The 57,671-nt window shown below is 53.5% G+C and carries 49 protein-coding genes and 1 tRNA gene (1 of these 50 cut by a window edge); 19 read left to right on the top strand and 31 right to left on the bottom strand.

From position 1 onward, the window contains the following. From bcsQ to dppA, 7 genes are all read right to left on the bottom strand, one after another. Positions 1-655 carry the 5' portion of a cellulose biosynthesis protein BcsQ gene (gene bcsQ / locus BLU64_RS13525; RefSeq protein ID WP_074729026.1) on the bottom strand. 146 nt of this gene lie to the left of the window's left edge, so 655 of the gene's 801 nt are visible here — the first part of the coding sequence; the start codon lies at positions 653-655; its stop codon lies beyond the left edge, outside the window. Next, entirely contained in the window at positions 646-1,194 is a 549-nt protein-coding gene (gene bcsO / locus BLU64_RS13520) for a cellulose biosynthesis protein BcsO (protein WP_026743650.1), read from the bottom strand. The genes bcsQ and bcsO overlap by 10 nt, the downstream gene beginning before the upstream one ends. A 499-nt stretch (positions 1,195-1,693) precedes the next feature. Next, complete coding sequence (dppF, locus tag BLU64_RS13515; RefSeq protein ID WP_026743651.1) at positions 1,694-2,710, bottom strand: dipeptide ABC transporter ATP-binding subunit DppF; 1,017 nt, start codon at positions 2,708-2,710, stop codon at positions 1,694-1,696. After that, positions 2,710-3,684, bottom strand: a complete 975-nt coding sequence (dppD, locus tag BLU64_RS13510; RefSeq protein WP_074729024.1) for a dipeptide ABC transporter ATP-binding protein — start codon at positions 3,682-3,684, stop codon at positions 2,710-2,712. The genes dppF and dppD overlap by 1 nt, the downstream gene beginning before the upstream one ends. Before the next feature lie 10 nt (positions 3,685-3,694). Continuing rightward, positions 3,695-4,600, bottom strand: a complete 906-nt coding sequence (gene dppC, locus BLU64_RS13505) for a dipeptide ABC transporter permease DppC (protein WP_026743653.1) — start codon at positions 4,598-4,600, stop codon at positions 3,695-3,697. A 9-nt stretch (positions 4,601-4,609) separates the two neighbouring features. Further along, a complete protein-coding gene (gene dppB / locus BLU64_RS13500) occupies positions 4,610-5,629 on the bottom strand; it encodes a dipeptide ABC transporter permease DppB (protein WP_026743654.1) in 1,020 nt (339 codons plus the stop codon). A gap of 91 nt (positions 5,630-5,720) precedes the next feature. Beyond that, a complete protein-coding gene (gene dppA / locus BLU64_RS13495; RefSeq protein ID WP_074729022.1) occupies positions 5,721-7,328 on the bottom strand; it encodes a dipeptide ABC transporter periplasmic-binding protein DppA in 1,608 nt (535 codons plus the stop codon). Positions 7,329-8,491: 1,163 nt separating this feature from the next. On the opposite strand from dppA, the gene BLU64_RS13490 reads away from it, so the two are divergent. After that, the gene (locus BLU64_RS13490) at positions 8,492-9,835 is read left to right on the top strand and encodes a 2-hydroxycarboxylate transporter family protein (protein ID WP_026743656.1); all 1,344 of its coding nucleotides are present in this window, start codon (positions 8,492-8,494) and stop codon (positions 9,833-9,835) included. Positions 9,836-10,011: 176 nt separating this feature from the next. On the opposite strand, the gene dcuR is transcribed toward BLU64_RS13490, so the two are convergent. From dcuR to ibpA, 5 genes are all read right to left on the bottom strand, one after another. After that, entirely contained in the window at positions 10,012-10,734 is a 723-nt protein-coding gene (dcuR, locus tag BLU64_RS13485; RefSeq protein ID WP_026740825.1) for a two-component system response regulator DcuR, read from the bottom strand. Next, positions 10,727-12,340 (bottom strand): sensor histidine kinase, encoded by a 1,614-nt coding sequence (locus BLU64_RS13480; protein ID WP_074729020.1) that lies wholly within the window; start codon positions 12,338-12,340, stop codon positions 10,727-10,729. The genes dcuR and BLU64_RS13480 overlap by 8 nt, the downstream gene beginning before the upstream one ends. Before the next feature lie 131 nt (positions 12,341-12,471). Further along, positions 12,472-13,884: an anion permease gene (locus BLU64_RS13475; protein ID WP_026743658.1), complete on the bottom strand. Its 1,413-nt coding sequence runs from the start codon at positions 13,882-13,884 to the stop codon at positions 12,472-12,474. A gap of 645 nt (positions 13,885-14,529) precedes the next feature. Next, positions 14,530-14,985 (bottom strand): small heat shock chaperone IbpB, encoded by a 456-nt coding sequence (ibpB, locus tag BLU64_RS13470; protein WP_026743659.1) that lies wholly within the window; start codon positions 14,983-14,985, stop codon positions 14,530-14,532. Positions 14,986-15,124: 139 nt separating this feature from the next. Further along, on the bottom strand, positions 15,125-15,544 hold the full coding sequence (gene ibpA, locus BLU64_RS13465) for a small heat shock chaperone IbpA (protein WP_026743660.1): 420 nt from the start codon (positions 15,542-15,544) through the stop codon (positions 15,125-15,127). A 348-nt stretch (positions 15,545-15,892) separates the two neighbouring features. Here ibpA and BLU64_RS13460 point away from each other — a divergent pair, with 348 nt between their 5' ends. Then, on the top strand, positions 15,893-16,243 hold the full coding sequence (locus tag BLU64_RS13460; RefSeq protein ID WP_026743661.1) for a YceK/YidQ family lipoprotein: 351 nt from the start codon (positions 15,893-15,895) through the stop codon (positions 16,241-16,243). Between the two features lie 59 nt (positions 16,244-16,302). On the opposite strand, the gene BLU64_RS13455 is transcribed toward BLU64_RS13460, so the two are convergent. Further along, complete coding sequence (locus tag BLU64_RS13455) at positions 16,303-17,598, bottom strand: YidR family protein (RefSeq protein ID WP_074729019.1); 1,296 nt, start codon at positions 17,596-17,598, stop codon at positions 16,303-16,305. A 233-nt stretch (positions 17,599-17,831) separates the two neighbouring features. Between BLU64_RS13455 and bhsA the strand changes: the two genes are divergently transcribed. Continuing rightward, positions 17,832-18,089: a multiple stress resistance protein BhsA gene (gene bhsA, locus BLU64_RS13450; RefSeq protein WP_026743663.1), complete on the top strand. Its 258-nt coding sequence runs from the start codon at positions 17,832-17,834 to the stop codon at positions 18,087-18,089. Positions 18,090-18,168: 79 nt separating this feature from the next. Here the strand turns inward: bhsA and yidA are convergent, their stop codons facing one another. Further along, positions 18,169-18,984, bottom strand: coding sequence for a sugar-phosphatase (gene yidA, locus BLU64_RS13445; RefSeq protein ID WP_026743664.1), 816 nt, complete (start codon positions 18,982-18,984; stop codon positions 18,169-18,171). Between the two features lie 655 nt (positions 18,985-19,639). After that, on the bottom strand, positions 19,640-20,077 hold the full coding sequence (uspA, locus tag BLU64_RS13440; RefSeq protein ID WP_026740816.1) for a universal stress protein UspA: 438 nt from the start codon (positions 20,075-20,077) through the stop codon (positions 19,640-19,642). 591 nt (positions 20,078-20,668) lie between these two features. On the opposite strand from uspA, the gene uspB reads away from it, so the two are divergent. Continuing rightward, positions 20,669-21,007, top strand: coding sequence for a universal stress protein UspB (gene uspB, locus BLU64_RS13435; RefSeq protein WP_026743665.1), 339 nt, complete (start codon positions 20,669-20,671; stop codon positions 21,005-21,007). Between the two features lie 111 nt (positions 21,008-21,118). Here the strand turns inward: uspB and pitA are convergent, their stop codons facing one another. Continuing rightward, positions 21,119-22,624, bottom strand: a complete 1,506-nt coding sequence (gene pitA, locus BLU64_RS13430; RefSeq protein WP_026743666.1) for an inorganic phosphate transporter PitA — start codon at positions 22,622-22,624, stop codon at positions 21,119-21,121. 275 nt (positions 22,625-22,899) lie between these two features. Here pitA and BLU64_RS13425 point away from each other — a divergent pair, with 275 nt between their 5' ends. Beyond that, complete coding sequence (locus BLU64_RS13425; RefSeq protein WP_026743667.1) at positions 22,900-24,087, top strand: BaiN/RdsA family NAD(P)/FAD-dependent oxidoreductase; 1,188 nt, start codon at positions 22,900-22,902, stop codon at positions 24,085-24,087. A 4-nt stretch (positions 24,088-24,091) separates the two neighbouring features. Here BLU64_RS13425 and BLU64_RS13420 read toward each other — a convergent pair whose 3' ends face one another. The 4 genes from BLU64_RS13420 to ligB all read right to left on the bottom strand — a co-directional run bounded on the left by BLU64_RS13420 (position 24,092) and on the right by ligB (position 29,245). Then, positions 24,092-25,051 carry an arsenic resistance protein gene (locus BLU64_RS13420; protein WP_074729017.1) on the bottom strand — a complete coding sequence of 320 codons (960 nt, stop codon included), beginning with the start codon at positions 25,049-25,051 and terminating at the stop codon, positions 24,092-24,094. Positions 25,052-25,275: 224 nt separating this feature from the next. Continuing rightward, positions 25,276-25,352 (bottom strand) — tRNA-Pro (locus BLU64_RS13415). A gap of 131 nt (positions 25,353-25,483) precedes the next feature. Continuing rightward, positions 25,484-27,163, bottom strand: a complete 1,680-nt coding sequence (gene eptB, locus BLU64_RS13410) for a kdo(2)-lipid A phosphoethanolamine 7''-transferase (protein WP_074729015.1) — start codon at positions 27,161-27,163, stop codon at positions 25,484-25,486. 378 nt (positions 27,164-27,541) lie between these two features. Further along, complete coding sequence (gene ligB / locus BLU64_RS13405) at positions 27,542-29,245, bottom strand: NAD-dependent DNA ligase LigB (RefSeq protein WP_074729014.1); 1,704 nt, start codon at positions 29,243-29,245, stop codon at positions 27,542-27,544. A gap of 323 nt (positions 29,246-29,568) precedes the next feature. Between ligB and gmk the strand changes: the two genes are divergently transcribed. From gmk to BLU64_RS13370, 7 genes are all read left to right on the top strand, one after another. Next, entirely contained in the window at positions 29,569-30,192 is a 624-nt protein-coding gene (gene gmk, locus BLU64_RS13400) for a guanylate kinase (protein ID WP_026743671.1), read from the top strand. Positions 30,193-30,248: 56 nt separating this feature from the next. Next, complete coding sequence (rpoZ, locus tag BLU64_RS13395) at positions 30,249-30,524, top strand: DNA-directed RNA polymerase subunit omega (RefSeq protein WP_026740808.1); 276 nt, start codon at positions 30,249-30,251, stop codon at positions 30,522-30,524. An 18-nt stretch (positions 30,525-30,542) separates the two neighbouring features. Next, positions 30,543-32,642 (top strand): bifunctional GTP diphosphokinase/guanosine-3',5'-bis pyrophosphate 3'-pyrophosphohydrolase, encoded by a 2,100-nt coding sequence (gene spoT, locus BLU64_RS13390; protein WP_074729012.1) that lies wholly within the window; start codon positions 30,543-30,545, stop codon positions 32,640-32,642. 6 nt (positions 32,643-32,648) lie between these two features. Next, positions 32,649-33,341 (top strand): tRNA (guanosine(18)-2'-O)-methyltransferase TrmH, encoded by a 693-nt coding sequence (trmH, locus tag BLU64_RS13385; RefSeq protein ID WP_026743673.1) that lies wholly within the window; start codon positions 32,649-32,651, stop codon positions 33,339-33,341. Further along, the gene (gene recG / locus BLU64_RS13380; RefSeq protein WP_074729010.1) at positions 33,341-35,422 is read left to right on the top strand and encodes an ATP-dependent DNA helicase RecG; all 2,082 of its coding nucleotides are present in this window, start codon (positions 33,341-33,343) and stop codon (positions 35,420-35,422) included. Before trmH ends, recG begins: the two co-directional genes overlap by 1 nt. Before the next feature lie 129 nt (positions 35,423-35,551). Then, positions 35,552-36,955, top strand: coding sequence for a nucleobase:cation symporter-2 family protein (locus BLU64_RS13375; RefSeq protein ID WP_026743675.1), 1,404 nt, complete (start codon positions 35,552-35,554; stop codon positions 36,953-36,955). Positions 36,956-37,115: 160 nt separating this feature from the next. Next, entirely contained in the window at positions 37,116-38,816 is a 1,701-nt protein-coding gene (locus BLU64_RS13370; protein WP_074729009.1) for an AsmA family protein, read from the top strand. Between the two features lie 100 nt (positions 38,817-38,916). Here BLU64_RS13370 and fabY read toward each other — a convergent pair whose 3' ends face one another. The 4 genes from fabY to typA all read right to left on the bottom strand — a co-directional run bounded on the left by fabY (position 38,917) and on the right by typA (position 43,019). Beyond that, positions 38,917-39,858 carry a fatty acid biosynthesis protein FabY gene (gene fabY, locus BLU64_RS13365; protein ID WP_026743677.1) on the bottom strand — a complete coding sequence of 314 codons (942 nt, stop codon included), beginning with the start codon at positions 39,856-39,858 and terminating at the stop codon, positions 38,917-38,919. Between the two features lie 35 nt (positions 39,859-39,893). Beyond that, a complete protein-coding gene (gene dtd, locus BLU64_RS13360; RefSeq protein ID WP_026743678.1) occupies positions 39,894-40,331 on the bottom strand; it encodes a D-aminoacyl-tRNA deacylase in 438 nt (145 codons plus the stop codon). A 47-nt stretch (positions 40,332-40,378) separates the two neighbouring features. Further along, positions 40,379-40,990 carry a glucose-1-phosphatase gene (gene yihX / locus BLU64_RS13355; RefSeq protein ID WP_074729007.1) on the bottom strand — a complete coding sequence of 204 codons (612 nt, stop codon included), beginning with the start codon at positions 40,988-40,990 and terminating at the stop codon, positions 40,379-40,381. Between the two features lie 205 nt (positions 40,991-41,195). Then, a complete protein-coding gene (gene typA, locus BLU64_RS13350) occupies positions 41,196-43,019 on the bottom strand; it encodes a ribosome-dependent GTPase TypA (RefSeq protein ID WP_074729005.1) in 1,824 nt (607 codons plus the stop codon). Between the two features lie 370 nt (positions 43,020-43,389). Here typA and glnA point away from each other — a divergent pair, with 370 nt between their 5' ends. The 4 genes from glnA to BLU64_RS17270 all read left to right on the top strand — a co-directional run bounded on the left by glnA (position 43,390) and on the right by BLU64_RS17270 (position 47,743). Beyond that, positions 43,390-44,799, top strand: a complete 1,410-nt coding sequence (glnA, locus tag BLU64_RS13345) for a glutamate--ammonia ligase (protein WP_074729003.1) — start codon at positions 43,390-43,392, stop codon at positions 44,797-44,799. Positions 44,800-45,002: 203 nt separating this feature from the next. Beyond that, positions 45,003-46,052: a nitrogen regulation protein NR(II) gene (gene glnL / locus BLU64_RS13340; protein WP_026743682.1), complete on the top strand. Its 1,050-nt coding sequence runs from the start codon at positions 45,003-45,005 to the stop codon at positions 46,050-46,052. Positions 46,053-46,060: 8 nt separating this feature from the next. After that, the gene (gene glnG / locus BLU64_RS13335; RefSeq protein ID WP_026743683.1) at positions 46,061-47,473 is read left to right on the top strand and encodes a nitrogen regulation protein NR(I); all 1,413 of its coding nucleotides are present in this window, start codon (positions 46,061-46,063) and stop codon (positions 47,471-47,473) included. Positions 47,474-47,620: 147 nt separating this feature from the next. Further along, positions 47,621-47,743: a YshB family small membrane protein gene (locus BLU64_RS17270; protein WP_139171511.1), complete on the top strand. Its 123-nt coding sequence runs from the start codon at positions 47,621-47,623 to the stop codon at positions 47,741-47,743. 88 nt (positions 47,744-47,831) lie between these two features. Here the strand turns inward: BLU64_RS17270 and hemN are convergent, their stop codons facing one another. Both hemN and yihI read right to left on the bottom strand, forming a co-directional pair. Continuing rightward, positions 47,832-49,205, bottom strand: a complete 1,374-nt coding sequence (hemN, locus tag BLU64_RS13330; protein ID WP_074729001.1) for an oxygen-independent coproporphyrinogen III oxidase — start codon at positions 49,203-49,205, stop codon at positions 47,832-47,834. 187 nt (positions 49,206-49,392) lie between these two features. Then, entirely contained in the window at positions 49,393-49,929 is a 537-nt protein-coding gene (yihI, locus tag BLU64_RS13325) for a Der GTPase-activating protein YihI (RefSeq protein ID WP_026743685.1), read from the bottom strand. A gap of 214 nt (positions 49,930-50,143) precedes the next feature. On the opposite strand from yihI, the gene yihA reads away from it, so the two are divergent. Next, complete coding sequence (gene yihA / locus BLU64_RS13320; protein ID WP_074728999.1) at positions 50,144-50,782, top strand: ribosome biogenesis GTP-binding protein YihA/YsxC; 639 nt, start codon at positions 50,144-50,146, stop codon at positions 50,780-50,782. 113 nt (positions 50,783-50,895) lie between these two features. Here yihA and spfP read toward each other — a convergent pair whose 3' ends face one another. The 5 genes from spfP to BLU64_RS13300 form a co-directional block, all read right to left on the bottom strand. After that, positions 50,896-50,943, bottom strand: a complete 48-nt coding sequence (gene spfP, locus BLU64_RS17950) for a small protein SpfP (protein WP_071892919.1) — start codon at positions 50,941-50,943, stop codon at positions 50,896-50,898. Between the two features lie 297 nt (positions 50,944-51,240). Beyond that, a complete protein-coding gene (gene polA / locus BLU64_RS13315; protein WP_074729094.1) occupies positions 51,241-54,027 on the bottom strand; it encodes a DNA polymerase I in 2,787 nt (928 codons plus the stop codon). A gap of 366 nt (positions 54,028-54,393) precedes the next feature. Then, positions 54,394-55,017 carry a thiol:disulfide interchange protein DsbA gene (gene dsbA / locus BLU64_RS13310; protein ID WP_074728997.1) on the bottom strand — a complete coding sequence of 208 codons (624 nt, stop codon included), beginning with the start codon at positions 55,015-55,017 and terminating at the stop codon, positions 54,394-54,396. A 22-nt stretch (positions 55,018-55,039) separates the two neighbouring features. Next, complete coding sequence (locus BLU64_RS13305; RefSeq protein ID WP_074728995.1) at positions 55,040-56,026, bottom strand: serine/threonine protein kinase; 987 nt, start codon at positions 56,024-56,026, stop codon at positions 55,040-55,042. Between the two features lie 63 nt (positions 56,027-56,089). After that, entirely contained in the window at positions 56,090-56,359 is a 270-nt protein-coding gene (locus BLU64_RS13300) for a YihD family protein (protein ID WP_026743690.1), read from the bottom strand. 114 nt (positions 56,360-56,473) lie between these two features. Here BLU64_RS13300 and mobA point away from each other — a divergent pair, with 114 nt between their 5' ends. Both mobA and mobB read left to right on the top strand, forming a co-directional pair. Further along, the gene (mobA, locus tag BLU64_RS13295) at positions 56,474-57,052 is read left to right on the top strand and encodes a molybdenum cofactor guanylyltransferase MobA (RefSeq protein ID WP_026743691.1); all 579 of its coding nucleotides are present in this window, start codon (positions 56,474-56,476) and stop codon (positions 57,050-57,052) included. Beyond that, a complete protein-coding gene (gene mobB, locus BLU64_RS13290; protein WP_026743692.1) occupies positions 57,045-57,569 on the top strand; it encodes a molybdopterin-guanine dinucleotide biosynthesis protein MobB in 525 nt (174 codons plus the stop codon). The genes mobA and mobB overlap by 8 nt, the downstream gene beginning before the upstream one ends. Positions 57,570-57,671 lie beyond the last annotated feature (102 nt).

Genomic DNA, 57,671 nt, shown 5'->3' with positions numbered 1-57,671 from the left:
CGTTAGCTTCGACGACGCTTTCATCGCGATGTACGCAGCCAATTAATCTGTCGCCTTTGTTTTCCTGCATGTACGCCGCCACATCCCGGCTGATCGCACGTCGCGTATCCGTCTGATTCAGCAGCCAGTAATACCCCTGTTTATAGTTCAACGGCCCGCCAGTGAATCGCTTTTCTTCGACCGACGAAAGGAGAGACAGCGAGGCGGTATCGGCTTGCATGACGACCAGATGCAGGTCGGCCAGCTCGGTCATTGCTTTCAAGGCGGGGCTGGGGCCGGGAGGAAAGTCTGCCAGGATAACAAGGCCGGGGTAGTTCAGCATGGCGCTGAGTCCACGCGCCAAAAATGCGGGGTCCGCCAGGCGCCGATCGAAGTCCTCACGCTGCGTTTCCGTCACGCCGCCGTAGGGCAACACGAAAATATTGCCGCCTGCCGTCAGGATGGACTGGCTCCAGTCAGGGGAATCGACTGCGGCCGACACGAAGCCTCGCTCATCGGATAGCGGAATGCCGAAATGCAGGCGCAGCGCATTCTGGACATCAAAATCTATCGCCAGCACTTTGCTGCCGCCGCGCGCCAAGGCATAGGCCAGATTGGCCACCATCGTGGTTTTTCCAACTCCGCCTTTCGGAGAACAGAGACAGACTAACGGCATGAGGCAATTTTCTCCAATAGCGGTTTCAACAGTGTGTCTTTATTCGGCGCTTGTGCGGTTTGCCGACCACGCGTGCTGAACATTTGCTTATAACGCTCGGACCCGAGCGGCGCCGTGCTGACCGCAGCGGTCGATTCCGGGCGGGACGCAAGGGCAGATGAACCAATCTCCGGCGACGGCGATGACCTCGTAGGATCGGCCGCCTGCAAAGGCATGGACGCGGCGGTCACCGCATTCAGGAGCGATCGCTGGCCTGAGGCGGCGCCGTTGCGCGGGCGGGTATGGAAATCGTCCAACCTGGCAGGCTTGACGGCGGAAGCCGGCCCCGCAAATACATGTTTCGCGACAGGCTTCAGAGAGGGCGGCATGCCATCGTCTAATGAAGATTCGGCACCGCCTTTATCTTCATTAATCACTTGCTTCACAATGGCCCAGCGAGAACCTTCATCATGCAAAGAACGCCCCAACATTTCCTTGAAATTAATGTCTTCCGACTGGGTCTTTTCTTTGAAATGCTTCAGATCGTCATAGCTTTTCATAAGCCTCCCAAATCTCTACATGAATGGCGGCTAATATACCATTAATGAGAGAACACTTAATCAAAATATCCTCACCTATTATTACAAAATAGATTGGCGCCAGTTGTGAAAATATAATGATTAAAATGATGCGTCTCTTTTATCTGTTCTTTTCTCCACCAAAACCCGCGCAGTGAAAAATAGTTCGCACTCTTGCCAAGTGTTTATAATTGGGCGTTTTATAATAAAAAACGTAATATTTAATTACCAGGTAACGGGCGTTGTCGTCGCGGAAAATAAGACTTTCCAATACGATAAAGTATTCATAACCTTTTCTTTTTCCAACCGGAAAACCAGCACGTTATGTCGTTGGTTCTTCTTTCCCTTTGACAATAAAGCGGATAAGTCTGTTTGCAGGGATGAGCGGGCGCGCCTGTCCGTGTCGGCGGCATTGAAGCGCAGTAGCAGTAAACCCGCCAGACGCCTGACTTATCGTCTGACGGACTTGTAGAACCGGTTCTTATGGCGATACGGGCTGGGGCTGCGCTTCTTCTTCATCCACTGCAAAGCAGGCCACCTTCCGTTCGCCGTAGGCGATAAGCTGAGGCTGCCGTGCCACACAGACATCAAACCGTCGTCGGCATCGGGTGTTGAACGCGCATCCCGGCGGCGGATTGAGCGGGCTGGGCAGTTCTCCGCTCAGCTTGATGCGCTCGCGGCGCAAATCGGGACTCAGGCGGGGCGTCGCGGAGAGCAGCGCCTGAGTGTATGGATGGCGTGGACGGTCGAAAATCGCCGCTTTGCTGCCCTGTTCGACGCAGCGGCCCAGATACATCACCATCACTTCATCGGCGATATGCTCGACCACCGAGAGATCGTGGGAGATGAACACGTAAGACAGGCCCAGCTCCTGCTGCAAGTCCATCATCAAATTCAGGACCTGCGCCCTGACGGACACATCCAGAGCCGAAACAGGTTCGTCCGCGATCAGCACGTCCGGGTCCAGCATCAATCCGCGGGCAATGGCGATGCGCTGACGTTGCCCGCCGGAAAACATGTGCGGATAACGGTCGTAGTATTCCGCTCTCAAGCCAACCTTCGCCATCATCGCCAGCGCCTTTTCCCGCCGTTCGGTTCGACTCAACGCCGTGTTGATCACCAGTGGTTCTTCCAGAATCTGGCCAATTTTCTTGCGGGGATTCAGCGACGCGTACGGATTTTGAAACACGATCTGAATTTTCTGCCGCCGTAACTTTTCAGCCGCGGGGTCCGCCTTCAGCAGATCCTGTCCCTGATAATACAGTTCGCCGTGGGATGGAGTTTCAATCAGCGTCAGCAGGCGCCCCAGCGTCGATTTACCACAGCCGGATTCGCCGACCACAGCCAGCGTTTTACCCCTTTCCAGCGTAAACGAGACACCATCCAGCGCTTTCACCACGCGCTGAGGCTGAAATATCCCAGACTTCACCGGGTAGTATTTTTTCAACGCACGCGCTTCCAACAGCACGTCCCGACGCACGTCTTTATCGTGACTCATCAACTGGGCCTCCCCGAATCATCCAGCGGCGTATGGCATTTCACCCGGCGATCGCCCCAGGGTTGCAGCCTCGGCTCCTGCTGGCGGCAGTGGTCGGTGACATACGGGCAGCGCGGATTCAGTAGGCAACCCAAGGGTCGGTCGTACTTGCCGGGGACGACGCCCGGCAGCGAGGCCAGCCGCGATTTATCCGTTGCAAACTCCGGCAAAGCCCGCAGCAGCGCCTGTGTGTAAGGATGACGCGGCGCGTTGAAAATCTCGCCGGCAAGCCCCGACTCCACGACCTGCCCGGCATACATGACGATGATCTGATGCGCGGCTTCGGCGACCAGCGCCAGATCGTGGGTGATCAGTATCAGCGCCATATTTTCCTGCTGCTGAAGCGTCAACAGCAGCTCAATAATTTGCGCCTGAATCGTGACATCCAGGGCGGTGGTCGGCTCATCGGCGATCAGCAGCTGCGGACGACAAGCTATCGCCATTGCAATCATCACCCGCTGGCTCATGCCCCCCGACAGCTGATGAGGATAAACCTCCAGCCGCGAGGCCGGATCCGGTATGCCGACCATCGTCAGCAGGTCGATGGCTCGCTGGCGTCGGGTCCGACGGTTGCCGCCCTGATGCACCTTGATGGCTTCCATAATCTGAAATCCTACGGTGTAGCAGGGGTTGAGGCTGGTCATCGGGTCCTGAAAGATCATCGCGATCTCCGCGCCGACTAGCTGACGGCGCGCTTTCTCCGGCATGGCGATCAAATCACGACCGTCGAACGCCAGACTGTCGGCCGCGACCTGACCGGCATCAATCAATCCCATAATTGCCAGCGAACTGACCGATTTGCCGGAGCCGGATTCTCCGACAATCCCCACGACCTGACCGCGTTCTACCTGATAACTGACACGGTCGACAGCCTTGAACGGCTGCTCGCCCTCGCCGAAACTGACGGACAGATGTTCTACGTTTAGTAAGGCCATCGCTCTTCCTCTACGACTGCTTGAGTTTGGGGTCGAGAGCATCGCGCAAGCCGTCCCCCACCAAATTGAATGCCAGCACCGTCAACAGAATCAGCAGCCCCGGAAAAGTCACGACCCACCACGCGCTTTGCGCATATTGCAGCACGTCCGACAGCATGGTCCCCCATTCGGGTGTGGGCGGCTGCGCGCCCATTCCCAGGAACCCCAGCGCCGCCATATCCAGAATTGCATTGGAGAACCCCATGGATGCCTGAACAATCAGCGGAGCCAGACAGTTGGGAAAGATGTTGATGAACATCTGCCGCATGGCGCCTGCGCCCGCGACGCGGGAAGCGGTGACGTAGTCGCGGTTGGCCTCCAGCAGCACCGCGGCGCGCGTCAGGCGTACGTAGTGCGGCAGCGAGACGAATACCAGCGCAATAGCCGCATTCACGATCGACGGGCCGAAAATCGCGACCAGCACCAGCGCCAACAGCAGGCTCGGCAACGCCAGCATGATGTCCACCAGCCGCATGATGGCGGCATCCACCAGACCGCCGAAGTAGCCGGAGATCAACCCCAATACGGTTCCGAGCAGTAAGGAGATCGTCACAACCAGGCACCCGACCAGCAGCGACAGGCGCGCGCCGTACATCAGGCGGGACAACATATCGCGCCCCACATCGTCCGTGCCGAGAAGAAATTTCCAGCTGCCGCCATCCTGCCACACCGGCGGCGCCAGCAACGCGTCACGAAACTGTTCGGACGGCGAATGCGGGGCCAAAATGCCCGCCCCGATCGCGATCGACAGCATGATCATGATGTAGACCAGCCCCACGACGGCACCTTTATTGCGACGGAAGTCGTGCCAGAACGCCTGCAGCGGCGTCAACGGCAGCGGCGCCGAATTCGTCACGTGTTGAGTCAGTTGCGTCATTGCGGCCTCCTATTTGCCATGCCGGATGCGCGGATTCACCACGCCGTACAGCAGGTCCACCAGTACATTGACCAGAATGATCAGCGACGCCACCAACAGGACGCCGCCCTGCACGACCGGATAATCACGGCGTTGCAAGGCATCCATCAGCCAGCGTCCCAACCCCGGCCAGGAGAAAATGGTCTCCGTCAGAATAGCGCCTGCCAGCAAAGTGCCAACCTGGAGCCCAATCACCGTGACCACCGGCAGCATGGCATTACGCAGCGCATGCACCACAACGACGCGCTGGCGGCTTAACCCTTTGGCGCGCGCCGTGCGGATATAATCTTCGCCCAGCACTTCCAGCATGGAAGAACGGGTCATACGCACGATGACCGCCAGAGGAATGGTGCCAAGCACGATGGCGGGCAAAATGATATGCATCACCGCATCGACGAAGTCGCCCTGTTCCCCCCAGATAAAGGTATCGATGAGCATGAAGCCAGTCAGCGGCAGCGACTCATCCAGAAACAGGGTATCCCCCACCCGGCCGGACACCGGCGTCAGATTGAGATGAACGGAAACCAGCATGATCAGCATCATTCCCCACCAAAAGATCGGCATGGAATACCCCGTCAAGGCTACGCTCACCGCCGCATGATCGAAGAAGGAGTCGCGCTTGACTGCCGCCAACACGCCCACCGGAATCCCCACCGCGATGGCGAAAATCATGGCGCATACGCCAAGTTCCAATGTGGCTTTGAAGCGCGGAACGAACTCTTCCCATACCGAAGTACGGCTTTTGAGCGAGGTGCCTAAATCACCGTGCAGAACGCCGTTGATGTAGTGGATATACTGTTGCCACATCGGCTTATCCAGCCCCATTTCCATCATCAGCTGAGCGTGACGTTCGGGGGTGATCCCCCGCTCGCCAGCCATGATCATGACAGGATCGCCGGGGATCAGGTGCACAAAAGCAAAGGTCAGTAGGGTAATACCGATAAACGTTGGGATAACCAGCCCTAAACGCCGGAGTATGAACTGAAACATATCCGCACTCTCAATAGATGACCGACCCATCGGCGGATCGGTTCGGGCCGCGCGCGCAAGCGCGCGGCGACATCCGCGTCGTGGTCAGTGATTAATCCAGGGATACATGATTGAAGTTATGCACGCCGCGCGGCTCGATGACGTAGCCCTTCACGTTGCTGCGAATGGGTTCGTACACCGTCGAGTGAGCGATGATGAGAGCCGGAGCCTGATCGTGCATGATGACCTGCGCCTGCTTGTACAGCTCGATGCGCTTAGCCTGATCGGAGATGGCCCGAGCCGGCTGAATGACATCCTCGTATGGCTGGTAGCACCACCGGGAATAGTTGGAGCCCTTGCGAGCGGCATCGCAGCTAAACAGCGTCGCGAAGAAGTTATCCGGGTCCCCATTATCGCCGGTCCATCCAAACAGGACGGTCTGATGCTCCCCGTCTTTGGAACGTTTTAAATACTCGCCCCATTCGTAGGTCACAATCTTGGCGTTCACGCCGATTTTGGCCCAGTCTGCCTGAATCATCTCCGCCATACGGCGCGCATTCGGATTATACGGTCGCTGAACCGGCATGGCCCACAGGTCGATAGTAAAACCTTCCCCTAACCCGGCTTCCTGTAAGAGCGCCTTCGCCTTTTGCGGATCATAGGCGTAATCCTGCACCGCATCGTTGTAACTCCACATGGTAGGCGGGATCAGGTTTTTGGCCACCTGCCCGGCGCCCTGATAGACGGCGTCGATAATGGCCTGTTTGTTGACGGCATAGTTCAGCGCCTGCCGCACTTTAAGGTTATCCAGCGGCTTTTTCTCCACGTTATACGAGAGATAGCCGACGTTCATTCCAGGTTTTTCCAGCAGAATCAGGTTGTTATCCTTCCTCATGCTGGCCAAATCCGCAGGGTTGGGATAAGGCATGATCTGGCATTCGTTTTTCTGTAGCTTAGCGTAACGCACAGAGGCGTCCGGCGTGATAGAGAAGACCAGGCGATCGATGCCCGGTTTCTGACCCCAGAAGCCGTCGAACGCCTTATACAAAATGCGGGAATCTTTCTGATATTGCAGCAGCTGGAACGGACCGGTGCCCAGCGGATTCAGATCGACTTTTTCAGGCGTTCCGGCCTTCATCATCGCATCGGCATATTCAGCGGATAAAATGGAGGCGAAATCCATCGCCAGATCGGCGGCAAAGGGCGCCTCGGCGCGGGTCAGATGGAAACGCACCGTGTGGTCGTCAACTTTTTCCACCTTCACGATCAGATCTCGCATCCCCATGCCTTCAAAGTACTCATAGCTGCCGCCTGAGACTTTGTGATACGGGTGATTCACATCCAGCTGACGCTGGAATGAGAACAGCACGTCGTCGGCATTAAAGCCGCGCGTCGGCTTGAAATCTTTACTGTTTTGCCACTTCACGTCGGTGCGCAGATGAAAGGTGTACGTTTTGCCGTCATCGCTGATGTCCCACTTTTCCGCCAGACCAGGTTCGATCTCCGTTGTCCCACTTTTAAATTCGATCAGGCGGTTATAGATAGGGGACGAACTGGCATCAAACGTCGTGCCCGACGTATACAACTGCGGATTGAAACCTTCCGGAGAGCCTTCCAAGCAATACACTAACGTTTTCGCCTGCACGCCTGCTGCAACCGAGAACGCCAGCAGTCCAAGGCCAAGCCTTAGCATCCTTGATGCCCTCATGGATTTAGCCATTTACGTATGCCTCATAGTGTGGATGTTGTGTGTTAGCAGGCGGACCGGAATATTTATTTCATGGCCCGCATACCGCAGCGTTAGCGCGACAGGCATCAGTAACCAGGATAATAAACCGTGTGATGTTTCCTGCTGCCCAATAAATAAAGGGATATACCCACACATGGACGAAGCTTTTTCCTGTCGTGTCATCAATTTGTCAACTGTTCACATTCAGGTCAATACACTCAATATGGATTTACAAAGCCACCAAGAGCGGCTGAACGAACTAAAAAAAGAAAAAACATCCTCAATTCAGACTAAAAATCCGATATACATAAAAAATTAAGACTAAAATTACACAAAAGTCCAAACGAAGTAATTTAAAAGCAAAAAATAACCATATGAATTTCATCTTACCCTTCTAATTTTAGGCATCACTTTTCCGGCATCTTCCTGTGTGAATGATATTTAGGTCACAAAATCGGAAGCGTTGTGATTAGCAGGTTTTCATTTCATAAGGCCTAATATGACTATATGCGTAAGGAGAAAAAAGTGGTGACAAGAACTATCGCCTCAACAGAGACAGCGTTCCCGCTTCACCCGGCGCGGCCGCCTAAAGGCAGCGTTCATCCACGAAAATAAACGGTGCGGCATGACTAACGTCACAAAATTAAAGGAAATAAAAACGAAGAAGTTGGCTGAAATGAGGGTAATTATGTGATCCCGTAGACAAACCACTGAAAATATAAAAAACTGAGATATTAATAATTACTAGTGTGATCTCATATTTTCCCCGAGAGAGTTACATTAGTTTTAAAATTTTAATATGCAGGCACCGCTGGTTATTTTTATCATGCGATTATATCAAGATAGAAAACAAATTCCCCGCTTCAATAACGCTATCCCCTACCCCTAAGTTAATTTTAATTACAAAACTAAGAATTAAATTATTTAAAATGGAAGTGCCGTTCAGTTCACAATTACATCACGCACTCAATTAATGGCTATTATTTTTAACAATAAGCCATGATAAATTGCCTGATATTCAATGGCCGTACCCGAAATACCATACCCATTCACATTACGCGTGTGAGCAAAAATAAAATAACGATTCATTATTTAAAATCTTACATGTTCCCATTGCTCTTTGTATGCCCTACCACCACAACAAGGTGAATATAATGAAAAAAATTGATGCTGATATCCTCCATGAGGATACCCTCGTGAATACTCCGCCTCCTGGCTTTATGAGTAGTTTGAATAAAACCACGATTGGCTCCGTTCCTTTAGTTCTCTTTATCGTCATTTCCGCCATTGTTTTTGTCGCCGCCTATACCGGTGTTTTGCCCAGAAATATGATCGGCGGTTTCGCCGTTATCATGTCGATGGGATTTTTATTGGCGCACATTGGCCGCAATATTCCGGTGTTGAAAGAGATTGGTGGGCCAGCAATTCTGTGCCTGATCGTGCCGTCGGTATTGGTCTATTACGAGTTCTTTAATGACACCACGCTGGATACCGTGACCCTGCTGATGAAAGAGGCCAACTTCCTCTATTTCGTCATCGCCAGTTTGGTGGTGGGCAGTATTCTCGGCATGAACCGTATCATTCTGATTCAGGGCATGGTGCGTATGTTCGTTCCGCTGGTGATCGGTACTGTCACTGCCGTGTCTACCGGCCTGCTGGTGGGTAAATTGTGCGGTTATAGCTTCTACCACACCTTCTTCTTCATCATCGTTCCCATCATCGGCGGCGGTATCGGCGAAGGCATTCTGCCGCTTTCCCTGGCCTACTCCGCCATTTTGGGCCAGTCTCCCGACGTCTATGTGGCCCAGTTGGCGCCTGCTGCCGTCGTAGGCAACATTTTCGCTATCATCTGCGCCGGTATGCTGGCGCGACTGGGTATGGCCCGCAAAGATCTCAACGGCCAAGGCCGACTGATCCGCAGCGATAAAGATAATGAGATCTTCAATGTGAAGGAAGCGCCAAAACCGGTGGACTTCACGCTGATGGGCGGCGGACTGCTGCTTATCTGCGCCTTCTTCATCGTTGGCGGTCTGGCGGAGAAAATCGTACACATCCCCGGCCCTGTTCTGATGATCCTGATCGCCGTCATCTGTAAATACGCTCGCGTCATCCCTTCCAGCATGGAAACCGGAGCCAGCAGCTTTTACAAATTCGTTTCCAGCTCTCTGGTATGGCCGCTGATGATTGGGCTAGGCATGCTGTATGTCCCGTTGGAAAGCGTTGTCGCGGTCTTCTCTGTCGGTTACGTACTGGTATGTGGTTCTGTGGTGATCTCGATGGCGCTGGTCAGCTTCTTCATCGCGCCGTATCTCAATATGTATCCTATTGAGTCATCTATCGTCACGACCTGTCACAGCGGTCTCGGCGGCACCGGCGACGTCGCCATCCTTTCCGCCTCTAACCGCATGTCGCTGATGCCGTTCGCGCAAATCGCAACGCGTATTGGCGGTGCGTCTACGGTTATCGGCGCCACGCTGTTGCTGAGATTGTTCGTTTAGTCAAAATCAGCTCCAGGAAAAACTTTCTCGAAGAAGTCGGGAAAGAAGAACGATAAAAAACCCGCCGCCTCTTAGAGGTGGCGGGTTTTCATTATGTCGATGAGGCCGTTCTAGGTCAGACCAAATGGCTCACCATGATTCGCCCTGCGAGCATGCTCTGCTTACCCTCATCACGATTATTCGCAATATTGGCGCAATGCATCCTGCTTTTCAGGCAACAGACGGTAGAGATACACCGGACGCCCCGTCGAACCGTACAGGATATTGGTGGCAAGAATGCCAGTATCCGCCAGGTAGATAAGGTACTTACGACAGGAAACGCGCGAGATGCCAATTGCATTGGCCAGCATTTCGGTAGAGAACTCCGCGCCTTGATTACCTTCAATCCACTCACATACGGTACGCAGCGTCAGGCTCGTCAGCCCTTTTGGCAGCTTCTTACGCTCGGCGACAGGGTTCCCGCTGGTGCGTCTAATCAAGTTATCGATATCCGTTTGCGCCACGAATTCGCGGTGTTTAAGCAAGTTTGCCTCTTCGCGGTAAGCGGTCAGCGCCTGTTCAAAACGAGCAAACTGGAAAGGTTTAATCAGATAGTCCACCACACCGTAGTGCAGGGCTTTTTTAATGGTGTAGACGTCGCTGGCTGACGAGATGATGATCACGTCAGTATGCTCGCTGAATTCGCGGATAGCCGGCAACAAGTCCAGGCCGTTATCCTGCTGCATGTAAATATCCAGCAGCACCAGATCGATTTCGCAATCTGGCTGCATCAGCAGATTTCTGGCCTGCTGCAACGTGGAGACAGTAGCGTAACAGTTGAATCCGGAAACCTGATTCAGGTAACACTTATTCAACTCAGCCACCATGGCATCGTCGTCAACGATCAGTACATTAATCATGGTCAATCTGCCTTGCTTTATAAGGAATATTCACGAAAAACTGGGTATACACCTCGGGTTCAGAGTCAAGATCGATGGTGCCGCCAATTTTTTCCAGACTTTGTTTAGTCAAATACAAGCCAATGCCGCGTCCACTGCCTTTGGTCGAGAATCCTTCCTGGTAAATCTTTTGCTGGATATCCAGCGGTATACCCGGGCCATCGTCGCTGACCATACAGTGCAGATGTCCTTTTTTATGATGAAACGTGACGCGGATCTCGCGGTTTTCGAGGCCGTTCATCGCGTCTAGCGCATTCTCGATCAGGTTCCCCAGAACCGTGATCAATTCGTTCGTCGCTTCCACATCATCCGTATCCGGCAGCAGACTGTCTTCGCTAATCGACAGGTTGATACCTAAATCCCGCGCCCGGTTAATCTTCCCAAGCAAAAATCCGGCTATCACGGGAGATTTAATCTTACGAATAATGGCGCCGATTTCCGCCTGATAATGATTCGCCGTTTTGAGAATGTACTCTTCCAGCTGCGGGTAATATTTCAAATGCAGCATACCCAGAATGACGTGCAGTTTGTTCATGAATTCATGAGACTGCGCGCGCAACGCGTCGGCGTAATACGACATCCCGGTCAACCGCTGTACCAGCTGGCTAATCTCGGTTTTATCCCGCAGCGTGGCGATGGCGCCTATCGTTTCTCCATTCACCACGACCGGCACCGTGTTGGTCAGCAGCTGGTTGCCGTTGAAATTGATCTCTTCGTCTCGCTGTGGTTTTCCGGATTTCACGACTTTTTCCAGACTCATCAGGGCGGGCCAACGACTGATCGTACTGCCGATAGTGAGCTCATTGCTGGCGGAGTGCTGACTGAACAAGCGCTGAGCTTCATCATTGACTATCGTCACGCGTAATTCAGTATCGACCGCAATAACGCCTTCCTTAATCTGCTTGAGCATGGCGTTACGCTGCTCGAACAGATTTGAAATCTCGAAAGGTTCGAAGCCAAGCATGATCCGTTTCAGGGCTTTAACCAGAAAATACGTGCCCAACAATCCGACCAGCGCTCCAAAAAGGATAGTCCAAGGAATAATCCAGCGGTTTTCATTGATCAGCGACTGCACGCTGGTTAACGAGATCCCCACAGCGACCACGCCCAACTGTTTGCCGCTCTGGTCGAAGACCGGAACAAATACCCGCAGGGCAGGTTCCAGCACCCCACGGTTCACCGCCGAATTCTCAAGGCCCATGAGAGCCGGGTAGAGGTCGTTGCCGATGAAATGGCGGCCAATCTGGTCGGACTCGGGATGCGAATGGCGGATCCCTTTCATATCGGTCACGATGACGAACAGTAAGTGATTGCGCCATTTCACTTCTTCCGAAAAGCGCTGCACCTCTTCCGGGTTGCCGACATTGCTCAATTCATGGATCACTACGGGGGCATAAGCGACGGTGCGAGCGATGGCAAAGGCCTTCTCTCTAAGGTGGTTTTCCGTCAGCTCGCTGATACGGAAAAACAGTAGGGCATACACCACCAGTAGTACGGAACCAATCACCGCCGACACCATAAGGATGATGGACGTACTCAGCTTCAGCGGAGTCTTCTTCTTACTCATGGATCGCTCCGAAAGAATATCGTAACCCACTATCTTATACCGTTTAAGCCGATCTCGCGCAGTTCATATAGCAAACCGCCGCCATAAAGCGGCGGCGGCGGTTTATTTTACTTGTGGGGGCTTGCTGCCTGTTACCACAGGCCCAGAACTTTCCACCAGAAGCTACCTACAATCAGCCAGATGGGGATGACGACCAGTCCGGTCAGGAAACCGATCTTCCACCAAGTAGATAGCGACATGTAGCCACAGCCGAACAGGATGGGCGCAGGACCGCCGGAATAGTGCGTGGTAGACATGAACAGGTTACTGAAGGCGGCGAAGGCCAGAACCGTCAGCATAGGAGGAGCACCCGCAGCAATAGCGATGGAGACGAAAATCGCATACATGGCGCTGATGTGCGCCACGGCGCTCGCCATCAGGTAATGACTGTAGTAGTAGACCAGTAGCAGCAGTCCCAGCATTGGCAACCAGTGCATCCCTTTGACGGAATCCCCTGCCATGTTGCCCAGCCAGCCGATCAGACCCAATTTATTCAACTGCGTCGCCAACATGATCAGCACCGCGAACCATACTACGGTGTGCCAGGCTTCTTTCTCGCTCACCACATCGTCCCATGTTAAGGCGCGAGTCAATAACAGCACGCTCAAACCCGCCAGCGCGGTCAGCGTTGCGTCGATATGCAGCGTCGAACCCAGAACCCAGAAGGTGACCAGCCCCAGGAACACGCCCAGCACGACCCACTCATCGCGGCTCATCGAACCCATTTCACGCAGTTTTTCGACGGCCATCGCGCGCATTTCGCTCGTTTTCTTCAGCTCTGGAGGATAAAAGCGATACATCACCAGCGGAATGACAATCAGAGAAACAATCCCCGGCAGCAATGTCGCCATCGCCCACTGCGTCCAACTGATGTGCACGCCGAACTGCCCGGCCAACTTGCTGATCATCGGGTTACCGGCCATGGACGTCATAAACATCGCGGACGTGACGGAGTTGCACTGGAAGATGGTTTGCACCAGGAAGGCGCCGATACGTTTCTGCGTTCCCTGGGCCGGCGTCGAACCGTAGGCTTCAGCGATAGAACGAAACAGCGGAGTGATAATACCGCCGCAGCGCGCTGAGGTAGAAGGCATCGCCGGAGCAAACAGCAGATCGGTGAAGACCAGGCCGTAGGCCAGACCCAGACTACTGTTGCCCAACTTGCTGATAAACAACAAACCGATACGGCGCCCAAAGCCGGTTTTGATAAAACCGCGCGAGATGAAGAAAGCGCAGGCGATCATCCAGATGGTCGGGTCGCTGAAACCTGCCAACACGTCTTTGACGCTCAGCAGCCCCATGGCGGCAACCGCCGTGATGCTGAATATCGCGATAGCGCCCAACGGATAAGGAGAAAGAATCAAACCCACGACGGTCGCAATGAAGATGGCCATCAAATGCCAGGCTGAGGGGCTAACGCCCTCGGGGACAGGAACAAACCATAATCCGACGGCAATGCCGAGGATGAACAGAAGTTTAACTAACCTGCTATTATTCGCAGACATACATACACCACTCATATTAAAACGAAATCTGACGTTTTTACCGGGTGTACCCTGTCTTGAGTGGGGGGGTCGTTATTCTCTTTTATTTCCCCATTAATAAATAAAACGGGTACAACGACAGTAAAAAAGGCAAGAAAATAATAGCGTTTCAGCGATCCTCTTGCCCCATAAATTCGATGAATGTTCAACGCTCCAAATAGTATTATAAATGGCGCTACCGAACCCTTTACTTTAGTTACTAAATGTATTTAATAATTTAATTATAATTTAATAATTTGGGTATTAACAAATAAAAACAGTCAGTTCACGACGAGCAAAGATCTCACAACAATAAAACATAAAATTAACTCGATGACTGATAATTATCTATTTATCAATTAAACACTTCATATCCTGTAATATTGACTATACGTAAATTTAATATTTCTGCTGCGATATGCAGCAATGATATTCAATGACAGGGAATGTGGCAGAGACAATATTAAGGACGGCACATAAAACATGCGGTACATTGGCGAAAAAAATGGCATTCCCGACAATCATTGCCGCATTTCCTCCTCACGGGTCAACCAACAAACCCTGAAGCAAAAAAAACCACCCACGGCGAAAGCCATGGGTGGTCATCAACGATTTTAGACGCGATGGTTAAGCGTCAATCACCTCTTCAGAGGGTTTATTCAGCTGCTCGGTGCGCGACGTGCCGATGGCGATACGCTGCGGCTGCAGCTCTTTGGGGACTTCGCGGACGAGGTCGATGTGCAGCAACCCGTGTTCGAATTTCGCTTCCGTCACGCGGATATGTTCAGCCAGGGTGAAGCTCAGGGTAAACGGTTTAAACACCAGCCCCTGATGGACGTACTTCACAGTCTTGTCCGCCGGAACGGGCGAACCTTTAATCGTCAGACGCGGCCCTTCGATTTCAATAGCCAGATCCTCCTGACGGAATCCAGCCAGCGCCAGCGTGATACGATAGCGATCGTCGTCCTGTTTTTCGATGTTGTAAGGAGGAAACTCCCCCGTTTCCTGGCTGCCCATAGAGCTAGCCAACTTATCGAAGCCGATCCACTGACGCAGCAGCGGGGATAAATCATAGTTACGCATAGTCATGACTCCTTCTTTGAAGCGAGAAATTCAGCCGGAGTGTCAAAGCATTCCGGCGCGCCCCCATTCGGCAGGCGCTACATGTCACGGCGAGACGATAATTATCTCTCGCCGGTGCTAACTCCGGTTAACCCGTTTATTACTTGATTTCGATACGACGCGGTTTCAAGGTCTCAGGGATCACGCGTTCCAGATCGATATACAACAGCCCATTTTCCAGGTGTGCGCCTTTAATCTGAATGTGCTCGGCCAGCTGGAATTTGCGCTCGAAGTTACGTTCGGCGATCCCCTGATAGAGGTAATTGCGAGGAGCTGGGGCTGCCTCGCCGCCGTGTGCGCCTTTCACGATCAGCATATTATCGTGCGCGGTGATATCCAGTTCGTCTTCAGCAAAGCCGGCAACGGCAATCGCGATGCGGTACTGATTCTCGTCGACAAGCTCGACGTTGTAGGGGGGATAACCGCCGTTACCCTGGCTCTGGCCAGCTTCCAGCAAATTTAACAGACGATCAAATCCGATCGCGGAACGGTACAGCGGAGAAAAATCGGGGTTACGCATTATAGCCTCCTAAGCTTCAGCGAGGTGCTTACGATGGCCTTCCATTAGGACAGGCCCCTTGCCGGAAAGAAATACCCTGTCGGCATACGTCTCTCTACGGCTCTGTCATTCATATGGCGGCCTCGTGTTTTTTTTCAAGAGGGCCGATAAATATTTTTCCGGGAATAGTGGAAATCAACCCAATGAGATCTCACGTATAAAACGGTTATCGCCTACACTGTACGAGGCATATTTTTCCAAAATGAGTACCATCATCTGTACGCTTCGATAACAGTACAAACGCGACAACAATTTGTGGGTATGCAAGCTCAAGAAAATTGGCGGAGCGGTTTCCCTGTGGATAACGTTATGACCATATTGAAAAGTGTCTTATCTGCTTTCGTTCTGGCCGTTGGCATCGTCATTGCTTTAAGCGGGTGTTCCAGCGTGATGACACGCACGGGAGGCGATCCGGGTTATTACTCGGGTACCCGAGCGGGCATCGACATGTTAGAAGACGACCACACCAGCTGGGCGATGATGCCCCTGGTCGCGATTGATATTCCCTTCTCTGCCGCGCTGGACACGCTGCTGCTGCCCTACGACTATTATCATTCCGATGATAAATCCCTGCACGACAGAGTCAGCGACAGTGAAGGCGACGCCCCTTTCAGCACGGCTCCTGCTACGCCCACGATTGCCAGTCAGACGCGACACTGAGTCGCTAGTTCGGCGGCAACGCTCAGGTCGGTTGCTGCTTTCGGGGCTGAACTCTCCGTTCAGCCCGCATCTTCAAGCTGTACTCTGACCTTGAAAATCTGATTCACGCCATCCACCTCTCGCAAATACGCAATCTCTTCGCCGCTGGGAGAAAAGACGACGGCGTCTCCAGACGGCGGCACCGCACTTCGCGGCGTCTGCCGGAATAATCGTCCCGTCGAAAGGCCACATACCATAATGCTGTTATCACTGACAAAAGTCAGATATTGCCCGCTGGGATGCCAGGTAAAGGCCGATTGTATGGAATCAGGCCCATACGTCACCTGACGAGGGGCTCCGCCATTCGGCGACACCGTCCATAGCTGGACAATACCGTCATCATCCCGCATCAAAAACGCAATTTGGCTACCATCCGGCGAGGATCTCAACCAATGACGCGGCTGATTCACCACGCCGGGGTATCGTCTGTCGCCGCTAAATGTCAAACGGCGTTGAGTGACGCCGGCCGGAGGTGAAGGCAGCGTGTCGGCGGTCCCGGCAAGCGGTTCGGATCCTGGCTGCGCATAGGCTTCGAGCGCTTCCGGCAGATCGACGATGAATACTTCCGGTACCCGCTCCCCTGTCGTCGATACCGTATCGCCGATAAATGCCAACGCCCATCGCTGGCGACAGCCTTCCGGCCGGAGATACCCCTTTTCACCGATCCAGCCTTCCTCGTAGGCTCGGTTAATTTCATCACTGCCCGGGCGCGGATGTGGCGTGGTGAGACTGACCAGAACACAGTAATGGCTGCCGTCATATTCTCTAGGGTGATGTTTCGACACGATGACCGGGCGCAGCGGCACGCCCACTCCAACGTTGCGCAGGTCGAGAGACGGATCCCGTTCGTGCAGGACGTGATCGTTGTAGGTGAAGCTCAAACGCGTTCCATCAGGGCTGAAGACGTGGACATGTGTCCCGCCGCGCAGCGCGCCAGCGACATAGGGAGGCGTGATCGACAGCGCATCCAGCGTAACGGCCTGATCACGTTTGTCGTCGGCGACGATAACGCCGCGACGATGGTGGAAATCATAGTGCCAATCGTCATCCGGTCGTTCCGGACCGTGGATAAAGACATAGCGTTGAGGTAACGCGGGGCTACCGGTGATTACACCAACACACGCATTTTCTCTCGCCTCATAGACGACCTCCGTCTGTCGGGTATGAATGTTCACGCGCTCAACCCGACGGCCGGTAAATGAAGACCCCGTTGGTCTGACGTCATACAGCACCCATTGACCATCGCATGTCCAAATATTGACGTTGGTCAGCTGATGGGAAATGGGGCCAGACGTTAATTGAGATTCTTCATTCATCATAAAAATCCGCAAGGTGTATCGATTATTAACCTATAATAAAAATCTATACGCAAAATAAAAAATTAATAGATAAAACAATTCGTTATTTACAGTATCTGACTTTCCTCACGTGAAAACAGGAGGAATATAGTCGCAACTGATTAGGGTTTATCGTCGTACCAACAAGGCGGGCGTTTGCTACAGAAAAACGCGCCATTTCTTTTCGTTATCGATATAGAAGGTATAAGACTATGAAAAACGTTAAAATTATCGTTGCAGCTGCTGTACTTTCCACCCTCTCTTTTGGCTCGTATGCGGCCCAATATATCAGCGTGCTACAGGCGCAAAATATGGAAAAGATTGGCGAAACCTCTGATACCGGCAAAGACTTAACGACCCTTCAGCACAAATTCTCAGCCAAAGCTGATAAGGCCGGTGCGAAGGCTTACACCATCACCAAAACCACCGGCAACCAAGTGTTGCACGGAACAGCAAACTTTTATAAATAATCCCGCAGCTGAGATTCATGCCCGGTTTGTCCGTTTCAGCCGGATAAACCGGGGCGTAGCGAAACTAAGCCGTCTCGCATTATCCCTTCAAGACAAACTTATCGATGGCATAAGCCACACCGTCTTCCTGATTGGTTTTGGTGACAAACTGACTGGCTGCCTTCACCTTTTCAATCGCGTTACCCATTGCCACGCCCAGCCCCGCATAATCCAGCATCGCTAAATCATTTTCCTGGTCGCCCAGCGCCATAATTTCATCGCGCTCAAGGTTCAGGTGTTCCGCCAGCATCTTGACGCCAGTGCCCTTATTCACGCGTTTATCCAAAATTTCCAAATAAAAATCAGCACTTTTCATTATGGTGTAGCGTTCAAAAACCTCCGCCGGCAATTTTTGTATGGCCTCATCCAACAACGCGGGGTCATCGATCATCATGAGCTTGGGGAAAAGCAGGCTACGGTCCATCTCTTCAACGGCCCTGTACCGCAGAGGCATACCGGTGAGAAAAGCTTCATGCACCGTATAACGGCCGATGTCCTTGTTAGCGGTATAGACATAATTAAAATCCAACGCGTGGAAATGAACGTTCAGATCGCGCGCCAGCTTTTCGCAATAGAGATAATCATCAAAATTCAGTGTAGTTTCTGCAACGCATTCGGCGCTGGCAGCTTTCTGGACCAGCGCGCCGTTGTTGGTGATACAGAAATGATCGTCCTGATATAAACCCAACGCTTCCAGATAACGCTTCACACCAATATAAGGCCTCCCGGTCGCGAGAACGACGTGCACGCCTTTATCCCGTGCGGCGGCGATCGCCGCTTTTACCGCCGGAGAGACGACGTTTTGTGGGTTAAGCAGCGTGCCGTCCATATCGATCGCAATAAGTTTGATGGTCATAATTCGTACCGGTGTCGAAATAATAATTTGTATGCTAACGCGCCTTTATGCAGCGATGCCAGTGAATATAGAACAAGGACGTACTTTCCCGAATCAGTCGCGAAATTGCTGTAGGTAGCTTTTTAAAAATGTGACATCGATCATGTTATGCCATCACAATAAAGAAAATAAGCTGGCTCAACCAACGCCACGGCAGATGAAATAACGGACGCGCTCTCCGCTTTTTTAATTTTTCTCCCATCCGAATTAACACACGTTTATTTCGAAGAGGAGCCATAGGATAAGTCCCGGCAGTCACCGTCTCTCCCAAACGAAATTCCTGTGCATCACTTAATTTCGATCAACGCTATTTCACGCTGACGTAAATAAGTCTGGAGTTTCATTGACTGCCTGAAGATCGCACCGGAAATGGTATCCCCTGCTGCGCGAGCGCGTCGCCGTGTTTTAGCCGTCGATACGTGATGGGGTAATCATTAATGAAGCGGTTCCGTCAACGCGGGGGGATCACATGACAGCGTTAAGCCGAATATCGACAAGAAGGGGGAAAAATTCAGCGCCAGAGTGAAAACAGGGTTAGGCAGAACTTTAGGCGGCACGTCGCAGTCATGAAACTACGCACCCGCCACCCTGATACTGAAGCGGCGGGTGACCCACGTTATACTTCTTCGTCATCCTGCAACGGAACAATCAGCATATCGACGTGGATGGTATTGATCAGCTGACGCGCCGAGGACATCAACTTGCTCCAGAAGTCTTGATGGTGTCCGCACATGACCAAATCGACATCGTACTTATGAATGGCATCCAACAGCACCTGGCCCAGATCACCGCTCCCGCTCAGCGTTTCCGCAATAGGGTATCCCGCGTTCTGCGACAGGTCTTTCAAAGCATTTTGCGTCTCTTCAGAGATACGCTGCTGCATATCACCGAGGTTGACATCAATCAGTCCGGTATAGAGATCGGAGTAGTTAACGTCGACATGAATCAAGGAAACCTTGGCATTATACGGCTTGGCCATTGAGACAGCCTTGTCGACCAGCATTTTGCTTTCCGGCGATAGGTCGACGGCAATAAGAATGTGTTTATAAGCCATAATAAGCTCCTTCCATAAAGACTAATGAATGGGTCAGCAGAGTTTTCTCCTGCCAAACTGATACTTACTGGCGATCTGCATCATAACACTCGCTATCGAGAGGGAGATGTTCAGCAGATCACAACGCCGTAGAGTGGCGGTTAGCTGTAGTCACGGAACCCATCACCACGCCTCCCTATTTTGAAGTTAACGCCAGTGTACGCCGATAAGCCGCATCGCCGACGAAAAATCGCGTGAACGCATAAGTATAGCTAAAGATCGCACGCAAAAAGGCTCACAGAGCGGGCTGGGATAACCGGGGGATCTTGCCAATTTTTCATCACATTAGCATGTCTAAGAGACATTAACGGCGTTATAGTAAAAAAATGAAACGGTCTTCTACAATGAAAATAATCCCGCGTCGTTGACTCCGCGCGGAGAAGAAGAATACCGCCAGTAGTCGGCATTATCCGCAGACCGCGCCTTGATACGCCACGATCGAGCCGCACGGAAACATCGCATACATGATATTTGGGATGACTATCCACAGGTGTAAACGACGGAGATTCGTGACGTATAAACATCTGCCGGATAGCTAAGCGGGAGGGGAGCATGGTTATTAGCACGTTTGCGCTTTTCTGGGCCTTATGCATCATTTGCGTCATCAATATGGCGCGTTACTACTCTTCTTTGCGAGTGCTGCTGCTGGTATTGCGAGACTGCGATCCGCTGCTGTACCAGTACGTGGACGGACGCGGTTTCTTCACCGCTCACGGACAACCCAGCAAGCAACTAAGACTCGTTCGCTACATTTACAGCCAGCGCTATCTGGATCATCACGACCCCGAGTTCATCCGTCGCTGTGAACGCGTCCGCGGACAGTTCCTGCTGACATCCGCGCTGTGCGGACTGGTCGTGGTCAGCCTTATCGCCCTGCTCGTCTGGCACTAAAGACGCGACCGATTCAAGGTCACGGCGAACGAGATTTTCTCGAACGTCGCCCATAAAAAAGGCGACCTCAAGTCGCCTTTTTATCGTACGTATTGCTGTTGTCGCGCGGCCTTAAATCAGCTTCAGCGTCAACCAGTACAGCACGCCGGACAGTATCAGCGATACCGGCAGCGTAAAGATCCAGGCCAGCAGGATGCTTTTCACCGTTTTGCTCTGCACGCCGCCGCCATCTACGATCATCGTCCCCGCTACCGCGGAGGAGAGGACATGCGTAGTGGATACCGGCATGCCGGTATAGCTGGCGACCCCGATCGAGAGCGCGGCCGTCACCTGAGCCGAGACGCCCTGAGCATAGGTCATCCCTTTCTTACCGATCTTCTCACCGATAGTAACGGCAACACGTTTCCATCCCACCATGGTTCCGAGAGACAGAGCCAACGCCACGGCGACGATAATCCACAGCGGCGCATACTCTACGGTATGCAGTAAATCGGTACGCAAATTGGTCAGCAGACGTTTGTCTTCGCTGTTCGTTTCAGGCAGCTTGATGATGCGGTCCATGGTGTCGGAAATACACATCAACAGACGGCGAACCTGACCACGGTCATCGCTGGACAACTCGCTGTAGTCTTTCAGGTTATTCAGCAGGCCTAAAGAGTGGTCGATGGCCAGCATGACGCGAGAGCTATCACAATGGAAGTCCGATTTACCCTCGACAGGAATCGTTTTATCCGGTGCGGGCAGCATCGGCGGAGACAGATCAACCACATGCTCCAGCGCTTCGCCGTGAGAATGATAGTAGCCCTGCAGATTCACTATCGCATCGCGAGTTCGGCTAATGTCATAACCCGATGCATTCATGTTCAGCACAAAACCTGCGGGCGCGACGCCGATCAGTACCAGCATAATCAAGCCAATGCCTTTCTGACCATCGTTGGCGCCATGAGAGAAACTGACGCCGACGGCGGAAAGGATCAAAGCGGTACGCGTCCAGAACGGCGGTTTGCGCTTGCCATCCTGTTTCTCACGCTCTGCTGGCGTGAGGTGAACCCGTTTTCTTTTCTTGGTGTTGCTCCAGTAGCGACGCAGCAAGAACACCATGACCCCGGCGATGATCATGCCCACAATCGGAGACAGAATCAGCGACAGAAAAATGCTGACCATCTTTGGAATATTGAGCGCATCGACGACTGACGTATTCGTCAGCAACGCATTGGTCAAACCGATACCGATAATAGAGCCGATCAGAGTATGGGAGCTGGACGCCGGCAGCCCGAAGTACCAGGTACCCAAGTTCCAGATGATCGCAGCCAACAGCATGGAAAAGACCATAGCCAGGCCATGAGCAGAGCTGACGTTCAGCAACAGATCGGTAGGCAATAGGTGGACGATGGCGTAAGCCACGCTTAATCCGCCCAGCAGTACCCCAAGGAAGTTAAATATTCCCGCCATCACCACAGCGAGCTGAGCGCGCATGGCACGAGTATAAATAACGGTAGCAACAGCATTGGCAGTATCGTGAAAGCCGTTAATAGCTTCGTAAAACAATACAAACAGCAAAGCCAAAATCAACATCAGACCGGTGTGGAAATCAATTCCGGCAAATAAATGTAGCATAAGCGTTAGGCCATATAGTGGTCATCAACGCGGCGCATTATCGGCGACAAGCGGGGCTTGGGAAAAGGAAAATCTGACATTATTTTGACTTATTTTAATCCAATCATCCATTGGATAATAATTTATTCGATAAAAATCAGTAAATTGGACCTTATTACGAAATTCTGCAATTTGTAACACTGGTCAGATCACAGGACGAGCACTACAATCTGCCGCCCTGAACGCCAATTCGGCCGCAGGCCGAAACCTGACGAATTGCAGGGGGAGCAAAACAAGTGGAACAGTATGATGTGGTCGTGATTGGCGCAGGCGCGGCAGGGCTATTCTGCGCGGCGCAGGCAGGACAGAAGGGCCTACGGGTGCTGCTGGTGGACAATGGTAAAAAACCGGGCCGCAAGATTTTGATGTCCGGCGGCGGTCGCTGCAATTTCACCAACCTTTACGCAGAGCCTGGCGCTTACCTGTCGCAAAACCCGCACTTCTGCAAGTCCGCCCTGGCGCGCTATACCCAGTGGGACTTTATCGAACTGGTTAACCGCCACGGCATCGCCTATCACGAAAAGACCCTCGGGCAATTGTTCTGCGACGACTCCGCCCAGCAAATCACGGATATGCTGCTGAAGGAGTGTGAACAGGGCCAGGTCACGCTCCGTTTGCGCAGCGAAGTGCTGGACGTGGAAAAGAGCGATGTGTTTACCCTCCGGCTGAACACCGGTGCGATTCAAAGCCCGGAGCTGGTTATCGCCACCGGCGGCCTGTCGATGCCCGGACTCGGCGCCACGCCCTTTGGTTATCAGCTTGCCCAGCAGTTTTCCATCAACGTACTGCCCACCCGCGCGGCGCTGGTGCCCTTCACCCTGCACAAACCACTGCTGGAACAGTTGCAGACGCTGTCCGGCGTCTCTGTGCCGTCTCTGATCGAAGCGGAAAACGGCGTGACCTTTCGCGAGAATATCCTATTCACCCACCGCGGCCTTTCCGGCCCGGCGGTACTTCAGCTTTCCAGCTACTGGCAGCCTGGCGAATTCGTCACCATCAATCTACTGCCCGACCGGGATCTGGCCGCACAGCTTGATGCAGAACGCCTCGCCCATCCCAATCAGAGTCTGAAAAATACGCTGGCGCAGTGGTTGCCCAAGCGTCTGGTGGAGTGTCTTCAGACGTTGGGACAGTTGCCGGATGTCACGCTTAAACAGCTGCAAAAACCACAGCAAACTCAGGTAGAGAACACATTACAGCAATGGCGGGTGCAGCCCAACGGCACAGAAGGCTACCGCACGGCAGAAGTGACGTTGGGCGGAGTCGATACCCACGAACTATCGTCAAAGACGCTGGAAGCCAGCAAGGTGCCTGGACTGTACTTTATCGGCGAAGTCGTGGACGTCACCGGCTGGCTCGGCGGTTACAATTTCCAGTGGGCCTGGAGCTCGGCCTGGGCTTGCGCTCAGGCGCTGGGCAAATAACGACTCACTTGCCTGCGTGAAAGCGCAGACGCGGGGCACAACGAACGTAAATCAGTTCGGCAATCAGCTCGACCAGCGTCTGCGTCACCACCACGACAGGCATCAGCGGTAACGCCCCAGGAACCGACAGCGCCAGCGGCAAAATCACCAGCGAATTTCGTGTCGCAGCGCTAAACATGACGCCCCTTCCCGCCGCCGCATTAAGCTTCAAAAGCCGCGCAACGCCCCAGCCCGCCAGAGGCGCGAGCGCCGAAAACAAAAGGTAAATGGGCAACACCGTCAGCGCGGTGCTTCGCGACTGAGCTAGCTGCGGTACGACAAACGCCGTAATCACCGCCAGCACCAGCGCCGTCGCCGGCACGGGAAGAAATCCAAGCCAGTTCGTCATAACCCGCCCTGCAGAGGTCCTCTTGCTCCAGCGTTGAAAGATCAGAGCCAACAGCAACGGGATTGCAATCATGGTGATAAAAGCATGTAGGAAAGGCTCGATGTTGATGACCTGGGCCGCATCGAATAACAGGCTCAAATAAAGCGGCAACAGCAACATTTGCAACAGCAGCAACAGCGGCGTCGCCGCAAGCAGCAAACGGGAATCCGCCTGCCCCTGCTGACAAAAAGTCACGACGTAGTCGATGCAGGGGCACAACAGTACCATCGCGACTCCATACGCCACCACCGACGGCAGCGGCAATAGCGTCAGCAACAACGCCACCAGCGCAGGTATCGCGACAAAATTGGCGATAAACAAGGCAAGCAGGAAACGCACATGGCGAAAAGCGTTAAACATCTCCCCCAGCGGCAACGATAAAAACGTGACGAACAACATGAATGCCAGGGCCGGGTTGAGCGCCACCACTAGGCCCGACGCCTTCGGCCAGCAAGCAGCAATGACCGCCGCCGCGACCATGGTCGAAAAATAAATTCCCGTTTGCCGTTTTTCCAACACGTCTTTCATCTGGCTCATAAAAAGGCGGACATACTCAATTAAAGAAAACGGCTAGCATCTTGGCAGAAATAGTCGGTGTTGCCTATTGGCGCTCTGAATCCGTGCCAATGTTGCACTGAAATGAGGAGGGACGGCGAAATGAGATAGGTGGCGAAATCTGCGCTAAGGGGAGATAAAAACAAAAAACCCGCGTAGTAAGCGGGTTTTTGGTGAAGACAATCGGGTATCGTCTTCTTTGAATTTGGTCGGTGAGAGAGGATTCGAACCTCCGACCCCTTCGTCCCGAACGAAGTGCGCTACCAAGCTGCGCCACTCACCGAATGCGGGGCGCATATTACTGCGCCCCTGATAACGCGTCAATCCCTTTTTAACAAACGGCCTTGGAGTTGTCGACAAAGCATACAGCGTCATTTTCGTGAACAGGTGTATCCCGCATCTTATTGATTTTAATCAATGAACTGGCTTCGCACACCAGTTGTTGCTCTGATTAATGCCGCCATTAGGAGAGGTATACCCCAGACATCCCAACACCGAGTCGAAGATCTCTTCATGACGCAGAATCTCACCAGCATCCTTTCTGGCCTTCAAATTGGCGAAAGCCCGCTGATGTTCTGGCTCAGCCAGAAACTTGTCGGATGCCCACATCATCACCGGCGACCGAAACTGCTCCGGCGGCGCGACATTACGCGGGGTACCGTGCAGGTGCGAGTTCTCATCGATTGATTCGCCATGATCGGACGAATAGAACACCAACGCTTTTTTATCCCTCATTTGACTAATAACCTGCTCGATAACAGCATCCGTGTAGAGAACGCTGTTATCGAAAGAGTTGATGAGCTGTTCCCGGGTACAGGAGGCATCCACGCTCATACACTCCGGCTGATAGCGGGCGAAGCTACGCGGGTAACGCATCGAATACTGGTAGTGCGACCCTTTAGTATGCAGAACAATCAGGTGTTTACCTTTGGTATAACGTGCCAACGAGGACTTCATCTCATCCACTAACAGCATGTCATCAACCGATTTTCCATCGTTGCGCTTTTCAGAGGCAATCATCTCACGGATGGAGTAGTTATCAGCCCGGATGTTATTGTAGAACCAGACTTCGCTTTGCATAGCGAACAGCTCCGACGAGAATCCCAATCCTTTCATCACGGAAAAAATATTGTGCTCTTTTAGCGTCCGCTGAGGGTTATCTTCCGTCCCGCCTTCTCGTACGAACATACAGCGCATGGACAGTTTGGTCGCGGTATCGCAAGAGCGGCCGCGAAACGCCAGCAAGTTTTTCTCTTTCTCCAACTGCGGTGTCGTGTCCCGCGAGTAGCCTAACAGTCCCAGATGATCCCACCTCGTCGTCTCGCCGATGATAAATACGACGTAGGTATCATCGATATCGTTGGGAGCCTGATAGGTAAAATGTGTGCTGGGGTCAAACAGGGAAGACGCGTCCTGATTTTCATCGTAATGGGCGTAAGCGAACAATCCCAAGGCGGACAGCCAGTTAGAAGGCAGATACGAGTGGGCCACCACGCCGCCATAGCTAGGTAAATCCTGATTAGAGGCTTTCTCCGCGTCAGCATTAACCTTGCCCATGTAATCCATCGGCAGCCAGACCAGCGCAACGATGACCGCCAAACCCAGCGCGGCTCGCAGACGTTTCCCTGACGTTTTCAATTGATCCAGTAACGTATGTTGCAGACGGCTTGTCCAGATGATCGCCAGCGGCGGCAGGCTGACCAGTATCATCCACAGCACGAAATTGACGCCGATCACCTCACGCGAGAGATCGATATCTGTCGTCATCACGGAAGCGATGATGCCGTAGCCGATAACGACATTAAAAAAGGTCATGTAATAACTGGCGGCCACTGAAATTAATGTCAGTAACGATGCCAGAATACGAAAGCATTTTTTTCCGCCCAGAGAAATAAGTCGCATCAGAAAAAAAGTAAACAGAATGCAAGCCAGCAGTTCAGCCACGGCAGAAAGAAAGTGCGTGGCATGCTTGAGGTCGAAAATAGCTACAGAGTCAAAACGGCGGTAATAAACGGATAAATTCAGGAATAAGCCTATATAAAAAGCCAGTATCCAGGAAACTTTGGGTTGGGAAAATGACATCGACACTTTCATTCTTATAATCTGCTCCAGAGGCTCACGTCTGTAAACAGACACCGGAGCCCCCCTCGGAGTTCATTATCTTTGAGGTATAAAACGTAATAAATTCGATGTAGTACAAGCGCTCGACCTGCCGATAGCCGTATCTGACCGCCGAACTATCTGTCTGGCTCACGAAAAGATTAAATTAATTTATCTATTCTGTGGAATAGTCATCTAATTCATTAGTTTTCATGTGTGAATAAACCTTGTGGTCTTATTTTATATATAACGAGAAATAATTCTTTGCGCTTTTGTCAGCAGTATTCACTTTCAATAAAATCATTTATTTGTTATCACGCTAGCTTTTTTATTACTGCCATCGAAATATATCTGACAGGTTGAAATCTCCCGCTATTTAATACCGTACGACTCGATTTGCCGCATCATCGATTGCACCTCTGGATGATGTAAAAACCGACTTATTTTGTGCGCCCGCCGATGACCTACACCGGAAAACTGCTGCCACTCAGCGATGCTGCGTTGCTGAAGCTGAGAAAAAGAGTATCCCGACAGCGCGCCATGAGCCGACTGCGGCAACGGCATCCCCAAGGCCAGAAGCCAACGTGATAGCGGCAGCTGCCGCGTCGACTGGAACTGTTGATGCAGTAGCCCCGCGCGCGTTTCACCGACAGACGCCGCGGTGCTGATCTGGTTTCGTTCCAGAGCCAGCCAGCTAATCAAATCCTTCATCAGATGCGCCTGTATCAATCGTTTCCACATGCCTTCGCGTAATCCTTGTATTGCCAACCCCGCATCGCTGCTTAACCAGACCAAGCGAGCCAGAAATTGCGGCTGACACGCTCTGCTCCATCGGAAACAGGAAAACTCGTCGAACTGCGATGTGTCAGGCGCATCCACCGTCAAACGCTCCATGCTTCGCCACACGACGCCATCGAGCCGGGGTATGCCTTGTCCCGCGAGACTCACGGTCACGCGGTCTCCTGGCAGAACATCCCACCGCCGCCAGCGCGTTACAGAGCCGACATTAACGCTGCGGACCTGCTTATCATCCAGTGTCACCGTTTCCAGCGCCAAAACGGCCCCTATTTTTCCAGTTCGACCCACCGGAAATTCAACGCCCTTGACCTCTGTGACGCGGTGAATCGGCGGATATTTCCAGGCTATCGCCCATTCAGACTCTCCTGGCTGCCAGTAGCGTCCTGCAGGCTCGTCTTCCTGGCGGATCACCACACCATCGGTGACAAACGGCAATGGGGATTGATACCAATGCTCACGCCAGCGTCGAGCCTGTTTCAGCGAGGTGATAGGTTCGGAATAGCGCTCCGTCAACGCAAACCCCATTTCACGCAACGCCGCCAGCCGCTGCGTCATGCTGCGGGGTCCGTCGGGCCACGCCCAGATAAAAACCCCGATATTCGCCAACCGTGGAGAAGGTTGTTTACGCCGCATTTCTCCTGCGACCAACGCCCGGGCATTGAGGCCGCCGAGCTTATTCTGACGATGATTTTCCACCGGAAGAAACAGCTCGCCCTGCAGAACGACACGCTCTGGTATTCCAGTGTTATTGCCCCGCATGAGCCGAATTTGCTGAGGGATGGTTGCGATCTGACGAACCTTCTCCGTCCAATCTTCCCCTTGCCGCCCGTTGCCTCTGCTGACGGCAGAGATCAGGCGGCCTTGCTCGTAAACCAGCGTTACAGCTACACCGTCCACCTTGGGTTGAACCCAAAGATGACGCCGGGCGGCAATCCAATGCCGCAGTTCGCCATCGTCGGAGAGTTTTCTAAGGCCGGTCTGCGCCACCGGGTGAAGCTTTTTTCCCTGATTGGGCAAACGCACCTTGAACACCGCCCCCTGCGTTGGAAAACAGCGCTGCCAGCCAGCCAACATCGTGCGCATCTGGTCATACGCATCATCGGGAACCGGACTTTTGCCCTCGTCGTGATACGCCTTATCCCATTGCGCCAGCTGCTGCCCCAGTCGCTGAATTTCCTGACTGGCCCGCTGGTGAGCCCATTCCGGACAAGCATCGGCAGCCGAAGCCAGTGCCGTCAACAACATCGCCGCTACGCCCAGCCAATATCCATATCGCATAAGTCCCCCCTCGCCTACGTTCAACGCAGCGGCAGTAAAGCATGGAGTCCGACTGCAAACCCAGCGCCGGGGAATACGGTTGCGAGCCGTTTCGCAGACAATTAGCGTCGTTACAGGAAGGCGATAAGAAATTGCGGCGCACTACACAAGGAATAAGCAAAGAAGAGGAAAGGGTTTGAGCGAGGCATAAAGATAAGCCAATTTGTCAAACAAGGCGGGTTCAATACTTACGCTGCGCGACTGACGGCGGCGCGGCATGTATAATGCGGGGAACTGCACGTTCCGCTGCATCAATTCTAACTACTGAATCAGATACATTCATTATGGCTCAAGGCACGTTATATATTGTTTCCGCACCGAGCGGTGCCGGAAAATCCAGTTTGATTACTGCGCTGTTGAAAACGCAGCCGCTGTATGACACACAGGTTTCCATTTCTCATACCACTCGCGATAAACGGCCGGGAGAAAATCACGGCGAGCACTATTATTTCGTGCCGGTTGACGAGTTCAAGCGCATGATTGGGAACAATGAGTTTCTGGAGTATGCCGAGGTTTTCGGTAATTATTACGGAACATCTCGTACCGCCATTGAGCAAGTGCTGTCTACCGGCGTGGATGTATTTCTGGACATAGACTGGCAGGGCGCCAAGCAAATTCGCGAGCGGATGCCCTCCGCACGCAGCATTTTCATCCTGCCGCCCTCTAAAGAAGAGCTTGAACGTCGCCTGCGCGGCCGTGGTCAGGACAGCGAGGAAGTGATTGATCGACGTATGGCGCAGGCGATTGCCGAAATGAGCCACTATGCTGAATACGATTATCTTCTCGTTAACGACGACTTTGATTTGGCGCTGCAGGATTTGAAAACCATCATTCGCGCCGAGCGTCTGCGTTTATCCCGCCAGAAAGTGCGGCATGACGGTTTAATCACCAAACTATTGGCAGACTGACGGCACATTCAGTATCATGCCCAGTCTTTTTTTATTTCCCTGTGGAGTACCTCATTATGGCACGCGTAACTGTTCAAGACGCTGTAGAAAAAATTGGTAACCGTTTTGACCTGGTGTTGGTCGCTGCCCGTCGCGCCCGCCAGATCCAGGTTGGGGGCAAAGATGCTCTGGTTCCTGAAGAAAACGACAAGTACACGGTTATCGCACTGCGTGAGATCGAAGAAGGACTGATCACTTCGCAAATTCTCGACGCCCGTGAACGTCAGGAGCAGCAAGAGCAGGAAGCCGCAGAAATTCAGGCGGTCACCGCAATCGCTGAAGGTCGCCGCTAATAACACCACGAGTCGCCCTTGTATCTGTTTGAAAGCCTTAATCTGCTGATTCAGAGTTACCTGCCCGAAGACCAGATAAAACGTCTCCGGCAGGCTTACCTTGTCGCACGTGATGCTCACGAGGGGCAGACTCGCTCCAGCGGCGAGCCTTACATCACCCATCCAGTCGCCGTAGCCTGCATTTTGGCCGAGATGCGTCTCGACTATGAAACGCTAATGGCGGCGCTACTGCATGATGTGATCGAAGACACGCCCGCCACCTACCAGGATATGGAACAGCTGTTCGGCAAAAGCGTTGCCGAGCTGGTGGAAGGCGTCTCCAAGCTGGATAAGCTGAAGTTTCGCGACAAGAAAGAGGCGCAGGCGGAAAATTTTCGCAAAATGATCATGGCGATGGTGCAAGACATCCGCGTCATCCTGATCAAACTAGCCGACCGCACCCACAACATGCGGACGCTGGGAGCGCTAAGGCCGGATAAGCGCCGACGTATCGCCCGGGAAACATTGGAAATCTACAGCCCTCTGGCCCATCGGCTTGGTATTCATCATCTTAAAACCGAACTGGAAGAGCTGGGGTTTGAAGCGCTCTATCCGAACCGTTACCGCGTCATCAAAGAAGTGGTGAAAGCCGCGCGCGGCAACCGTAAGGAGATGATTCAGAAGATCCTATCTGAAATCGAGGGCCGTTTGCTGGAAGCCGGTATCCCCTGTCGCGTTAGTGGCCGGGAAAAACACCTCTACTCCATCTACTGCAAGATGCACCTGAAAGAACAGCGTTTTCACTCCATTATGGATATATACGCCTTTCGGGTAATCGTCAGCGATTTGGATACCTGCTATCGCGTGCTGGGCCAGGTACACGGCCTGTACAAACCGCGCCCCGGTCGCGTTAAAGACTATATCGCCATCCCGAAAGCCAACGGCTATCAATCTTTGCATACCTCGTTGATCGGCCCGCACGGCGTCCCGGTCGAAGTGCAGATCCGTACGGAAGATATGGATCAAATGGCCGAGATGGGCGTAGCCGCACACTGGGCTTATAAAGAAGGTGAAAGCAGCACGACCGCGCAGGTCCGCGCGCGCCGCTGGATGCAGAGCCTGATGGAGCTGCAGCAAAGCGCAGGCAGTTCATTTGAATTTATCGAAAGCGTGAAGTCGGATTTGTTTCCGGACGAAATGTACGTCTTCACGCCCGAAGGCCGCATTGTGGAACTCCCTTCCGGCGCTACGCCGGTGGACTTCGCCTACGCGGTGCATACCGACATCGGTCACGCCTGCGTGGGCGCACGTGTTGACCGTCAGCCGTATCCGTTGTCTCAAGCGCTGAAAAGTGGTCAGACGGTTGAGATCATCACGGCGCCCGGCGCACGGCCAAACGCCGCCTGGCTGAACTTTGTCGTCAGTTCCAAAGCCCGAGCCAGAATCCGTCAGATGCTGAAGAATCTGAAGCGTGACGATTCCGTCAGCTTGGGGCGTCGTCTGCTGAACCACGCGCTAGGCCACGGACGCAAGCTATCTGAAGTTCCGTCCCCCAATATTCAGCGCGAGCTGGACCGAATGAAGCTCTCTTCGCTGGACGATCTGCTGGCGGAAATCGGCCTTGGCAATGCCATGAGCATCGTGGTGGCCAAAAATCTGCTGGAGGAAGATACCGGATTGAACAGCTCCGGCATCCGTAAGTTACCGATCAAAGGCGCCGACGGCGTGTTGGTGACATTCGCCAAATGCTGCCGCCCCATTCCGGGCGATCCGATCATTGCGCACGTCAGCCCAGGTAAAGGGCTGGTGATCCACCATGAATCCTGCCGCAATATCCGGGGTTACCAGAAAGAACCCGAAAAATTCATGGCGGTGGAATGGGACAAGGTCACTGAGCAGGAGTTCCTGACGGAAATCAAGGTAGACATGCTCAACCATCAGGGCGTTCTGGCCAACCTGACCGCAGCCATCAACACCGCCAATGCCAATATCCAGAGCATCAACACGGAAGAAAAAGACGGCAGAGTGTACAGTGCCTTCATACGCCTGACCACGCGCGACCGTGTCCATCTCGCGAATATTATGCGCAAGATCCGCGTGATGCCGGATGTGATTAAAGTTAACCGTAACCGAAACTAACCTGTTATGACGCCAGAACGCTATACGCGCATCAGAGAGATGCTGAATCACCGCCAGCCCGACTTGACGGTGTGTATGGAGCAGGTCCATAAGCCTCACAATGTTTCCGCCGTTATTCGGACGGCGGACGCCGTAGGCGTTCATCAGGTACACGCCATATGGCCGACCGGTAGCATGAGAACGCTGGTTTCCACTGCCGCTGGCAGCAATAGCTGGGTAAAAGTCAAAACGCATGCCACAATCAAGGACGCCGTCGGACACCTGAAGGCGCAAGGCATGCAGGTTCTTGCCACCCACCTTTCCGACAAAGCTGTTGATTTTCGCGACATCGACTATACGCGGCCCACCTGCATTCTTCTTGGACAGGAAAAAAGCGGCATCTCCGCCGAAGCGCTGGCTTTGGCGGACCAGGACATCATTATTCCGATGACCGGGATGGTCCAATCCCTCAATGTCTCCGTCGCCTCCGCATTAATTCTTTACGAGGCGCAGCGCCAGCGTCAAATGGCCGGGATGTATCAACGTGACGCCAGCCCACTGGACGAAGAAGAGCAACAGCGGCTGTTGTTCGAGGGCGGTTACCCCGTTCTCGCCCGCGTAGCGAAGCGTAAAGGACTTCCACGACCACGCATAGACCAGCAAGGTCAGGTGGTCGCCGACACCCCGTGGTGGGCCGCCATGCAGTCCACGGTGCAATAATGCGCGGGCGCCTGCTGAATACCCAACCGCTGAACACGCTTGTCGGCGTCGGGCCCAGTCAGGCAAATAAATTGGCCCGCATCGGTCTGGAAACGGTGGAAGACCTGCTGTTTCATCTACCGCTGCGCTACGAAGACCGCACTCAGCTTTATCCCATCAACGACCTTCTTCCGGGCATCTACGCGACCGTAGAGGGTGAAATTTTGCGCTGTGACGTCACCTTTGGCCGCCGTCGTATGCTGACCTGCCAGATCAGCGATGGCAGCGGCATGCTCACGCTGCGCTTTTTCAATTTCAACGCCGCCATGAAGAACAGCCTGTCGCCGGGCCAGCGGGTCATCGCTTATGGCGAAATCCGCCGAGGCAAGCTGGGGGCTGAAATTATCCACCCGGAGTATCGGGTTCAGGGCGAAGAAAGCGACGTAGCACTACAGGAAACGCTGACGCCGGTCTATCCCACCACCGACGGCATCCGCCAGGCCACGCTGCGTAAGCTGACCGACCAGGCGCTGAAACTGCTGGACCGCCATCCGATTGATGAACTGCTGCCGCAGGAGCTCAATCACACGATGATTAGCCTGACGGAAGCGCTGCATACGCTTCATCGGCCACCGCCCGACATGCAATTGAGCGAACTGGAGCAGGGTAAACATCCGGCTCAGCAACGCTTGATCATGGAAGAGCTGTTGGCCCACAACCTGAGCATGCTGGCTGCACGTGCCGGCGCCCAGCGCCACCACGCGCTGGCGTTGCCACCCCGCGATACGTTGAAACAACAGTTGCTGTCCGCCCTCCCGTTTTCGCCGACTCGGGCGCAGGAGCGCGTCGTGGCCGAAATCGAACAGGATTTGAATCACCCTTATCCCATGATGCGGCTGGTTCAGGGCGACGTCGGCTCCGGCAAAACGCTGGTGGCGGCTTTGGCCGCATTACGCGCCATTGCTCACGGCAAGCAGGTGGCTCTCATGGCGCCGACCGAACTGTTGGCGGAACAACATGCGCACAACTTCCGTCAATGGTTTGCGCCACTCGGCATCAACGTCGGATGGCTGGCCGGAAAGCAAAAAGGCAAAGCGCGTCAGGCCCAGCAGGAAGCGATCGCCAACGGCGATGTCGGCATGGTGGTCGGTACTCACGCCATTTTCCAGCAGCAGGTCCAATTTAACGGTCTGGCGCTGGTCATTATCGATGAACAGCACCGGTTCGGCGTACATCAGCGGCTTGCCCTGTGGGAAAAAGGCGAGCAGCAAGGATTTCACCCCCACCAGCTGATCATGACCGCGACGCCGATCCCGCGTACGCTGGCAATGACCGCGTACGCCGACCTGGAAACGTCCATCATCGACGAACTACCGCCGGGCAGAACGCCCGTCACTACCGTCGCCATCCCCGACACCCGCCGTAGCGATATCATCCAGCGTGTCGACAATGCCTGTCAGCAGGAAGGGCGTCAGGCCTACTGGGTGTGTACCCTGATTGAAGAGTCGGACCTTCTGGAGGCGCAGGCGGCGGAAGCTACCTGTCAGGAACTGCGCGAAGCGCTGCCGGCGCTCACTATCGGACTGGTGCACGGACGAATGAAGGCGCAGGAAAAACAACAGGTGATGGAGGCGTTCAAGGCAGGCCAAATTCAGCTGCTCGTCGCTACCACCGTGATTGAAGTCGGGGTCGACGTCCCCAACGCCAGCCTGATGATTATCGAAAACCCGGAACGGCTCGGTTTGGCGCAGCTGCACCAGCTGCGCGGACGCGTCGGCCGCGGTTCGGTCGCATCCCACTGCGTACTGTTGTACAAATCACCGCTCAGCAAAACCGCCCAGAAGCGGCTGCAGGTTTTACGGGATAGCAACGATGGCTTTGTGATCGCGCAACGCGATCTCGAGATCCGCGGACCGGGTGAGTTGCTTGGCACCCGTCAAACCGGCAGCGCCGAATTCAAAGTCGCCGACCTTCTGCGAGACCAGGCGCTGATCCCACAGGTCCAGCGTCTTGCCCGCCATATCCATGAGCGCTATCCCGAACACGCGCAAGCGCTGATAGAACGCTGGCTGCCGGAAAGCGCGCGCTACACCAACGCCTAAACGCCGGCAGCGATCACGTCCCCCAGATTCCCCACCACGGGCGTACAAGAAGATGAAGTGCGCAACCGTTTGCTTTTGTTAGGCAGATCATTAAAATGCGGTTTTTGTCGTTCTGGAGTGCCAACCGCCATGCGTATTCCCTCTGCCGAACCTTTGCGCCCGCAAGAACCCGCCGCTGCCCATCCACGCAGCGAACTCATCTACCGTCTTGAAGACCGCCCGCCGCTGCCGCAAACGCTGTTTGCCGCCGGTCAGCACCTGTTAGCCATGTTCGTCGCCGTTATCACGCCGGCGTTGCTGATCTGTCAGGCACTCGGACTCCCCGCGCAGGATACGCAACACATCATCAGCATGTCGCTGTTTGCGTCCGGTCTGGCCTCCATACTGCAAATCAAAACCTGGGGGCCAGTTGGCTCCGGGCTGCTGTCGATTCAGGGCACCAGCTTTAACTTCGTGACGCCGCTGATTATGGGCGGGTTGGCGTTGAAAAACGGCGGCGCAGATGTGCCTACCATGATGGCCGCGCTGTTCGGCACACTGATGGTCGCCTCTTGCACCGAGATCCTGCTCTCCCGCGTTCTTCATCTGGCCCGCAGGATTATTACTCCGCTGGTATCCGGCGTGGTGGTCATGATTATTGGTCTGTCGCTAATTCAGGTTGGGCTGACTTCGATCGGCGGCGGGTTTGCGGCTCTGAACGATCATTCGTTCGGTGCGCCCAAAAATCTGCTGCTGGCAGGCGTGGTCCTGTTGGTAATCATCCTGCTTAATCGCCAGCGTAATCCCTATCTGCGCGTCGCCTCGCTGGTGATCGCCATGGCCGTCGGGTATCTGGCGGCGTGGCTGATGGGAATGCTGCCAAAGGAGATGTCCAGCACAGCACAGTCGGCCATCATGGTGCCGACGCCGTTGTATTACGGTCTGGGCTTCGACTGGAGCCTACTCGTACCACTGATGCTGGTGTTTATGGTGACGTCGCTGGAAACAATCGGCGATATCACGGCGACCTCCGATGTCTCTGAACAGCCGGTACGCGGACCACTGTACATGAAACGCCTGAAAGGCGGCGTACTGGCCAACGGCCTAAACTCCATGCTTTCAGCGGTATTCAACACCTTTCCCAACTCCTGCTTCGGTCAGAACAACGGCGTGATCCAATTGACCGGCGTCGCCAGCCGCCATGTCGGTTTCGTCGTCGCGCTGATGCTGATTGTCCTGGGGCTTTTTCCGGCGGTCAGCGGCTTCGTTCAGCATATTCCTGAACCGGTGCTGGGCGGCGCGACCATCGTGATGTTCGGTACAATCGCCGCCTCAGGCGTACGCATCGTGTCTCGCGAACCGCTAAACCGCCGGGCGATCATGATTATCGCCCTCTCGCTGGCCGTGGGTCTGGGCGTAGCTCAGCAGCCGCTGATCTTGCAGTTCGCGCCTGACTGGCTGAAAACCCTTCTGTCTTCCGGCATCGCCGCAGGCGGGATCACCGCCATCGTCTTAAATCTCGTGTTCCCGCAAGAGAAGGCAGAAATAGAATAGGGAGCCTGCTTCCAGATATTTCGTATTTACCGTGCTAATCATGGCTCCATGATGCAACATCGTGCCCTGATTCTTGTCAGGCGTATGATTACCGACTTGAGCCGCTGCCCACATTGCGGCATAACTCTTCTATCCTCGACGACAGGCACGGACTGATACGATGAAATTGATCGGGAAGCTACTCATCTCACTGCTGTTACTGACCCTTCTGGCTCTGGTAGCGCTTTATATCGCGCTGCAGACCCAATGGGGAGCCAACGAGGTCAGCCGTTGGGTTAGTCAACATACCGAATACCGACTCGCGCTGAAAAAAGTGTCTCATAGCTGGACGTCGCCCAGCATCTTCCAGCTCAATGAGGTCTCTTTCGGCCATCAAAATCAGCCGCCAACGTTGGTCGCCAAACAGGTCTCCGTTGGACTTAGCCTGCGCCAAATCACTATGCCTTCTCATTTGGCGAGCCTGTGGCTGGAGGGGGGTACGCTCAACCTAAATCAAACCGGTTACGCCCTGCCTCTTCAGGCTGACGTGTTGCAGTTAAAAGATATGGCGCTACAGGCGCAGGATGGCGACTGGCGGCTAAACGGGCAGCAGGTCAACGGCGGTATCACGCCGTGGGAGCCGCAGCCCGGTAATTTGCTGGGGAATCATGCGCGCTTCCAGCTCAGCGCCCGCTCGCTGACGCTGAACGATATTCCCGCCAGTCAGGTGTTGGTGGAAGGCGCCTTAGAGAATCGGCGCCTGACGCTGAGCAACTTTGGCGCCAATGTCGCCCGGGGAGAACTGACCGGCAGCGCGCAGCGTGCGGACGATGGCGGTTGGCAGATTAATCGGCTCAGACTGAGTAACGTAAGGCTGCAAACCTCACGTTCCCTCTCTGATTTCTGGCGGCCCGTCGCAGCGCTGCCCGCCGTCAGCGTCGACCGTTTTGACCTGATAGACGCACGCATTGAGGGACCCGGTTGGGCCGCCAGCGATCTTGACGCCACACTACAGCATGTCACCTTCCGACAGGATAACTGGCAAAGTGAGGACGGCTCGCTCTCGTTCAACGCGACCGACCTCATTAACGGCGACATGCATCTGATCGACCCGATCATCAATCTGGACCTGTCCTCGCAAGGGATTGCCATTCGCCAGTTCTCGACCCGTTGGGAGAGAGGGCTGCTGCGAGCCAGCGGCAACTGGCTGCGCAGCGACCACCGGCTGACGCTGGATGAACTGGTTATCGCGGGAATGGAATACACCCTGCCGGGGGACTGGCGTCAACGCTGGCAACAAGCGTTGCCTTCGTGGCTGGAAGAGATATCCGTCAAAAAATTTACCGCCAACCGCAACCTGCTGATCGATATCAATCCGGACTTCCCGTTCCAGGTGACCGCACTTGACGGCTATGGCAGCGACCTGCTGCTAGCGCGTCAGCATCAGTGGGGAATTTGGCAAGGCTCGCTGAACCTGAACGCCAGCGATGCCACGTTCAATAAAGTGGATATTCGGCGTCCGTCTCTGGCGTTGACGGCCAACAACGATCGGATCACGTTTACCGACCTCAGCGCCTTCACGCAGGGGGGACTGTTGGAAGCAAAAGCGAGTATTAATCAAACCCCCGCACGTGAATTCACGCTGGATATGAATGGTAAATCGACGTCATTCGACACGTTGTTGCACTGGGGCTGGCCAACGCCGACACGCATGCCGTCGGGGAATCTCAACTTTCAGCTGCGGCTGAACGGTAAGATGGCGTATGCCACGCCGCTGACCCCCTCTTTGAATGGCATTTTGCAGGGGACGGACAGCGCAGGCCAACCGCTCCAACAGCAGTTGCATCAAGGCGTCTTACAGGAAGGGATGCCGACGCCCTAGGCCGGACGGGATGATACCAAGAACAAGGCCGGACTCATCATCCGGCCTTCCGTTATCCATGTGAAGCCATTCCCGCAGCCATCTCTATCTGCGCCTTATGTCAGTCGTGCGATAGACCAGCTGGCTCCAGAGGATCATCCTGCGTCGGAGGCAAGACCATATACACGCCTTCGAATAACGCCCCTTTTCGACCTTCACCGAACAATTCGACGTTCAGATGAACCCTCGCCCGACGGCCACGCGCCAACTTGTCCAGATCGCCGCTCAGCGACCCAAGATTGGCGACCGCACTGGGACGACCAATAATCGGCGAGCTATAACGAATATGGGCATCCGCCAGGACAATGGTGCCCCCCAGTTGACGCTCCCGCAGCAAGAGCCAAATAAGCCCCCAGCCGGTTAGGGTCGCCAGCGAAAACAGGCTGCCGGCGAAGATGGTGTGATGGGGGTTTTGATTGACGGCTTCCGGCATCGTGGTGATAAATTTCTTGCCGGTGTACTGGCTGATGCGCACACCCATCTTTTCGCTCAGCGGAATATGATCGTGCCAAGCCTGCTGCAGCTGACCGCACCAGTCTGGGCGATGCAAAATATCATCCAGCGTCGCCACCGGTTTGATCATCAGGAAATGTCGAATGGGCGTAGTCTGCGGCGTCGTGACCTCGCCCTGATCCACAAACCCTAATTTGCCGAAAAACGCCTTCGCCTCTTCGCGGGCGCTGCACACCACGCGCTTGGCCCCCTCCTGGCGCGCCACCGACTCCAGCGCCATCGCCAGCAAAGTGCCCAACCCTTTACTTCTCACGGCAGGGTGAACTGCCAGAAAACGGATAGAGGCTTCATTATCGGCATTAATGTAGAGTCGCCCGACTGCCACTAGTCGCCCTTGCTCATCAACCACGGTCTGATGATGCGCCAGCAAATCATAAGCGTCGCGCTCAGATCCCATTGGCTGTCGCAACGGCTTACGCAACATCTCCCAGCGGAACTGATAGTAGGCTTCCAGCTCTTCAGCGCTTTCCGGCACTCTCAAGTGATACATACACAGCCTCAGTTAACCAAGAGAAGCGATCCGTTTTATGCCTGTAGCCAGAAGGTCACCGGCCCGTCATTGACGAGTTCAACCTTCATATCGGCGGCAAAACGGCCGGTTTCCGTGACAACGCCCCGTTCCCGGCATTGACCGATAAAGTATTGATACAACCGATCCGCCTCGGCAGGTGCCGCTCCGCGGGAAAAGCTGGGACGCATCCCCTTTTGTGTGTCGGCCGCCAGTGTAAACTGCGACACCACCAGCAGGCTGCCGCCGGCCTGACTCACGTTAAGGTTCATCTTGCCCTGCTCATCACCAAAAATTCGGTACCCGATCACCCGTTCGCATAACCGCGCGGCGTTTTTTTCGTCATCGCCCTGCTCAACGCCCAGCAATACCAGCAATCCCGCATCAATTTTCGCAATAATTTCGTTGTCCACGGTGACGCTGGCGCTGGAGACGCGCTGAATTAACCCAATCATAAAAACGTTGCTGCTCCTGTCTGATGCCGAATCGAAACTGCCTGGCGCTATTCATTCACCACGGCGGACTGAGAAGAAAAGAAGTCCGTCAGAACCTGACGATCGTTGACCTGAATAGCATGGATGCCCAACGCGGATGCAGCGGTGACGTTGTCCGCATTATCATCGAAGAAGATGGCATCCTCGGCCCGGCAGCCTTCCTGCTGCAGCACATACTCGTAGATTGCCGCATCCGGTTTGCGCATACCCAGCTCCTGAGATAAATACAGTCGGTCGGCGGCCTGTTCTATTTCGGGATAGAGCGTAGACCACTGCTGATGATGCAGTCGGTTGGTATTGGACAACACCACAACCCGCTGACCGTCTCGCCGCAATTGCTTCATGATATCCAGCGCTTCAGGACGCACCCCGATAAAGATGGATTCCCAGCCCGCGGCAAATTGCTCAAAGCTGAGGGCAATCCCCATTTCGTGGCACAACTGAGCAGCAAATGCCTCATCATCGATCTCGCCGCGCTCGTGCTGTTCGAATGCATGCCCCATAACGAAGCGTTCGCTCAGGCTAGCCAGGGGGATACCGCTCAGGTTGCTCCATACTCCCAACACCCGTCTAAAATCGATATCAATGACGACATTCCCCAAATCAAAGATATACAACATAGGTCCTCCTGATGAGTCGGTAGGCTTTCACTGTAACGGTAAAAGGGAGAACTGAACAGAGAAGATCGGAGGCCGAATACACCGTCAGCAGGTGTGGGCTCACGCTGTGTCATGAGGGTAACTGAATGAAATTGAATTAAAAAAGCCAGTCAGCTTTCGCTGGCTGGCTTTTTCTAAAACGAGACCGTCGTTACAGAAAAGGCGCTTACCCTTCTTTGCTCGAGCGACCCGCGCGGCGGCGGTCGTTTTCAGTCAGGTGACGTTTACGCAGACGGACAGACGTCGGCGTAACTTCGACTAGTTCGTCGTCATCGATAAATTCCAGAGCCTGCTCCAGAGTCATCTTGACCGGTGGTACTAGTGTCGTCGCTTCGTCCGTACCCGATGCACGCATGTTGGTCAGTTTCTTACCGGTCAAACAGTTCACGGTCAAGTCGTTGGAGCGTGAATGGATACCGATGATCTGGCCTTCATAAACTTCGGCACCGTGTCCCAGGAACAATTTACCGCGGTCCTGCAGGCCATACAGGGCAAACGCGACCGCTTTACCCTGACCGTTGGAGATCAGTACGCCGTTCTGACGCTGACCGATCTCGCCCGGACGCACGTCGTCGTAGTGACTGAACGTGGAGTACAGCAGACCCGTACCCGACGTCATGGTCATGAACTCGGTACGGAAACCGATCAGACCGCGGCTTGGGATAACGTAGTCGAGACGAATACGGCCCTTGCCATCTGGAACCATGTCTTTGACGTCGCCTTTACGCTCACCCATCGCCTGCATGACGGAGCCCTGATGCTGTTCTTCGATATCCAGCGTCACGTTTTCGAACGGTTCTTGGTTGCGACCGTCGATCACGCGGTTGATAACTTTCGGACGCGAAACGGCCATTTCGAAGCCTTCACGACGCATGTTTTCAATCAGGACAGACAGGTGAAGCTCACCACGACCGGATACGCGGAAAGCATCCGCATCATCAGTCTCTTCAACGCGCAGTGCAACGTTGTGGATCAGCTCTTTGTTCAGACGTTCAAGGATCTGACGCGACGTCACAAACTTCCCTTCTTTACCGCAGAAAGGAGACGTGTTGACGCAGAAGAACATGGTTACGGTCGGTTCGTCGACGCTCAGCGCAGGCAGCGCTTCGACGTTCGCCGGATCGCAGATGGTATCGGAAATGTTCAGCTCGCCCAGACCGGTGATAGCGATGATGTCACCCGCTTCCGCCAGCGTGGATTCGATACGCTCCAGACCCATGTGGCCCAGGACTTTACCGACTTTACCGTTGCGGGTTTTGCCTTCGCTGTCGATGATAGTGACCTGCTGGTTAGGCTTAACCATGCCGCGCTTAATACGGCCGATACCGATAACACCCACGTAGTTGTTGTAGTCCAGCTGGGAGATCTGCATCTGCAGCGGGCCGTCACGGTCAACTTTCGGCGCGTCGACGTGTTCGACGATCGCTTCAAACAGCGGCGTCATGTCGCTGGCCATATCGGAGTGATCCAGACCAGCAATACCGTTCAACGCGGAAGCGTAAACGATCGGGAAGTCCAACTGCTCATCAGTGGCATCCAGGTTTACAAACAGGTCGAACACCTGATCGACAACCCAGTCAGGGCGTGCGCCCGGACGGTCAACTTTGTTGATGACCACGATCGGCTTCAGACCATTGGCAAAGGCTTTTTTGGTCACGAAACGGGTCTGCGGCATCGGGCCATCCATTGCATCAACGACCAGTAGCACCGAGTCGACCATCGACATAACACGTTCTACCTCACCGCCGAAGTCGGCGTGTCCTGGGGTATCAACGATGTTGATGCGATAGTCTTTCCAATTGATGGCGGTATTTTTAGCGAGGATGGTGATCCCGCGCTCTTTCTCCAAATCGTTGGAGTCCATAACACGTTCGGTGGCTTCACTACGTTCATCGAACGTACCGGACTGTTGTAGCAGCTTGTCGACCAGGGTGGTTTTCCCATGGTCAACGTGCGCAATAATAGCGATGTTACGCAAATTTTCGATCACAGCTTTGCCTCAGGCATTTAGAAATAGCGCGCTATTGTACACGGATTAATCGAGGGACTAAACAGGATCACAAACATCTCTTGCAAACAACCTCACATTGAGGGGTTGTAATCCCTTTCACGGTGCAATTTCGCAGCAAACACATTGATAAGCACCAATATGGTGCTAACAATGCAAAATAAAGCACTATTTTGGTGCAGATTACTATATTGGTGCAGTCCAAGACCACTTAGGAAACCAGAGAATGGGCTTTCAGGCACAAATACTAAAGTTGGCACAGATTTAGCTATAGTCTACGTACGGTCACAACAACATTCCACAACGATATTCGTTCCACGACGATAATTGATATAACCCGGGAGAACCAAGTATGTCAGTTGAACACGTTTTGACGCTGCTGAAAGAACATGAGGTGAAATTCGTCGACCTTCGTTTCACCGATACTAAAGGTAAAGAGCAGCACGTCACGATCCCTTCCCATCAGGTAGATGCAGATTTTTTCGAAGACGGCAAAATGTTCGATGGTTCTTCTATCGGCGGATGGAAAGGCATCAACGAATCAGACATGGTGTTAATGCCTGACGTCACGACCGCCATTCTCGACCCGTTCTACGAAGAGTCTACGCTGATCATCCGTTGTGACATCCTCGAACCAGGCACGATGCAGGGCTACGATCGCGATCCGCGCTCCATCGCCAAACGCGCAGAAGATTTTCTGAGTTCTTCCGGTATCGCGGATACCGTACTGTTCGGGCCAGAACCCGAGTTTTTCCTGTTTGATGACGTTCGCTTCGGCAGCAGCATCTCCGGCTCCCATGTCACTATCGACGATATCGAAGGCGCCTGGAACTCCAGCAAAGAATATGAAGGCGGCAACAAAGGCCACCGTCCGTCCGTCAAAGGCGGCTACTTCCCGGTTCCCCCGGTCGACTCTTCTCAGGACATCCGTTCCACCATGTGTTTGACCATGGAGCAGATGGGGCTGGTGGTTGAGGCGCATCACCACGAAGTAGCGACAGCAGGTCAGAACGAAGTAGCCACCCGCTTCAACACCATGACCAAGAAAGCCGACGAAATTCAGATTTACAAATACGTTGTCCACAACGTCGCACATGCTTTCGGTAAAACAGCAACGTTCATGCCGAAACCGATGTTCGGCGACAACGGCTCCGGTATGCACTGCCACATGTCTCTGTCCAAAGACGGCGTGAATCTGTTCTCCGGCGATAAATACGGCGGTCTGTCCGAAATGGCGCTGTACTACATCGGCGGCGTGATCAAACATGCGAAAGCCATCAACGCCCTGACCAACCCGGCGACCAACTCGTACAAACGACTGGTTCCAGGCTATGAAGCACCGGTCATGCTGGCTTACTCCGCGCGTAACCGTTCTGCATCCATCCGTATTCCGGTGGTCGCTAGCCCGAAAGCGCGTCGTATCGAAGTTCGATTCCCGGATCCGGCAGCCAACCCGTACCTGGCTTTCACCGCACTGCTGATGGCTGGCCTGGACGGAATCATCAACAAGATCCACCCTGGCGATGCCATGGATAAGAACTTGTACGATCTGCCGCCGGAAGAAGCGAGTGAAATCCCGACCGTAGCAGGGTCACTGGAAGAAGCGCTGAATGCGTTGAACGAAGACCGTGAGTTCCTGACCCGCGGCGGCGTATTCACCGAAGACTCTATCGATGCTTACATTGAACTGCGTCGTGCGGAAAACGACCGCGTACGTATGACTCCGCACCCGGTCGAGTTCGAACTGTACTACAGCGTGTAATTATTCGTGCAACGACGGCAGCCCGAATAATAACGATGTTGAAGCTGCCGTCGCCGACAAAATTTCTAGTTTATTTTGTTGCCGTGGAAACTTTTCAGCCCATCTTCGGATGGGCTTTTTTCTCCGCGCGACATCGTACGTTTGCTAAGCGATATTTATCAATCCAGAATGTGACGCACTAAAAAAGTGCAGGAGTCTGCGTTATGGCAACAGGCACGCTGCCCGATGCTGGGCAGATCCTCAATTCATTAATTAATAGCATCTTATTGCTAGATAAAAATCTGGCGATCCATTATTCCAACCCAGCGGCGCAACAACTGCTGGCGCAAAGCTCGCGAAAGCTGTCGGGTACGCCATTGCCTGAACTGCTCGGCTATTTTTCGCTCAATATTGACCTGATGTTGGACAGCCTTAACTCCGGACAGGGATTTACCGATAACGAAGTCACCATCGTGGTGGATGGCAGAGCCCATATCATGTCGCTGACGGCACAGCGTATTCAGAATGATTATATTCTGATGGAAATGGCGCCGATGGATAACCAGCGCAAACTCAGTCAGGAGCAGTTGCAACACGCTCAGCAGCTGGCGGCGCGAGATCTGGTTCGCGGCCTTGCTCATGAGATTAAAAACCCGCTGGGAGGCCTGCGCGGCGCGGCGCAACTATTATCCAAAGCGCTGCCCGACCCATCGCTGACGGAATATACCAAAGTCATTATCGAACAGGCGGATCGCCTGCGTAATCTGGTTGATCGCTTGTTAGGACCGCAACAGCCCGGGCTGCACGTCACGCAAAGTATCCATCAGGTCGCGGAGCGCATCTTCCAGCTAGTTTCGCTGGAAAAGGCCAATAACGTCACGCTGGTCAGAGATTACGATCCCAGCTTGCCGGAACTGATGCACGACCCGGATCAAATTGAACAGGTCTTGCTGAACATCACCCGCAATGCTTTGCAGGCGTTGGGAGAAGAAGGCGGCTCCATCACGATCCGTACCCGTACCGCTTTCCAGTTGACGCTGCACGGCGTGCGCTATCGTTTAGTGGCCCGTATCGACATTGCAGACGATGGTCCGGGCGTCCCCGCCCATTTGCAAGATACCCTGTTTTATCCGATGGTTAGCGGACGTGAAGGGGGCACCGGACTAGGGCTGTCGATCGCCCGTAATCTTATCGATCAACACTCCGGTAAAATTGAATTTAACAGTTGGCCAGGTCACACCGAATTTTCGGTCTATCTGCCCATCCGCCAGTGAGGTCCATGATGCAACGAGGGATAGTCTGGATTGTCGACGACGATAGCTCCATCCGCTGGGTGCTCGAACGCGCGCTCACAGGAGCCGGCTTAACCTGCGCAACGTTTGATAACGGAAATCAAGCATTAAACGCATTATCTACGCAAACCCCGGACGTATTGCTTTCCGATATTCGTATGCCGGGAATGGATGGGCTGGCTTTGCTGCAACAGATTAAACAGCGCCACCCCATGCTACCGGTCATTATCATGACAGCGCACTCCGATTTAGATGCGGCCGTCAGCGCCTATCAGCAGGGTGCCTTCGATTATCTGCCCAAACCGTTCGATATTGATGAGGCGGTGGCGCTGGTCGAACGCGCCATCAGCCACTATATGGAACAGCAACAACCGGTTCGTAATCAGCCCATCAGCGGGCCGACGACGGATATCATCGGGGAAGCGCCCGCGATGCAGGATGTTTTCCGGATCATTGGCCGTCTTTCACGCTCCTCCATCAGCGTCTTGATCAACGGGGAGTCCGGCACAGGTAAAGAGCTGGTCGCGCATGCGTTGCATCGCCACAGCCCTCGCGCCAAAGCGCCCTTCATTGCGCTGAACATGGCCGCAATCCCTAAGGATTTGATCGAGTCAGAGCTATTCGGTCATGAAAAAGGCGCCTTCACCGGTGCAAATCAGATCCGTCAGGGGCGTTTCGAGCAGGCCGATGGCGGCACGCTGTTTCTGGATGAAATCGGCGACATGCCGTTGGACGTGCAGACGCGACTGCTGCGTGTGCTGGCCGATGGGCAGTTCTACCGCGTAGGCGGTTATGCGGCGGTCAAAGTCGATGTCCGGATTATTGCGGCGACCCATCAGAATCTGGAGCTGCGAGTACAGGAAGGAAAATTTCGCGAAGATTTGTTCCACCGTCTGAACGTGATTCGCGTACATCTCCCCCCGCTGCGAGAGCGCCGAGAAGATATTCCACGTCTTGCACGCTACTTCCTACAAGCCACCGCCAAGGAGCTGGGTGTCGAACCGAAGAACCTGCACCCAGAGACGGAAGCGGCGCTCACGCGTCTGCCATGGCCCGGCAACGTCCGCCAGTTGGAAAATACTTGCCGCTGGTTGACCGTCATGGCCGCGGGTCAGGAAGTACTGATCCAGGACTTACCACCAGAGCTGTTTGAAACCACCGCGCCTGACGCCACGGTACATGTTCAGCCAGACAGTTGGGCGACCCTGCTGGCGCAATGGGCTGACCGGGCGCTACGTTCCGGTCATCAAAACCTGTTGGCGGAAGCCCAGCCAGAGATGGAAAGAACGTTGCTGACGACTGCGTTGCGTCATACCCAGGGGCATAAACAGGAAGCAGCTCGCTTGTTGGGCTGGGGGCGTAATACGCTCACGCGCAAACTGAAAGAATTAGGGATGGAGTAGTCCCATGACCACTCGTCTTACCGGCTTTCATAGCCTGTCAGTGGAGCGGAAAAGAGACATCTCAGCGCAGAGATTATTGCCGCAAGTTTATACTTTACATGATCATCACTAGCAGTATGATCGCTGCGCAGACAGGAGAATGTAACCATGTTGGAATCACTTTTTTCGGCGTTGTCACACGGCGCTGAAATGGGCAATGCGGTGGGACACTCCCCGCAGACAGCCATCGCAGCCGTTTTGTGTGCCGCCTTGATTAACTTTTTTAGCTGAACCCGGAACCCACATAGCGTTGTGGATTTACGCTGGCAGGAAAGATAGAAACAGCCGCATTGCGGCTGTTTCTATTTCTATCAAAAGTTCAAATCACCCGTGAGAACTGGCGACTTCGCATCTTACTGCGCAGGTAGATGTCGAAACACATGCAAATATTACGGATCAGCAAGCGTCCTTTTGGCGTCACCACCAGCTCCCGCGACGTCACCTCGATCAGACCATCTGCCACCATCGGCTTCAGCAATATCAGATCCTCAGAGAAATAATTCTCGAAATCAATCTGATATTCGGCTTCTATCGCAGAATAGCTCAGCCGAAAATTGCAGATCAGCGTTTTAATGACGTCCCGGCGGAGGCAATCATCTCGCGTCAATTTCACACCCCGCCACAGCGCATTGCCCTGGGTCTGGACTTGTGTGTCGTAGTCCTTCAAGACCTTCTGATTCTGAGCATAACTATCACCGATCATACTAATCGCGGAGACGCCCAACCCCAGCAAATCGGTCTCGCCCTGTGTCGTATAACCCTGAAAATTACGATGCAGCTTCCCTTCGCGCTGAGCCACCGCCAGCTCATCGTCGGGACGCGCAAAATGGTCCATACCGATGAACTGGTAGCCCGAGGCGGTCAGGTCATGAATGGTCTGCTGTAAAATATCCAGTTTCTGCTCGGCGCCAGGCAAATCCGCTTCCTTAATTTTCCGCTGCGCGGCAAATAACGTCGGAAGATGGGCGTAGTTGAACACGCTCAATCGGTGCGGACCCAGCTCGGCTACGCGTTGTAGCGTATAGGCGAAACTCTCCGGCGTCTGTTTCGGCAGACCGTAAATCAAATCGATATTGGTTGAGGTGAACCCGAGCGCCTTGGCCCGTTCGATCAGGGCAAAGATGAAGGCTTCGTCTTGCTCACGATTAACCAATCGCTGAACCTCTTTATTGAAGTCCTGTACCCCCATGCTCAGGCGATTGAACCCTTCCTGATGCAAGTGATCAACAATATCCAACTCGATTTCGCGCGGGTCTATCTCCAGCGACATTTCAGCATGCGCATCAAACGTAAACTGCTCGCGCAAAAGCGCCATTAACCGGGTAATCTGACTTGCATTCAGAAACGTCGGGGTTCCGCCGCCCCAATGCATCTGGGTAACGGTACGTCCGGCGAACAGGGGCGCTCGCTGACGAATTTCCTGCTCAAGGACATCCAGATACTCGTCCGCCTTGTGCAGCTGACGCGTCACCAGCTTGTTGCACCCGCAGAAATAGCACAGACGATGGCAAAACGGGATGTGAATATACAGGGAAAGCGGTCGCTCGGGGTAAAGAGCGGCCGCTTGCAGAAAAGCGGATTCATCGTAGTTTTCGGTGAATTCCAGCGCGGTAGGGTAAGACGTATAGCGGGGACCGGAATAGTTATACTTTTGTATCAGCTCCAGATCCCAATCGATGCTCGTTCCAGACATATTGCTGCTTACTCCTTGCGGTATCGTTTATTGCCTGACCGTCTCTGCGGTATTGGCTGCTGTCGGGAAGACAGGCTGCGTCGCAGCAATCGCGTCTTCCTGTTCGACAGACACCACAGTTTAGCCAACAGACTCAGCAAAAAACACATAACCAGCAAGGTTAATATCAGAAACAGCCCTTTTAACATCAATAACCGTCTTTGGGGTTATTGCGCTTAAGCAACTGCAGCATATCTTCCTGAGGTTCTTCTTCGTCGTCGTCGTCATCGCCCAGCTCAATGCCCAGCAATTCCATCAGCGCATCGATGCGGTCGAGCTTCTCATCAACCCAGGACTGGTCTTTCACTGAAAGCGTTTCCCCTTTCTCCAGCAGATCCAGCAGCTCATCCAGGCGCGGATCGTTTTCCAGCATTTCCAGCTCAACTTCTGGGGATAACGTGACTTTTTTCTCCCGTTCAGGCTCAGGAATTGATGAAACCTGAGCGGCGTCAGCCGGGATCAGCGGGATCTTTTTCTTGCTGCCGATGCGGGGATCGACCACTTTTTCCAGTCCGGAAGACGTCTTGTTATCGTTTCCACCCTGTGCGCGACTTCCCGCAGCCAGTCCACGACGTTTTTTCTGACGCTTGCGTGCACGAGCTTCGGTATCCAATTCTTCACGGGTTTTTCTTTTGATTTTAGGTTTGGCGGCCTTACCGCCCGGCCGTTTGAATGGCTGTTTCATGGCATCGCTCTCAGATTATTAAGAATGTAGGGAATTGCGGCGGAATCTAGCAGAAAGCGTACGAATAAAAAAGCACCCAACTTCACGGAAGAGGCTTTTATTTTTTCACAATATTACGCTGACGTCGTCAAAGTGACGATACAGATAAAGACCACAGCCACGGCAAGTTACAGGTATAATCGCTGAGTAACTATTAATCCAGACAGAGACGAAGATTGTGACCCATCAATACAACTACCAGGTGACCCATTTCGTTACCAGTGCCCCGGACATTCGCCATTTGCCCGCAGATAGCGGTATTGAAGTCGCCTTTGCTGGACGTTCGAACGCCGGAAAGTCCAGCGCGCTCAATACGCTAACCAATCAAAAAAGCCTGGCCAGAACCAGTAAAACCCCTGGCCGCACCCAGCTCATCAACCTGTTTGAGGTGGTCGACGGCGTACGACTGGTGGACTTGCCCGGCTACGGCTACGCGGAAGTGCCGGAAGAAATGAAGCGAAAATGGCAGCGCGCCTTAGGCGAATACCTGCAAAAACGTCAGTGCCTGCAAGGATTAGTGGTGCTGATGGACATCCGCCATCCGCTGAAGGACCTCGACCAGCAGATGCTGGAATGGGCAGTGGCTGCGGAACTGCCGGTGCTCGTATTGCTGACTAAAGCGGATAAGCTGGCTCAGGGCGCGCGCAAAGCGCAACTGAATAGGGTGCGAGAAGCCATACTGCCGCTGATGGGCGATATTCAGGTGGAAACCTTCTCGTCTCTGAAAAAGAGCGGCGTGGATAAGCTGCGCGAAAAACTGGACAGCTGGTTTAACGGCACCCCCTTCGAAGACTTCCCCGAACAGGGCGAATAATGCCCTAACTTCATGGGGTTAATTCCCCTTCGAAATTGATGCCCATCGCGATCAGAATTTCAGTCCCCAATAAAAAACGCCCCGCTCAGAAAACTGAGCGGGGCGGCTAATATTCAGCCAAATCCGATTACGTGAAGTAAAAGGTCTGAAAGATAGAACATCTTACCTCTGTACCCTACGGAAATAACTCTACCCTATTTTTTTACGGCTACAAAGATTTTTTTGTTGTTTACTTTCACGCATTGCATAAAGCATCGCCATAAAGGGACACATCGCCGCATGATCCTGTAGCTTAATTACAAAAAGGGCCATTTTCTGATGAAGTGGACTCAAGTTTGTCAAGTTACAGGCTAGATAACATGATGAATTACGGGCGTTAAGTGTGTAGATTCTGCCTGCTCCAGGTCATACAAGGGGCAGGCAGGATAGGACGGTTTTCGGCAAGAAAAGGGCGTGAATTAGTGTGCTTGATCCCAGTTAATACCGGTTCCCACGTCGACACGCAACGGCACATCCAGCGTCATGCATCCTTCCATTAACGCTTTAATTTTCGCCTTGGATTGTTCCAGCACGGAATCATGGACTTCAAAGACCAATTCATCGTGCACCTGCATAATCATGGTCACCAGCGGTTCATCCTGTTGCTGCAACCAGCCGTCGATGGCGATCATCGCTTTCTTGATGATATCCGCCGCCGTCCCCTGCATCGGCGCGTTGATCGCCGCACGTTCCGCCGCCTTACGGCTCATGGCATTTCGCGCGTTGATCTCCGGCAGATAAAGGCGGCGACCATCCAACGTGGAAACATAACCGTGCTCGGCCGCCTGCTCACGGGTACGCTCCATATACTCCTGCACGCCAGGATAACGCTCGAAATAAAGATTCATGTATTTCTGAGATTCATTGCGCGGAATATTGAGCTGCCGAGACAAACCGAATGCGCTCATACCGTAGATGAGGCCAAAGTTGATCGCTTTGGCGCTGCGTCGCTGCTCAGACGTCACCTTATCCAAAGGTGAACCGAAGACTTCCGCCGCCGTAGCGCGGTGAATATCCAATCCCTCGGAGAAAGCTCGCAGCAGTCCGGCATCTCGAGAAAGATGAGCCATAATGCGCAGTTCGATTTGTGAATAATCCGCCGCAACGATGCTGTAGCCTTCGCGAGCGATAAACGCCTGCCGGATACGCCGCCCTTCCTCATTACGCACCGGTATGTTTTGCAGGTTGGGATCGCTGGAAGACAACCGACCGGTCGCCGTCACCGCCTGGTGGTAGGAAGTATGAACCCTTCCCGTCAGCGGATTGATCATCAACGGCAGTTTATCCGTATAGGTGGATTTCAGCTTCGCCAAGCCGCGATACTCCAGAATCAGCTTCGGCAACGGATAGTCCAACGCCAGTTCCGCCAGCACTTCTTCGTTAGTGGACGGCGCCCCTTTTGGGGTTTTCTTCCTGACAGGGAGCTGCAGCTTTTCATACAGAATGTGCTGCAACTGCTTGGTAGAGGAGAGGTTGAAAGGCTCGCCAGCCAGTTCATGCACTTCAACTTCAAGCTCCGCCAACCGCGTCGTCAACTCCTTGGAGTGCTCGGCGAGAATGCCAGCGTCGATCAGCACGCCGTTGCGTTCCATGCGCGACAGAATTGGCACCAGCGGCATATCGATATTGTCGAAAACGTTTCTTAGCTCAGGCTCTTTTTCCAGCTTTTCCCAAAGCTTCTGGTGCAAATGTAGCGTGACATCGGCATCTTCCGCCGCATACACCGCCGCCTGCTCCAGTGGGATCTGATTGAAGGTAAGCTGATTTTTGCCTTTACCGGCAATTTCTTCAAATGAGATGGTTTTATGCTGTAGGTAGCGTGATGCCATGCTGTCCATATCGTGGCGGCCGCCCACACTGTCCAGCACGTAAGATTCCAGCATGGTGTCGAATGCCATACCTTGCAGTTCAATGTTGTACCGGGCCAGCACGCCGCGATCATATTTCAGATTTTGACCGACTTTCAGTACGGCAGGATCTTCCAGCAGCGGCTTAAGCAGTTCCAGCGCTCTTTCGCACGTCATCTGCGCCGGGGCATCCAGATAGTCGTGGCCCAGTGGCAGATAGGCGGCCTCACCCGGCTTATCGGAAAACGAGACACCGACCAGATTAGCGCTCAACGTATCCAGACTGTCGGTTTCAGTATCGAAGGCAAACACGTCGGCCGACTTCAGACGATTAATCCACGTCTCAAGCGTCTTTTCATCCAGGATGGTGACGTAGCCTTCCTGCGATAGCGCGCTCTCAACCGCAGGCGCGCTTTTTTCTTCCACCGCGGGTTTGCTTTTTGCCGCGACCGGACTCTTTTTACCCGACAACCAGGCTCCTGATTCCAACTCAACCTGCCAACGCCGGAACTCGTAGTGCCTGAACAACTCACTCAGCTCGTCCACTTGCGGCTCGGTAACCGCCAGCTGCTCGCAGCTCAGCTCCAGTTCAACATCGGTTTTGATCGTAGCCAGCTGATAAGAGAGGTAAGCCACCTCTTTGTGCTGTTCCAGTTTAGCCGCCATCGTTTTAGCGCCGCGGAATGAAAGATCGGCGATTTTATCCAGATTGGCGTACAGCGTATCCAAACCGCCCAATCCCTGTAGCAGCGCCTGTGCCGTTTTCTCTCCAATGCCCGGCACGCCGGGAATATTATCGGAGGCGTCGCCCATCAGCGCGAGGAAGTCGATGATCAGCTCCGGTGGAATACCATATTTATCGCATACCTCCTGAGGACCCAGGATAGCGTTGTTCATTGTGTTGATAAGGGTGACGTTCGGCGTCACCAGCTGCGCCATATCTTTATCACCGGTGCTGATCAGAACCGGCGTCGAGTTCAATTCCGCCTGTTGAGCCAGCGTGCCGATGACGTCGTCCGCTTCCACGCCGGAGACCGCTAACAGCGGCAGGCCCATCGCTCTGACCATTTTATGCAACGGCTCGATTTGAGCGCGCAGATCTTCCGGCATCGGAGGTCGGTGAGATTTGTAATGTTCAAACAGCTCATCGCGGAAGGTTTTTCCTTTTGCATCAAACACAACCGCAACATGGCTAGGATGATATTGAAGCAACAGGCTGCGCAGCATGTTTAGCACGCCGTACATCGCTCCGGTAGGTTCGCCCGCACTGTTAGTCAGCGGAGGAAAAGCGTGATAGGCACGGTACAAGTAAGAGGAACCGTCGACGAGAATTAAAGGGTTGTCTGCTATTTGAGCCATAATCTGTTTCAATTGTTATTTCCAGCCATCATATAAGCATGCCATAGGTTGGCAGGAAGAGACGAATAATAACGCGTAAATACGGCAACGCTTTCGTGACGTATCGCAGAAATTCTGTGGATAAGTTTGTGTATAGAAATACTTAAATAATTAACAGGAGAATAAATGCTGACGGGAGTAATTAAATTATTAAGCAAAATCAGTTAACTGAAATAAAAAAACGTGTTCACTTGTTGTTAACGGGAAACATAAGATTTGTGGATACCTATGGCAATGAAATTCACTTTCACCCGGTTATTTTCCCTGAAAGATTCCCTTTTGAAAAACTCACGCCACGCGGCTGTCACCGCATGGCGTCGCGTTAAATTACTTTTTAGAAATCAGGAATTTCACTACATCAGCATATTGCTGGACGTAAGCGTCCATTGAGCTGGTATCAAGACCGTCATTCTTAACCATATATTTGCCGTTTACAAACAGGGATGGAACACCGCGCAGCTGCAAGTCCGCCGCCGCTTTTTCTTGCTGTACTACCAGTGATTTTACAACGAAGCTGTTGAGAGCGCTGTCGTAGTCTTCGCCTTTCACGCCTGCGGAGATAAAGACGTTGCGAATATCTTCCGGTTTCTGAATCGTTTGAGTTTTCTGTACCGCATCAAACATCAGCGGGCTAATTTTATCCTCAACCCCCAGAGCAATAGCGACAGCCCACGCTTCCGTCAGGTTTTTTCCCAAAGGTCCCAGGAAGTCCACGTGATACTTCACCATTTTGGTGCCAGCCGGCAACGCTTTCTGTATCGCGTCAGGAATGTGATAAATCTGGGAAAACTGATAGCAGTGCGGGCAGTAGAAAGAGAAAAACTCCAGCACCTGCGGCTCCTGCGTTGCGGGCTTATCCAGCGTGACAAACTGTTTCCCCTCGCTGAAATCAGCCGCGGAGGCACTGAACGCCATGATGACACCAATCAGTGTTAGCCATACTTTCTTCATATCACTCTTTTCTCCGTTAACTTTAGTACATCGGCGTCAGCTGCAAAGGCGGTTCCTGCAACAGCTTAACCTGCTCGACAAAGGTGGAGGCTTGTTTCGCCCAGAAATCGGCATCCTGCATCCAGGGAAAACTCCTTGGAAACGCAGGATCTTGCCAACGTCGGGCAACCCAGGCCAGATAATGAATCATTCTCATCGCCCGCAGCGGTTCGATGAGCGCCAGTTCCTTCTCTTCGAAAGAAGAAAACTCGCTGTAAGCGTCCAACAGAATATCCAGCTGGATTCGTTGCTCGCGTCGCTCGCCATGCAAAAGCATCCACAAATCCTGAATGGCGGGGCCGTTACGTGCATCATCCAGATCGACGAACAAGGGGCCGTCACGCCACAGAATGTTGCCGGGGTGGCAATCTCCATGCAGGCGGGCCGACGCCCAATCGTCATGCCAGCAGCGCTCCACTTCCTGAATCAGGCGATCGGTCGCGTTCTGGACGGTTTCCCGCAGCGAGGCGGGTATCAAAGCGCATCGTGACAGCTCAACATATGGCTCATACAGATACTCCTGTAGGCCGATAGTCGGCCGGGCATCGAAATCCCGTTTACGACCGGTTTGATGAATGCGCCCCAAATAACGACCGACGCCTTCCAGCTGATCATCGTTATCCATTTCATACTGCCTTCCCCCTACGCTCGGAAAGACGGTAAAGAAAAAGCCGTCATGCTCATGCAAGGTCTCTCCCTGCAACGCCAAAGGCGCGACGACCGGCACTTCATCCTGCGCCAGTTCAGCGGCAAACTGATGCTCTTCAACGATTTGATCCTTGCTCCAACGCTGTGGACGATAAAATTTGACCACGTAACGCCGACGATCTTCATCACTGAGTTGGTATACCCGGTTTTCGTAGCTATTAAGCGCGATTAATCCGGAGTCTACGCGTACGCCCGCCGACCATAACGCATCCATAATGACGTCTGGCGAGAGCGTGTGAAAATTGAAAACAGCATCATGCATTGCGTTTAACGTTCCTGTTGCAAAAGACGTACGCGCGCATCGGGGCGGAAAACGCGCTTTTCATTAATCTTTGATGACGCCACGGGCCCGCAGAAGCGCCGTTTTGAAGTCAACTTCATAATCTTTCTGCAACCCTGGGATCGGTTGCTCTTGGTCGGAACCACGCATTTTTAAATGGTAGATAAGGATATCATCTGTCAGATCGCCAAGCGCACCCTCAAACCCAGCTTCCTTTGCAAGTTTTTGTAAAAATTCCATCAAATTCAAATCGGGCTCCTGCTGCCAGGCCGGATGCAACAGTTCAACTAACTCATTCACGCGATGACATTTCATGATCGGTTCTCCATACTCAGCTTAAATAGTCATGTACTTAGTATGAGGAAAGCGCTTGGCATTACGCCATCGTTTTCCCTCAATCGGCATCATTTATTTTCAGGTCAAACAATTATGATCATGGGAATCATTCTGGCTGGCGGACAATCCTTACGGATGGAGGGCCACGATAAAGGCCTCCTTCTGTTGAAGGGCATACCACTGTATCAGCACGTTTTAACACGGCTGGAGAGCCAGGTGGATAGCGTACTGATCAATGCCAACCGCCATCATGAACGTTATCGGCAAAGCGGGTATCCGGTGATCGGTGATATTAACCGCCAGTTTGCGGGACCTTTAGCGGGGATATATACCGGGTTGGTCACCATGAAGACCGAATGGGCACTCTTTGTTCCTTGCGATGTGCCGGCGTTACCGTTGAATCTCGTCTCTCGCTTACAACATCATATTGGGCATCACCCCGCCGCCTATGCCACCGATGGCGAACGCCACCATCCTACATTGCTTCTCATCAATAAAAGCCAAACTCAGGCGCTCGAGGCATTTCTGTCCAGGGGCGATCGCAAACTGATGCTATTTCTCGATCACATTGATGCTAAACCCGTCTCTTTCAGCGACCAGCCTCAGGCATTTCGTAATCTGAATACGCCCGAAGAACTGGCTGATTGGCTAGAGGGCCGAAAACATGACTAGTCCCGTGCCGCTTCTGGCGATTGCCGCATACAGTGGTACAGGAAAAACGACGCTGTTAACGCAGTTAATCCCCTTGCTCAAAGCATTCGGCATCCGCGTCGGCATGATCAAACATACGCACCACGATATGGATATCGATACGCCGGGGAAAGATAGCTATCGTCTCCGTAAAGCGGGTGCGGAGCAGACGCTGGTCGCCAGCGCCAATCGCTGGGCATTGATGACGGAAACGCCTGCACAGTCGCAACCCGATCTTGCGTGGCTGACTAGCAGAATGGATCGCACAAAGCTCGATCTGGTGCTGGTCGAAGGTTTTCGCCACGAGAAGATCCCCAAAATCGTCCTTTACCGTCAGGAAACCGGTCATGACGTGGCTACGTTGATCGATGACGACACACTGGCCATCGCCAGCGATGTGCCAGTGGATGTCTCCGTCCCTCAACTCGATCTCAATCACCCTCCCGCCATTGCCGAGTTTATCCGCCGCTGGCTTGATGCCCGGCAGTCTTTTCTGTGATGGTTAGATCCACACGTCTTCTCGTCATTCCGAGGGGCAGCTGATGTCAATCCGGATCGGGCTGCGCCCGGTGAAAGATGGGGGTAAACAGGCCTCATAAGG

This window comes from Lonsdalea quercina, from assembly GCF_900107885.1.
Classification (GTDB): Bacteria; Pseudomonadota; Gammaproteobacteria; order Enterobacterales; family Enterobacteriaceae; genus Lonsdalea; species Lonsdalea quercina.
This window is presented reverse-complemented; position numbering and strand designations above follow the sequence as displayed.

Coding starts and splice junctions, on each gene's coding strand:
- mobB (WP_026743692.1), top strand. CDS start 57,045: ATGACTAGTCCCGTGCCGCTTCTGGCGATTGCCGCATACAGTGGTACA.
- trmH (WP_026743673.1), top strand. CDS start 32,649: ATGACGCCAGAACGCTATACGCGCATCAGAGAGATGCTGAATCACCGC.
- dppD (WP_074729024.1), bottom strand. CDS start 3,684: ATGGCCTTACTAAACGTAGAACATCTGTCCGTCAGTTTCGGCGAGGGC.
- BLU64_RS13490 (WP_026743656.1), top strand. CDS start 8,492: ATGAAAAAAATTGATGCTGATATCCTCCATGAGGATACCCTCGTGAAT.
- gmk (WP_026743671.1), top strand. CDS start 29,569: ATGGCTCAAGGCACGTTATATATTGTTTCCGCACCGAGCGGTGCCGGA.
- bcsO (WP_026743650.1), bottom strand. CDS start 1,194: ATGAAAAGCTATGACGATCTGAAGCATTTCAAAGAAAAGACCCAGTCG.
- dppB (WP_026743654.1), bottom strand. CDS start 5,629: ATGTTTCAGTTCATACTCCGGCGTTTAGGGCTGGTTATCCCAACGTTT.
- ibpB (WP_026743659.1), bottom strand. CDS start 14,985: ATGCGTAACTATGATTTATCCCCGCTGCTGCGTCAGTGGATCGGCTTC.
- recG (WP_074729010.1), top strand. CDS start 33,341: ATGCGCGGGCGCCTGCTGAATACCCAACCGCTGAACACGCTTGTCGGC.
- pitA (WP_026743666.1), bottom strand. CDS start 22,624: ATGCTACATTTATTTGCCGGAATTGATTTCCACACCGGTCTGATGTTG.
- dppC (WP_026743653.1), bottom strand. CDS start 4,600: ATGACGCAACTGACTCAACACGTGACGAATTCGGCGCCGCTGCCGTTG.
- dppF (WP_026743651.1), bottom strand. CDS start 2,710: ATGAGTCACGATAAAGACGTGCGTCGGGACGTGCTGTTGGAAGCGCGT.
- hemN (WP_074729001.1), bottom strand. CDS start 49,205: ATGTCTGGAACGAGCATCGATTGGGATCTGGAGCTGATACAAAAGTAT.
- BLU64_RS13420 (WP_074729017.1), bottom strand. CDS start 25,051: ATGAGCCAGATGAAAGACGTGTTGGAAAAACGGCAAACGGGAATTTAT.
- mobA (WP_026743691.1), top strand. CDS start 56,474: ATGATCATGGGAATCATTCTGGCTGGCGGACAATCCTTACGGATGGAG.
- BLU64_RS17270 (WP_139171511.1), top strand. CDS start 47,621: ATGTTGGAATCACTTTTTTCGGCGTTGTCACACGGCGCTGAAATGGGC.
- BLU64_RS13300 (WP_026743690.1), bottom strand. CDS start 56,359: ATGAAATGTCATCGCGTGAATGAGTTAGTTGAACTGTTGCATCCGGCC.
- dsbA (WP_074728997.1), bottom strand. CDS start 55,017: ATGAAGAAAGTATGGCTAACACTGATTGGTGTCATCATGGCGTTCAGT.
- dppA (WP_074729022.1), bottom strand. CDS start 7,328: ATGGCTAAATCCATGAGGGCATCAAGGATGCTAAGGCTTGGCCTTGGA.
- yihI (WP_026743685.1), bottom strand. CDS start 49,929: ATGAAACAGCCATTCAAACGGCCGGGCGGTAAGGCCGCCAAACCTAAA.
- rpoZ (WP_026740808.1), top strand. CDS start 30,249: ATGGCACGCGTAACTGTTCAAGACGCTGTAGAAAAAATTGGTAACCGT.
- uspB (WP_026743665.1), top strand. CDS start 20,669: ATGGTTATTAGCACGTTTGCGCTTTTCTGGGCCTTATGCATCATTTGC.
- bhsA (WP_026743663.1), top strand. CDS start 17,832: ATGAAAAACGTTAAAATTATCGTTGCAGCTGCTGTACTTTCCACCCTC.
- BLU64_RS13480 (WP_074729020.1), bottom strand. CDS start 12,340: ATGAGTAAGAAGAAGACTCCGCTGAAGCTGAGTACGTCCATCATCCTT.
- BLU64_RS13370 (WP_074729009.1), top strand. CDS start 37,116: ATGAAATTGATCGGGAAGCTACTCATCTCACTGCTGTTACTGACCCTT.
- eptB (WP_074729015.1), bottom strand. CDS start 27,163: ATGAAAGTGTCGATGTCATTTTCCCAACCCAAAGTTTCCTGGATACTG.
- dcuR (WP_026740825.1), bottom strand. CDS start 10,734: ATGATTAATGTACTGATCGTTGACGACGATGCCATGGTGGCTGAGTTG.
- yidA (WP_026743664.1), bottom strand. CDS start 18,984: ATGACCATCAAACTTATTGCGATCGATATGGACGGCACGCTGCTTAAC.
- glnA (WP_074729003.1), top strand. CDS start 43,390: ATGTCAGTTGAACACGTTTTGACGCTGCTGAAAGAACATGAGGTGAAA.
- glnG (WP_026743683.1), top strand. CDS start 46,061: ATGCAACGAGGGATAGTCTGGATTGTCGACGACGATAGCTCCATCCGC.
- ligB (WP_074729014.1), bottom strand. CDS start 29,245: ATGCGATATGGATATTGGCTGGGCGTAGCGGCGATGTTGTTGACGGCA.
- BLU64_RS13460 (WP_026743661.1), top strand. CDS start 15,893: ATGACCATATTGAAAAGTGTCTTATCTGCTTTCGTTCTGGCCGTTGGC.
- BLU64_RS13375 (WP_026743675.1), top strand. CDS start 35,552: ATGCGTATTCCCTCTGCCGAACCTTTGCGCCCGCAAGAACCCGCCGCT.
- BLU64_RS13475 (WP_026743658.1), bottom strand. CDS start 13,884: ATGTCTGCGAATAATAGCAGGTTAGTTAAACTTCTGTTCATCCTCGGC.
- yihX (WP_074729007.1), bottom strand. CDS start 40,990: ATGTTGTATATCTTTGATTTGGGGAATGTCGTCATTGATATCGATTTT.
- BLU64_RS13455 (WP_074729019.1), bottom strand. CDS start 17,598: ATGAATGAAGAATCTCAATTAACGTCTGGCCCCATTTCCCATCAGCTG.
- fabY (WP_026743677.1), bottom strand. CDS start 39,858: ATGTATCACTTGAGAGTGCCGGAAAGCGCTGAAGAGCTGGAAGCCTAC.
- ibpA (WP_026743660.1), bottom strand. CDS start 15,544: ATGCGTAACCCCGATTTTTCTCCGCTGTACCGTTCCGCGATCGGATTT.
- uspA (WP_026740816.1), bottom strand. CDS start 20,077: ATGGCTTATAAACACATTCTTATTGCCGTCGACCTATCGCCGGAAAGC.
- BLU64_RS13305 (WP_074728995.1), bottom strand. CDS start 56,026: ATGCATGATGCTGTTTTCAATTTTCACACGCTCTCGCCAGACGTCATT.
- dtd (WP_026743678.1), bottom strand. CDS start 40,331: ATGATTGGGTTAATTCAGCGCGTCTCCAGCGCCAGCGTCACCGTGGAC.
- glnL (WP_026743682.1), top strand. CDS start 45,003: ATGGCAACAGGCACGCTGCCCGATGCTGGGCAGATCCTCAATTCATTA.
- polA (WP_074729094.1), bottom strand. CDS start 54,027: ATGGCTCAAATAGCAGACAACCCTTTAATTCTCGTCGACGGTTCCTCT.